Origin of the sequence: Ohessyouella blattaphilus (genome assembly GCF_024721265.1) — a bacterium.
Lineage (GTDB): Bacteria > Bacillota > Clostridia > Lachnospirales > Lachnospiraceae > Aequitasia > Aequitasia blattaphilus_A.
Genome location: NZ_JAMXOC010000022.1, coordinates 1 through 55,649 on the forward strand (window position 1 = coordinate 1; position 55,649 = coordinate 55,649).

General features: G+C 41.9%; 52 protein-coding genes, 1 tRNA gene and 1 pseudogene. 20 read left to right on the forward strand and 34 right to left on the reverse strand.

All coding sequences use genetic code 11. From position 1 onward, the window contains the following. Positions 1 to 112: 112 nt before the first annotated feature. Positions 113 to 1,213 (reverse strand): glycerol dehydrogenase, encoded by a 1,101-nt coding sequence (locus NHH16_RS12300; protein ID WP_262069908.1) that lies wholly within the window; start codon positions 1,211 to 1,213, stop codon positions 113 to 115. 278 nt (positions 1,214 to 1,491) lie between these two features. Here NHH16_RS12300 and NHH16_RS12305 point away from each other — a divergent pair, with 278 nt between their 5' ends. Together NHH16_RS12305 and NHH16_RS12310 are read left to right on the forward strand one after the other, a co-directional pair. Continuing rightward, positions 1,492 to 3,672 carry a hybrid sensor histidine kinase/response regulator gene (locus NHH16_RS12305; RefSeq protein ID WP_262069909.1) on the forward strand — a complete coding sequence of 727 codons (2,181 nt, stop codon included), beginning with the start codon at positions 1,492 to 1,494 and terminating at the stop codon, positions 3,670 to 3,672. 175 nt (positions 3,673 to 3,847) lie between these two features. Beyond that, positions 3,848 to 4,051 carry a cold-shock protein gene (locus NHH16_RS12310; protein WP_262069910.1) on the forward strand — a complete coding sequence of 68 codons (204 nt, stop codon included), beginning with the start codon at positions 3,848 to 3,850 and terminating at the stop codon, positions 4,049 to 4,051. Positions 4,052 to 4,086: 35 nt separating this feature from the next. Here the strand turns inward: NHH16_RS12310 and NHH16_RS12315 are convergent, their stop codons facing one another. Together NHH16_RS12315 and NHH16_RS12320 are read right to left on the reverse strand one after the other, a co-directional pair. Continuing rightward, the gene (locus NHH16_RS12315; RefSeq protein WP_262069911.1) at positions 4,087 to 4,455 is read right to left on the reverse strand and encodes a DUF2085 domain-containing protein; all 369 of its coding nucleotides are present in this window, start codon (positions 4,453 to 4,455) and stop codon (positions 4,087 to 4,089) included. Further along, positions 4,428 to 4,658 (reverse strand): hypothetical protein, encoded by a 231-nt coding sequence (locus NHH16_RS12320; RefSeq protein ID WP_262069912.1) that lies wholly within the window; start codon positions 4,656 to 4,658, stop codon positions 4,428 to 4,430. The genes NHH16_RS12315 and NHH16_RS12320 overlap by 28 nt, the downstream gene beginning before the upstream one ends. 98 nt (positions 4,659 to 4,756) lie before the next feature. On the opposite strand from NHH16_RS12320, the gene NHH16_RS12325 reads away from it, so the two are divergent. Continuing rightward, complete coding sequence (locus tag NHH16_RS12325) at positions 4,757 to 5,359, forward strand: VanZ family protein (protein WP_262069913.1); 603 nt, start codon at positions 4,757 to 4,759, stop codon at positions 5,357 to 5,359. Here NHH16_RS12325 and NHH16_RS12330 read toward each other — a convergent pair. The 3 genes from NHH16_RS12330 to NHH16_RS12340 form a co-directional block, all read right to left on the reverse strand. After that, positions 5,324 to 6,121, reverse strand: a complete 798-nt coding sequence (locus NHH16_RS12330; RefSeq protein ID WP_262069955.1) for a deoxyribonuclease IV — start codon at positions 6,119 to 6,121, stop codon at positions 5,324 to 5,326. The genes NHH16_RS12325 and NHH16_RS12330 overlap by 36 nt on opposite strands. A gap of 71 nt (positions 6,122 to 6,192) precedes the next feature. Then, complete coding sequence (locus tag NHH16_RS12335; RefSeq protein ID WP_262069914.1) at positions 6,193 to 6,663, reverse strand: MazG family protein; 471 nt, start codon at positions 6,661 to 6,663, stop codon at positions 6,193 to 6,195. A gap of 11 nt (positions 6,664 to 6,674) precedes the next feature. After that, entirely contained in the window at positions 6,675 to 7,700 is a 1,026-nt protein-coding gene (locus tag NHH16_RS12340) for a threonine aldolase family protein (protein ID WP_262069915.1), read from the reverse strand. A gap of 138 nt (positions 7,701 to 7,838) precedes the next feature. Here NHH16_RS12340 and NHH16_RS12345 point away from each other — a divergent pair, with 138 nt between their 5' ends. From NHH16_RS12345 to NHH16_RS12355, 3 genes are read left to right on the forward strand one after another with little or no spacing between them, the layout of a single operon-like run. Then, positions 7,839 to 8,420, forward strand: a complete 582-nt coding sequence (locus tag NHH16_RS12345) for a type IV toxin-antitoxin system AbiEi family antitoxin domain-containing protein (protein ID WP_262069916.1) — start codon at positions 7,839 to 7,841, stop codon at positions 8,418 to 8,420. 1 nt (position 8,421) lies between these two features. Next, positions 8,422 to 9,285 carry a nucleotidyl transferase AbiEii/AbiGii toxin family protein gene (locus NHH16_RS12350; protein ID WP_262069917.1) on the forward strand — a complete coding sequence of 288 codons (864 nt, stop codon included), beginning with the start codon at positions 8,422 to 8,424 and terminating at the stop codon, positions 9,283 to 9,285. A 35-nt stretch (positions 9,286 to 9,320) separates the two neighbouring features. After that, positions 9,321 to 11,390, forward strand: coding sequence for a penicillin-binding transpeptidase domain-containing protein (locus NHH16_RS12355; RefSeq protein WP_262069918.1), 2,070 nt, complete (start codon positions 9,321 to 9,323; stop codon positions 11,388 to 11,390). Between the two features lie 54 nt (positions 11,391 to 11,444). On the opposite strand, the gene NHH16_RS12360 is transcribed toward NHH16_RS12355, so the two are convergent. The 11 genes and pseudogenes from NHH16_RS12360 to NHH16_RS12410 all read right to left on the reverse strand — a co-directional run bounded on the left by NHH16_RS12360 (position 11,445) and on the right by NHH16_RS12410 (position 24,050). After that, positions 11,445 to 12,074, reverse strand: a complete 630-nt coding sequence (locus tag NHH16_RS12360; RefSeq protein WP_262069919.1) for an ATP-binding cassette domain-containing protein — start codon at positions 12,072 to 12,074, stop codon at positions 11,445 to 11,447. 29 nt (positions 12,075 to 12,103) lie between these two features. Then, entirely contained in the window at positions 12,104 to 12,988 is an 885-nt protein-coding gene (locus NHH16_RS12365; RefSeq protein ID WP_262069920.1) for a hypothetical protein, read from the reverse strand. Beyond that, positions 12,981 to 13,748 carry a hypothetical protein gene (locus NHH16_RS12370; protein WP_262069921.1) on the reverse strand — a complete coding sequence of 256 codons (768 nt, stop codon included), beginning with the start codon at positions 13,746 to 13,748 and terminating at the stop codon, positions 12,981 to 12,983. The genes NHH16_RS12365 and NHH16_RS12370 overlap by 8 nt, the downstream gene beginning before the upstream one ends. A gap of 2 nt (positions 13,749 to 13,750) precedes the next feature. Then, positions 13,751 to 15,310 (reverse strand): DUF6034 family protein, encoded by a 1,560-nt coding sequence (locus NHH16_RS12375; protein WP_262069922.1) that lies wholly within the window; start codon positions 15,308 to 15,310, stop codon positions 13,751 to 13,753. A gap of 135 nt (positions 15,311 to 15,445) precedes the next feature. After that, positions 15,446 to 16,111: a beta-phosphoglucomutase gene (gene pgmB / locus NHH16_RS15740; protein ID WP_262069956.1), complete on the reverse strand. Its 666-nt coding sequence runs from the start codon at positions 16,109 to 16,111 to the stop codon at positions 15,446 to 15,448. Positions 16,112 to 16,120: 9 nt separating this feature from the next. Beyond that, a pseudogene (locus tag NHH16_RS15670) lies at positions 16,121 to 17,575 on the reverse strand (alpha-L-rhamnosidase-related protein); the annotation flags it as partial. Positions 17,576 to 17,599: 24 nt separating this feature from the next. Then, complete coding sequence (locus tag NHH16_RS12390; protein ID WP_262069923.1) at positions 17,600 to 19,285, reverse strand: glycoside hydrolase family 3 protein; 1,686 nt, start codon at positions 19,283 to 19,285, stop codon at positions 17,600 to 17,602. 5 nt (positions 19,286 to 19,290) lie between these two features. Then, entirely contained in the window at positions 19,291 to 20,280 is a 990-nt protein-coding gene (locus tag NHH16_RS12395; protein WP_262069924.1) for an ABC transporter permease, read from the reverse strand. A gap of 37 nt (positions 20,281 to 20,317) precedes the next feature. Then, complete coding sequence (locus NHH16_RS12400) at positions 20,318 to 21,490, reverse strand: type 1 periplasmic-binding domain-containing protein (RefSeq protein ID WP_262069925.1); 1,173 nt, start codon at positions 21,488 to 21,490, stop codon at positions 20,318 to 20,320. A 58-nt stretch (positions 21,491 to 21,548) separates the two neighbouring features. Then, the gene (locus tag NHH16_RS12405; RefSeq protein WP_262069926.1) at positions 21,549 to 22,541 is read right to left on the reverse strand and encodes an ABC transporter permease subunit; all 993 of its coding nucleotides are present in this window, start codon (positions 22,539 to 22,541) and stop codon (positions 21,549 to 21,551) included. 9 nt (positions 22,542 to 22,550) lie between these two features. Further along, positions 22,551 to 24,050 (reverse strand): sugar ABC transporter ATP-binding protein, encoded by a 1,500-nt coding sequence (locus NHH16_RS12410; RefSeq protein WP_262069927.1) that lies wholly within the window; start codon positions 24,048 to 24,050, stop codon positions 22,551 to 22,553. A 164-nt stretch (positions 24,051 to 24,214) separates the two neighbouring features. Here NHH16_RS12410 and NHH16_RS12415 point away from each other — a divergent pair, with 164 nt between their 5' ends. Next, positions 24,215 to 25,261, forward strand: coding sequence for an AraC family transcriptional regulator (locus tag NHH16_RS12415; RefSeq protein WP_262069928.1), 1,047 nt, complete (start codon positions 24,215 to 24,217; stop codon positions 25,259 to 25,261). Between the two features lie 39 nt (positions 25,262 to 25,300). Here the strand turns inward: NHH16_RS12415 and NHH16_RS12420 are convergent, their stop codons facing one another. Continuing rightward, positions 25,301 to 26,320: an alpha-hydroxy-acid oxidizing protein gene (locus NHH16_RS12420; RefSeq protein WP_262069957.1), complete on the reverse strand. Its 1,020-nt coding sequence runs from the start codon at positions 26,318 to 26,320 to the stop codon at positions 25,301 to 25,303. Positions 26,321 to 26,542: 222 nt separating this feature from the next. On the opposite strand from NHH16_RS12420, the gene NHH16_RS12425 reads away from it, so the two are divergent. The 5 genes from NHH16_RS12425 to NHH16_RS12445 all read left to right on the forward strand — a co-directional run bounded on the left by NHH16_RS12425 (position 26,543) and on the right by NHH16_RS12445 (position 29,256). Continuing rightward, the gene (locus NHH16_RS12425) at positions 26,543 to 26,710 is read left to right on the forward strand and encodes a hypothetical protein (RefSeq protein WP_262069929.1); all 168 of its coding nucleotides are present in this window, start codon (positions 26,543 to 26,545) and stop codon (positions 26,708 to 26,710) included. A gap of 12 nt (positions 26,711 to 26,722) precedes the next feature. Then, positions 26,723 to 27,556, forward strand: coding sequence for an AraC family transcriptional regulator (locus NHH16_RS12430; protein ID WP_262069930.1), 834 nt, complete (start codon positions 26,723 to 26,725; stop codon positions 27,554 to 27,556). A gap of 88 nt (positions 27,557 to 27,644) precedes the next feature. Beyond that, positions 27,645 to 28,214: a DUF1062 domain-containing protein gene (locus NHH16_RS15745; protein ID WP_262069931.1), complete on the forward strand. Its 570-nt coding sequence runs from the start codon at positions 27,645 to 27,647 to the stop codon at positions 28,212 to 28,214. Positions 28,215 to 28,282: 68 nt separating this feature from the next. After that, complete coding sequence (locus NHH16_RS15675; RefSeq protein ID WP_316043938.1) at positions 28,283 to 28,462, forward strand: hypothetical protein; 180 nt, start codon at positions 28,283 to 28,285, stop codon at positions 28,460 to 28,462. A gap of 152 nt (positions 28,463 to 28,614) precedes the next feature. Beyond that, positions 28,615 to 29,256 (forward strand): hypothetical protein, encoded by a 642-nt coding sequence (locus NHH16_RS12445; protein WP_262069932.1) that lies wholly within the window; start codon positions 28,615 to 28,617, stop codon positions 29,254 to 29,256. A 47-nt stretch (positions 29,257 to 29,303) separates the two neighbouring features. Here NHH16_RS12445 and NHH16_RS12450 read toward each other — a convergent pair whose 3' ends face one another. The 4 genes from NHH16_RS12450 to NHH16_RS12465 all read right to left on the reverse strand — a co-directional run bounded on the left by NHH16_RS12450 (position 29,304) and on the right by NHH16_RS12465 (position 33,690). Continuing rightward, the gene (locus NHH16_RS12450; protein WP_262069933.1) at positions 29,304 to 31,022 is read right to left on the reverse strand and encodes an FtsX-like permease family protein; all 1,719 of its coding nucleotides are present in this window, start codon (positions 31,020 to 31,022) and stop codon (positions 29,304 to 29,306) included. A gap of 123 nt (positions 31,023 to 31,145) precedes the next feature. Next, positions 31,146 to 32,360 carry an FtsX-like permease family protein gene (locus NHH16_RS12455; RefSeq protein WP_262069934.1) on the reverse strand — a complete coding sequence of 405 codons (1,215 nt, stop codon included), beginning with the start codon at positions 32,358 to 32,360 and terminating at the stop codon, positions 31,146 to 31,148. Further along, a complete protein-coding gene (locus tag NHH16_RS12460; RefSeq protein ID WP_262069935.1) occupies positions 32,347 to 33,027 on the reverse strand; it encodes an ABC transporter ATP-binding protein in 681 nt (226 codons plus the stop codon). The genes NHH16_RS12455 and NHH16_RS12460 overlap by 14 nt, the downstream gene beginning before the upstream one ends. Before the next feature lie 261 nt (positions 33,028 to 33,288). After that, a complete protein-coding gene (locus tag NHH16_RS12465) occupies positions 33,289 to 33,690 on the reverse strand; it encodes a hypothetical protein (RefSeq protein WP_262069936.1) in 402 nt (133 codons plus the stop codon). A 119-nt stretch (positions 33,691 to 33,809) separates the two neighbouring features. Between NHH16_RS12465 and NHH16_RS12470 the strand changes: the two genes are divergently transcribed. Next, positions 33,810 to 34,481, forward strand: a complete 672-nt coding sequence (locus tag NHH16_RS12470) for a helix-turn-helix domain-containing protein (RefSeq protein WP_262069937.1) — start codon at positions 33,810 to 33,812, stop codon at positions 34,479 to 34,481. Here the strand turns inward: NHH16_RS12470 and NHH16_RS12475 are convergent. Continuing rightward, positions 34,468 to 36,180: an ABC-ATPase domain-containing protein gene (locus NHH16_RS12475; protein WP_262069938.1), complete on the reverse strand. Its 1,713-nt coding sequence runs from the start codon at positions 36,178 to 36,180 to the stop codon at positions 34,468 to 34,470. The genes NHH16_RS12470 and NHH16_RS12475 overlap by 14 nt on opposite strands. A 155-nt stretch (positions 36,181 to 36,335) precedes the next feature. Between NHH16_RS12475 and NHH16_RS12480 the strand changes: the two genes are divergently transcribed. The 3 genes from NHH16_RS12480 to NHH16_RS12490 are packed head-to-tail and all read left to right on the forward strand — an operon-like array spanning position 36,336 to position 38,510. After that, the gene (locus tag NHH16_RS12480) at positions 36,336 to 37,142 is read left to right on the forward strand and encodes an amino acid ABC transporter substrate-binding protein (protein WP_262069939.1); all 807 of its coding nucleotides are present in this window, start codon (positions 36,336 to 36,338) and stop codon (positions 37,140 to 37,142) included. Between the two features lie 21 nt (positions 37,143 to 37,163). After that, positions 37,164 to 37,808, forward strand: coding sequence for an amino acid ABC transporter permease (locus NHH16_RS12485; RefSeq protein WP_334304485.1), 645 nt, complete (start codon positions 37,164 to 37,166; stop codon positions 37,806 to 37,808). A gap of 15 nt (positions 37,809 to 37,823) precedes the next feature. Beyond that, positions 37,824 to 38,510, forward strand: coding sequence for an amino acid ABC transporter ATP-binding protein (locus NHH16_RS12490; RefSeq protein WP_262069941.1), 687 nt, complete (start codon positions 37,824 to 37,826; stop codon positions 38,508 to 38,510). Positions 38,511 to 38,577: 67 nt separating this feature from the next. On the opposite strand, the gene NHH16_RS12495 is transcribed toward NHH16_RS12490, so the two are convergent. Continuing rightward, a tRNA-Trp gene (locus NHH16_RS12495) sits at positions 38,578 to 38,648 on the reverse strand. Positions 38,649 to 38,792: 144 nt separating this feature from the next. Here NHH16_RS12495 and NHH16_RS12500 point away from each other — a divergent pair. The 3 genes from NHH16_RS12500 to NHH16_RS12510 are packed head-to-tail and all read left to right on the forward strand — an operon-like array spanning position 38,793 to position 40,572. Next, a complete protein-coding gene (locus NHH16_RS12500) occupies positions 38,793 to 38,918 on the forward strand; it encodes a hypothetical protein (protein ID WP_262069942.1) in 126 nt (41 codons plus the stop codon). A 14-nt stretch (positions 38,919 to 38,932) separates the two neighbouring features. After that, positions 38,933 to 39,184 (forward strand): GlsB/YeaQ/YmgE family stress response membrane protein, encoded by a 252-nt coding sequence (locus NHH16_RS12505; protein WP_262069943.1) that lies wholly within the window; start codon positions 38,933 to 38,935, stop codon positions 39,182 to 39,184. Further along, positions 39,181 to 40,572 (forward strand): cellulase family glycosylhydrolase, encoded by a 1,392-nt coding sequence (locus NHH16_RS12510; RefSeq protein WP_262069944.1) that lies wholly within the window; start codon positions 39,181 to 39,183, stop codon positions 40,570 to 40,572. The genes NHH16_RS12505 and NHH16_RS12510 overlap by 4 nt, the downstream gene beginning before the upstream one ends. Before the next feature lie 47 nt (positions 40,573 to 40,619). Here NHH16_RS12510 and NHH16_RS12515 read toward each other — a convergent pair whose 3' ends face one another. The 10 genes from NHH16_RS12515 to NHH16_RS12560 all read right to left on the reverse strand — a co-directional run bounded on the left by NHH16_RS12515 (position 40,620) and on the right by NHH16_RS12560 (position 54,505). Continuing rightward, entirely contained in the window at positions 40,620 to 42,878 is a 2,259-nt protein-coding gene (locus NHH16_RS12515; RefSeq protein ID WP_262069945.1) for a glycogen/starch/alpha-glucan phosphorylase, read from the reverse strand. Positions 42,879 to 43,340: 462 nt separating this feature from the next. Beyond that, a complete protein-coding gene (locus tag NHH16_RS12520) occupies positions 43,341 to 44,369 on the reverse strand; it encodes a LacI family DNA-binding transcriptional regulator (RefSeq protein ID WP_262069946.1) in 1,029 nt (342 codons plus the stop codon). 22 nt (positions 44,370 to 44,391) lie between these two features. Continuing rightward, a complete protein-coding gene (gene malQ, locus NHH16_RS12525; protein WP_262069947.1) occupies positions 44,392 to 45,870 on the reverse strand; it encodes a 4-alpha-glucanotransferase in 1,479 nt (492 codons plus the stop codon). A 12-nt stretch (positions 45,871 to 45,882) separates the two neighbouring features. Then, positions 45,883 to 46,719: a carbohydrate ABC transporter permease gene (locus NHH16_RS12530; RefSeq protein WP_262067438.1), complete on the reverse strand. Its 837-nt coding sequence runs from the start codon at positions 46,717 to 46,719 to the stop codon at positions 45,883 to 45,885. Further along, entirely contained in the window at positions 46,719 to 47,561 is an 843-nt protein-coding gene (locus NHH16_RS12535) for a carbohydrate ABC transporter permease (RefSeq protein ID WP_262069948.1), read from the reverse strand. The genes NHH16_RS12530 and NHH16_RS12535 overlap by 1 nt, the downstream gene beginning before the upstream one ends. A 78-nt stretch (positions 47,562 to 47,639) precedes the next feature. Continuing rightward, on the reverse strand, positions 47,640 to 48,980 hold the full coding sequence (locus NHH16_RS12540; protein WP_262069949.1) for an ABC transporter substrate-binding protein: 1,341 nt from the start codon (positions 48,978 to 48,980) through the stop codon (positions 47,640 to 47,642). A 211-nt stretch (positions 48,981 to 49,191) separates the two neighbouring features. After that, positions 49,192 to 49,743 (reverse strand): helix-turn-helix domain-containing protein, encoded by a 552-nt coding sequence (locus tag NHH16_RS12545; protein WP_262069950.1) that lies wholly within the window; start codon positions 49,741 to 49,743, stop codon positions 49,192 to 49,194. 49 nt (positions 49,744 to 49,792) lie between these two features. Beyond that, complete coding sequence (locus tag NHH16_RS12550; protein WP_262069951.1) at positions 49,793 to 50,707, reverse strand: glycyl-radical enzyme activating protein; 915 nt, start codon at positions 50,705 to 50,707, stop codon at positions 49,793 to 49,795. A 2-nt stretch (positions 50,708 to 50,709) separates the two neighbouring features. After that, a complete protein-coding gene (locus NHH16_RS12555) occupies positions 50,710 to 53,082 on the reverse strand; it encodes a glycyl radical protein (protein ID WP_262069952.1) in 2,373 nt (790 codons plus the stop codon). Between the two features lie 64 nt (positions 53,083 to 53,146). Then, positions 53,147 to 54,505 carry an MATE family efflux transporter gene (locus NHH16_RS12560; RefSeq protein ID WP_262069953.1) on the reverse strand — a complete coding sequence of 453 codons (1,359 nt, stop codon included), beginning with the start codon at positions 54,503 to 54,505 and terminating at the stop codon, positions 53,147 to 53,149. 146 nt (positions 54,506 to 54,651) lie between these two features. Between NHH16_RS12560 and NHH16_RS12565 the strand changes: the two genes are divergently transcribed. Continuing rightward, entirely contained in the window at positions 54,652 to 55,503 is an 852-nt protein-coding gene (locus NHH16_RS12565) for an AraC family transcriptional regulator (RefSeq protein WP_262069954.1), read from the forward strand. Positions 55,504 to 55,649: the final 146 nt, after the last annotated feature.

The window sequence follows — 55,649 nt, forward strand, 5'->3', positions numbered from 1 at the left end:
AAGTACTCAGGCGACTTCTACCGGCGTAGAGTCCTGCTGCTAAACCAGCAGGACCAGCGCCGAGGATGATTACATCATAAATGTTGCTCATTTCATTTCCTCTTCCTACTATCTATTTGTATTTGTCCGCCAACTTATCTGCCATAACAATCGCGTTATAAACCAAGTCCAGATCCACCGGAAAGTTTTCATGATGTACCAGGGGGCCTTCTACGGTCTTCTGGGCAATCGCCATAATATTTTCATGAGTCGCTTCCACTCCCAATTGCTGTAAGGAGATTGGTAACCCAATGCGAGCCATTAATAGCATTACTTTATCCATTAATTCAGCCGGCGTATTCTCTAGCACCATTTGACAAACCAACCCAAAGGCGACTTTTTCACCATGAAGATACTTATGGGTTTCTGGAAGCGCTGTCAAACCAGAATGAATACCGTGAGCAGTCGCTAGACCCGTGTTAAGGAAGCCCAAACCACTAAGGAGAATGTTCGCTTCAACTACATTCTCGAAGGCCTCGGTGACGGTACCACTTTCTAAAGCCCTCATGGCCTCATCCCCATCGGTAAAGAGAATCTCTAAACAAGCATCGGCAATCGCCATTCCCGCTTTACATCGCCGATATCCCGTGCCGATATAGTTGGGGGCATCTGAAGCCTCACAGGCATGAGCCTCGAACCAGGTTGCTAGGGCGTCACCAATTCCCGCGACAAATAATCGCTTAGGTGCCTTAACAATTATCTCTGTATCCACCAGCACAAGAGCAGCATTGCTCTTCATCTTCTGTGAGCCAATGTATTCTCCGTCCTTGGTATACAGAACTGCGATTTCACTTACGGGAGCATCTGTAGATGCGGAAGACGGAACGATAATCACTGGCAGCTCCAGTGAATCCGAACACAATTTAGCTGCGTCAAGGGTCTTACCACCGCCAACACCAACCAGCACCCCCGCTTGCTCATTTCTAATTACCTCGTTGATTCGCTCGATTTCTTCTTGGCAACATTCACCTTCAAAACACACTGTCGTTACTTCGCTTCCGGCCTTTTGATACGCTTCCTTTATGCGACTACTCAGTTCCGGGTATAAAAACCCATCAATTACAACACATGCTCTTCCATAACCCTTGGTGTATTCTGGCAAGCAGTTAAACTCACCAGGTCCTTGAATATAACGCAATGGACTTCCAAATGCTCTCGTTGTCTGACCAACCATAATTTCCTTTCCCTCCGTTAATAAAAATTATTTTCAGTTATTTGCTTATCATAATAACATTTTAAAAATAATTTTCAATATATCTTTCTGTTTATTTTTATTTTCTATAATTTTAACAATTATTTTAATTATTTTTGTGCATTTTCACCTTTAGCTCTCTTTTAGACAAAAATTATTTTCAGTTTTGCAAGCGAAATAGAAAAAGACTGAAACTAACCATATCGAAAATAAGTGTTTTATGGTATATTTATTACATATGCTTATCAAGGGGGAAGATTATGGAAATTAAGTTGAATGGGAAAAACTTAAAGCTGCTGACTTCGCAAATGTCTATTACCGAACTAGAGACGTTATGCGAACTAGCCGGCGTTGGCCTCATTAATATAAATGTCTCTTCAGGAGAGATTCTACTCAACAACGCACTCACTAAGCTCGCTGGTTACGAGCCTGGTGAACTTCCTCACTCTGTAAACACAAAGATGATGCTGACCTGTGAAGAGGACCAACCCTTGATGGAAACTCATCTACAGCGTTTGATTACCGGTGAGGCTGACTACTATCACGCAGAATATCGCATGATTCGCAAAGACAGTAGCCTCGTGTGGATTTCCGAACATATGGCTGTTGCCCAGCGAGATAAAACAGGAAAGATCGTCCGCTTAATCGGTCTGAGCTCTGATATGAGCCGTGAGAAATGGCTGGAAGAACAGAATGTGTTATTAGAAGAAGATAATCGTAAAATTGCCCTTAACTCCCCTCACGCCCAACTAGAAGACCAAAACCGAATGCTAAGAGCCGCTAATCGCTCGGCACGAATGATTGTCGGTGGTTTTAACCAGGATTACGAAAAGGTCCTGAAAAACGCCCTGCAGATTCTTGGTGAAAGTATTCTCGCTGACCGGGTTCAGGTTTGGCGCAACTGCGTAAGAGACGACAAGCTCTTTACTTTCCACCGCGTAGAGTGGACAAGGATTGCCCCTAGTCGCTTTGCTGGTACCGATGAGCGGATCGACTACGCGGACCTTTTTCCTAAGTGGACCGAATACCGCTTAAAGCCAACTTCCGAATGGGATGTTCTCCTAGAAAATGCTGTTAGCACCAACTATAAAGATGAGACCCTGGGTAGCCTAATGATCTTACCTTTATTCTTAAACGGTGAGTTCTGGGGCACCATTGAATTTGATTTCTTAAATGAAGGGCGCACCCATACGGCTGACGAACGGGAAATCATGTCGGCGGGTGCGCTGGTTATCGCTTCTTCTATTTCGAGAAACGAAGCTTTCGGTAAGCTAAATGCCGATCGCGAAGATGCTCTTGAAAGCTCCAAAGCTAAAGGCGACTTTCTTTCTCGCATGAGTCACGAAATTCGTACGCCGATGAATGCCGTTATCGGTATGACCGAATTAGCCCTTAGAGCTAGAGACGAGGAGCAGCGAAAAGACCATCTCTTAAAGGTAAAGGATGCTTCTACCCAGCTACTACAACTTTTGAATGATATTCTCGATATGTCGAAGATCGAAGCTGATAAACTAGAACTCGAGAACGCTCCCTTTAATTTCGAAAAAATGGTTGAACGCATCGGTAGTATTATGAATGTACGGATGGGCGAAAAAGTTCAGCACTATGAAACGGCGATGAACGGTTTACCAAGTCGGCTCCTAATCGGCGATGAGCTTCGTCTCTCGCAAGTAATTATGAACTTAATTGGCAATGCCAATAAATTTACACCGGATGGCGGCACCATTACGCTGCAGGTTGACAATACGCCAGTAGATGATAACCATTCCTGCCTGCGGGTAGCCGTTATCGATACGGGAATTGGCGTTGCCGAAGATCAAATGGACAGCCTCTTTGATTCCTTTGAACAAGCGGACGGCAGTATCTCCAGACGCTTTGGTGGCAGCGGCCTCGGTCTTTCTATCTGTAAGCGTCTAATCGAAATGATGGACGGTAAGATTTGGATTGAAAGCACTCCCGGCGAAGGTTCTTCCTTTATCTTCGAAATCCCCGTTGCTTGGGGCAGCCCGCTTGTGGATGAACAAGAAGAAACGACTAAGAGTAAGGACCGAACTTACCACTGGCAAAATAAACTGGTCTTAATTGCCGAGGATATCAAAATTAACCAAGAAATCATTGCTCACCTATTAGCGGAAACCGGAGCTAGCTTCGACGTGGCCGAAAACGGCAAAGAGGCCTTGACTTATATTGAAAGCGCGAAGACGCTTCCCGATTTAGTACTGATGGATATTCAAATGCCAGAAATGGATGGCCTAGAAGCCACCACTTTAATTAGACAACTGCCCGGCGCCGATAAAGACTCTTTACCGATTGTCGCCATGACGGCTAACGCTTTTAATGAGGACGTTCGCAGGAGTTTAGTCGCTGGTATGAACGCTCATTTATCAAAGCCTTTAGAGATAAATAAATTCTTTAGCACTTTGGCTGATTATTTAGATTGACGTTTCTCTCAGGACGTGATACACTTGACAAGTATTTTAAGTAAAGTCTTGATTCACATGTATGTAAATCACTCTTCACAGATTTACGTACATGTGTTTTTTTTCGCGAAGGCAAAGAGCTGCGCGGATTTGCCTTTCTATAAAATAACAAATAAAAAAATGGAGGTATCTTTCAATGAATAAAGGTACAGTAAAATGGTTTAATGGAACAAAAGGATTTGGTTTTATTTCTAACGACGAGACTAAAGAAGAAGTATTCGTACACTTCACAGGTCTTGCAATGGACGGATTCAAGACTCTTGAAGACGGACAGGCTGTAACCTACGACGTAACTGAAGGCGCTCGTGGCCCTCAGGCAGTTAACGTAGTAGTAGCGTAAGCTTAAACTAAAAAAGAAGCCATCACTTAGATTATCTAGGTGGTGGCTTTTTTTCGTGTAAAGATATGGCGAAATATCATAATGTATAGACTAAAGATACCAAATCCACCGCCGATTCCCGTTAGCAGACGGCGTCGATTACTGGACTCTTTAATATGTAGTTCTTGCAGGCCCCAATCAATACCCATCAGGCCTAGCAGACCCAAGGATACGTTAACGGGAACTCTGATAAACACTGCTACGATTACGGCGATTATCTGCCCTATTGTCACACCTGTGCACCGCGCACATACCGGAAACTGCTTTCCTTTGTAAAAGAAGCTTCGCTCTGGCAGTTGATGGCAGCCGCTGTGATTCCCGATCGTCCTAATAAATTCTAAAACTGATTGCCGCAATTTTGACATAAATGCACCACTCGGGAATTGGTACGCGTACTCCTTCTTCTCTTGCCCATACCGCATAGTCCGCAGAGGATTCCCGGTACACTAAAAAGCAGATAGCCGAGACAAGCCTTAATCCAACCAAATCCCTTTTCCTTTTCATTCGTTATTGTTTCGGTTACCACCTGAGTGGTAACGTGATTACTTCCACATTTAGGACATATCATTTATTTACTCTCCCTTTTCTTCAAAAAATATTAATATTTTATTGCATCTATATTAAGAGTCTTCCCGTAAAATTAACATCAATACGAGGAGGTGTCTAATGTCTTTATTCTATCGCTACAGTGTGCTGGTGGTGCCAGCCTTAATTATATTTTTTATTTCCCTCTCTAGGAAAAAACCTAGATATCCCGTAGCCAAATTTATTAAAATTACGCTTTTTATCATCTACATCAGCATGGTCCTTTCCGTTACCGGTGTCGGTACGATCTATGATTTCGGAAAGTTCGGTGAGATTATTCGCCTTGAGGAGGTTCAGCTAATTCCCTTTACCTCAATCGGCTACCTTACTTATACTCTCAATATCTTCATGTTCGTCCCCTTAGGCTTCTTATTGCCCTTTATCTGGCGAAACATGGACTTTTTAAAAGTCCTGCTGACAGGCTTTAGTTTCTCTTTATTCATCGAGCTCTCTCAGCTTCTCAATCGCCGCGTTACAGATATCGATGACTTAATCGCCAATACCTTAGGGTGTATCATCGGCTATTGTATCTACACCCTTTTCTATAAGCTTTTTCGCCGAAAGGGACCGGTTATGTACCGAGAGAAATGGGGCATCAAAGGGGAAGCCCCTTTACTGCTCTTTGCTATGCTACTTTGTAATTTCTTCTTATATAACTGGCGCGCTGCGATACTCATTCCTTAAAAACGCAATCTCCTTTTGATAGCCAGCTAGCTCATTCGGCGTCTCTAAGTAGCAAGGTATTCCCTGTAAGCGCGGGTGGTTAATGATATTAACAAACGTAGTGCTGCCAAGGGAACCTTCTCCTAGCTTCTCGTGTCGATCCTTATGACTGGAAAAAGGATTCTTACTGTCATTTAAGTGAAGGGCCTTTAACTTATCAAGGCCGATGGTCTGATCGAATTCTTCAATCACCTGTTCTAAATGCTCCTTTATGTCATAACCGCCATCAAAGATATGGCAGGTATCTAGACAGACACCGATTCGGTCTTTCAACTGGATTTTCTCGATAATCGCTGCCAATTCTTCAAACGTACGGCCGATTTCCGTACCCTTTCCGGCCATGGTTTCTAAGAGAACTGTGGTCCTCATCTCTGGGTACATCACATCATTTAGTAACTGAATAATGTTTTCCATGCCCGCTTCCCTCGTCTGAGTCGTATGGGAACCGGGATGAAAATTGTAATAATTTCCCGGTACGTACTCCATTCTCTTAAGGTCATCGGCGATAGTAAGATACGCAAAATCGCGAACTTTTTTATCTGCTGAGGCTGGGTTTAGAGTGTAAGGCGCGTGAGCGAGGATGGTGTGAATCCCGTTTGCTTTTGCATACTCCTGATAATTTCTAACATCTTCTTCATCGATGGGCTTCGCTTTACTTCCCCGAGGGTTTCTCGTAAAGAACTGAAAGGTATTGGCGCCAATGCTAATAGCCTCTTTCCCCATATGAAGAAATCCTTTCGAAGACGATAAGTGACACCCGATGGTAAATTGCTGCTGATTGTTTTTCAAAGTGTTTATAGTCCTTTCCGCTCTCTCGCCTTATCGATTAGTGCCTGTGCTTGGGTAAACGCTTCTGGCAGATAGGATTCCATCCACTCTTTGCCCTGCTTTTCTTGCTCCTTAATCTGAGCCCAGCTTTCTAGAACTTCTTCGCTTCCCGATAATTCCTTCTCGCCAAACACATGGGGATGGCGACGAACCATCTTTTCACTAAGTCCACGAATCACGTCATCCATAGTGAATAGTCCTTCTTCCTCGGCTATTCTCGCGTGCATAACCACCTGCAAAAGCAAATCGCCTAGCTCTTCTTTTAAGTTATCGGCATTACCCGTGTCCGTTAAAATATCGATTCCACAGATCACCTCGGCAGCCTCTTCGATACACGCCGGCTTTAGGCTCTCGTGAGTCTGCTCCCTATCCCAAGGACAACCATCGACCGCCCTTAATCTAGCGATAATCTCTTCAAGCTTTTCAAATTCTGTCATTCTCTTTCTCCTTATATTTCTGCTAACAAAGCATCAACGGCTGCTTCTTTTGTGGTCCAACTCGTACAGATACGGATCACGCTAGTTTTGTCATCTAGGCGCTGCCAGTAAGTAAAGACAAATTTCTCCTTTAACGCCTCTAACTTCTCATCAGGAATAATGATAAACTGCTGATTGGTATCGCTTTCGATAAATAGTTTATAGCCCTTTTCCAGAAATCCTTCCTTTAGCTTCATCGCCATTGAAATACCATGGCCAGAAATCTGGTAGTATAAATCCTCACGGAATAATTCTGCAAACTGAATACCCAGAAGACGGCCTTTGGCTAACATGCCACCCTTTTGCTTGATGATATAACGAAAGTCTTTTTTTAGTTCTTCCCTTGTAATCACCACCGCTTCACCAAAAAGCGCTCCCACTTTCGTCCCGCCTATATAAAACACATCACACAGTCTGGCCAAATCCGCTAACCTAACATCACTTCCAGGCGCCATCAGCCCATACCCCAGCCGAGCACCATCAACAAATAAGTACAAATCATACGCATCGCATACTTCCCGAAGAGCTACTAGCTCGGCTTTCGTATACAGCGTTCCCAGTTCCGTCGGATGCGAAATATAGACCATCTTCGGCTGTACCATATGCTCAAAGGAATCGTCTTCCCTGTGACTGATACACGCCTCTTTTACCTGACTAGCCGTAATCTTTCCATCGGCACTAGGAATACTCAGCACCTTATGTCCATAAGACTCAATCGCGCCACTCTCATGAACATTGATGTGACCGCTTTCTGCTGAAAGCACCCCTTGATGAGGGCGCAGAGCTGCAGAAATAACCGTCATATTGGTCTGGGTGCCACCAACGAGAAAGTGAACATCCACATCTTCTCTTCCGCACTCTCTGCGAATATAGCCTCTCGCCTCCTCACAGTACGCATCCTCGCCATAACCTACCGTTTGTTCCATATTTGTGCTGGCCAGCTTCTCCACGATCGCTGGATGAGCGCCTTCCGTATAATCACTTGTAAATAGAATCATCTTTTGCCTCTCCTTCTCAAAATCATCTGCAACCATTATACTACTAGAATCGTCGAAAAGGGATAACTTACCTTATTTTTTATTAATTCATTGATTTTCTCCACAAAGTCGATTAAAATACGATTACGAGGTGAAAATATGATAAAAACCACTGCAATGATCTTAGATGAACTTAAAGACTTCTCAAGTCCAGCTGATAAATTGGCGAGGTTAGTCAAGAGAAAAGAATATATCCCTATTGTAAGGGGGTTATATGAAACGGAACGAACCACTCCTGGATACTTGCTCGCTGAAAGTATCTATGGTCCTTCATATCTATCTTTTGAATTTGCCTTATCTTACCACGGACTGATTCCTGAAGCCGTTTACACATATACATCAGCTACCTTCAAAAAAAGAAAACGGAAAACTTACTCTACTCCATTTGGAACCTATACGTACCGCGATATTCCTGAAAGTGTCTATCCTTATGGTGTACAAATTGTAAAAGAGAACAATTACTCATATAAAATCGCTTCTCCTGAAAAAGCCCTGTGTGATCAACTGTATAAAACTAGTCCTTTATCAAATTATAAGGATATGCAGGCCCATCTATTCGAAAATCTAAGAATAGATAAACAAGATTTGGAAACACTTAATCAAGAAGACATACGCGATCTTTCAAAAAAGTATGGAAGCACTAATGTTAAGAGATTATATGAATTAATAAAGAGGTTGTAAAATGAATCTGATTGAACAAATGATTACGGCATACGATGCCCCTACAATATTCGAGCAAAAAAATGTACTAAAAGAAGTTATGCAAGAAATTGTGCTCTGCGGCTTAAGCCGAGCAGATTTTTTCGCCCATGCTGCCTTCTATGGCGGTACTGCACTTCGCATTTTTTATGGCTTAGATCGATTTTCCGAAGATTTAGATTTTTCTCTTATAGATGCTGACCCTGATTTTAATCTGTCTTCATACTTTCCGATATTAGAGAAGGAAATTCAATCTTACGGACTTAGGGTTCAGATAAACACTAAAAAGAAAACTAAGGATTCAGATATTCAATCAGCCTTTCTAAAAGGAAACACGAAAGAACACCTTTTAATGTTTTATCCAGAAGATAGTGCTTTTTCAAGTATTCCTAAAAATGAAGTAATAAAAATAAAGTTTGAAGTTGATGTTAATCCACCAAAATTCGCAACGTTTGAACGTAAGTATCGACTGCAACCCGTACCTTATGAAGTCAATCTGTATGATGAGCCCTCTTTGTTTGCAGGAAAAATACATGCTGTAATCGGTCGCTCTTGGAAGAATCGAACGAAAGGTCGTGACTTATATGATTTTATATTTTATCGTTCGCGAGGAATCGCCGTAAATGAAAAGCACCTAAGAGAAAGGCTTCTACAATCTGGCCACATCAAGGAAAAAGATCCTTTCAATGCAAACATAATCCGAGATATGCTTTGTGACAGATTTAAGAAAATCGATTACCTACAGGCAAAGGAAGACGTTGCTCCATTTATACGCGACCCGTCTGTACTCAATATATGGAGCAGTGATTTTTTTGAACAAATCACAAAAGATTTGCAAACCGTTTAACGAAACTATTCCCTTTAATCCACTAGGAGAAATTAATGAAATCCAAAAGAAAACACATAATCCTAATACTAAGTGCACTACTAATAGTTCTACTAATTGTCGGGGGAATCTTAGCCGTTCAAAAATTCCATCTTTTCGGTAATCCAGCCGAGCAAAAGAAACAGGTTTTGAAAGCCTATATGACCGCAATCGAAAAGAACGATTACGAAAAAATGTGGTCGCTACTTTCTAAAGACAGCCAAAAGCAGGTTAGTAAAGAGGATTTTATCTCTCGTAATCAAAACATCTACGAGGGTATCGGCACCACAAAAGTAACGATAAGTGAGCTTTCTCTTGCTGATGATGAAGATGTCCTAAGCTATCACACCACTCTCCTAACGAGCGCTAATGAAATCGCTTTTGATAACCAAGTAGATCTTGTTAAAGAAGATAATGACTATAAAATCAAGTGGACAGACTCGCTGATTTTTCCAGAATTAACCGCAGATGACAAAGTGCAGATAGCTGCCGAAGAGGCTCCTAGAGGCGACATTCGCGACCGAAACGGTGCCCTTTTAGCGACTCAAGGCGAAGTGTCTGAGGTGGGTTTTGTCCCGGGCAAGATGAATAAAGATAACAAAGAAGGAATGCAAAAAGTGGCTGACTTACTCGAAATCCCTGTCACTTCCATCGAGGATAAACTTTCGGCTTCCTGGGTTAATGACGACTCCTTCGTTCCGATCAAAAAAATCAAAAAGTACCAAGGTGACTATGAACATGCCCTCGCGTCAGAAGATGCCGATGCTCTTTTTCACCAACATCTCCTTGAAGTACCGGGGGTGCTGATTAATACCGTAACCGAGCGCATCTACCCACTGGGAGAAAGCGCTGCTTTGCTAACTGGATACGTCCAGAAAGTAACCGCTGAGGATTTGGAAAAACATGCTGGTGAAGGCTATGGACAAAACAGCTACATCGGTAAAAGCGGTCTAGAATACCTATACGAAGAACAGCTAAAGGGTGAAGACGGCTGCAAAATCTGGATTGCCAATAAAGACGGCGACGAAAAGCAAGTTCTCGCAAGCAAGCTGATCGTACCTGCAGAAAGTATCACAACTACCATTGATGCTAATTTACAACGACAAATATACAATAGCTTTGCCAGTGATAAAGCTGCCTCAGTGGCAATGAATCCCTATACCGGCGAAGTACTTGCCCTCGTCAGTACGCCAAGCTATGATGTCAACCTGATGGTTCTCGGTCTAAGCGAGGCCAAGTGGAATGCCCTGAATGACGATCCCAATAAGCCTATGTTCAATCGCTTTCGCGCGACTTGGGTTCCTGGTTCCACCTTTAAACCGATAACGGGAGCTATCGGTGTGAATTCCGGTAAGTTAGACCCAAATGCTGATCTAGGTCATAGTGGTCTCTCATGGCAAAAAGACAGCAACTGGGGAAATTTTAGTATTACCACTTTGGTAGAATATTCAGGTGCTGCCAACCTAAGCAATGGGCTGATTTACTCAGACAACATTTATTTCGCGAAGGCGGCTATGCAAATCGGTAAAGACGATTTTACGAAAGGACTTGATAATATCGGCTTTGATAAGGAACTAGACTTTCCCATTAAGATGGAGACCTCTAGTTACGGAATCCTGTCTACCGAGACCGATCTGGCAAACAGCGGTTACGGACAAGCTCAGATGCTAGTAAACCCTCTGCATATGGCCTCCATCTATTCGGCTTTCCTAAATAGCGGAATCATGGTAAAGCCCGTGCTTGATAGCTTCGATAAGCAAAGTCAGCCATGGCTTGAAAATGCCTTTTCTCCAGAAGTAGCGGAGCTAATCAAAAGCAACTTAGCAAGCGTTATCTCCGAAAACAGTTCGGCGGTTATCAATACCCACGGCGCTACTTTTGCTGGCAAAACCGGCACTGCCGAAATCAAAACCAGTCAAAGCGACACTAGCGGCACTGAACTAGGATGGTTTAATATCTTTACTATCAATAGAGACCATACCAACGCCCTCCTAATGGTCTCTATGGTTGAAGATGTAAAGGACCGGGGTGGCAGTTCTTATGTTGTCAATAAAACCGACGAAGTCTTAGCCCAGTATATGCAATAGTTATACATGTAAAACCGGTAGGAATTAGAACCTCTCTAACTCCTACCGGTTTTATTATTGTCTTGTTAACCTTCCTGCATCCATCTCCCACACATAATCCGCAAGTAACGTGATATCCTCACTGTTATGGCTAGTTAACATAATTGTCTTACCGGCTTCTTTAAGCTCTTCAATCAACTGACGAATTTCTTTCACCCCTTCCTTATCAAGGCCATTAAAGGGTTCATCCAGTATTAGAAGATCAGGATCTTCCATAATTGCTTGCACAATTCCTAACCGCTGTTTCATCCCCATGGAATATTTTCCAACCGCTTTTTTAGAAGTCGGGTCAAGACCAACGCGTATGAGACATTCTTTTATCCGCTCCTCGGTAATCACGCATCTAATCTGTGCTAATAATTTCAGATTTTTGAAACCGGATAAATGCTGAAGAAATCCTGGCCTTTCAATAATCGCCCCTACGGATTCAGGAAAATCTATATCCTTTCCGATTTCTTTGCCGTTTACATAGATACGCCCTGCCGTAGGCTTTATAAATCCGCATATACACTTAAAGAATACGCTTTTCCCAGAACCGTTATTACCGATTACCGCATGGGTTTCCCCTTTTTTAAATTCGCAAGAAATCCCTTTTAAAATCTCTTCTTCTCGGAACGTTTTCTTCAAGTTCTCAACTTTAATCATTTCACCACTCCTCCTGCGCTTTACACGCCCTACAAAAAGTTGAATTGATATTTTTTGGCTAAGATAGTAATCAGAACAATATTTATCAGGATTAACACGGCAAAAAGTAAATAACTCTGCCACATTCTCGGCAACAAATCATAACCGAAATTGTGCATGTAATAAGTGGCGTGATTGAGTGGTGAAATCCAGCCGCAAAGCACATTTGCCTTATACTGTAAGTTCTCTGGAATATCCAGGACTCGTCGAATCGACTGTGGATTCAAAAGCAAGCCATAAAGATTCAGAGCAAAGACGCTCAAAACTCCGCCAAACTTGTTTTTCAATAAATTAAACACCATCATTAACGTCGCTCCTAGTAGTGTATAAAGCAACATCAAAAGAAAGATGGTCAAAACACACTGATAAGGACTTGATATCTCCATCGCTTTTACCGAAGCTGGTAGGGCAATATCCGTTCCCACTCCTGAATAACCTAGCAAGGCTCCGGTTTCGCTCCACATATTTCCCACGAACGAAATCGGGGCACAGATAAGGCAAAAAACACCTAACAGAAAACACATATAAATGATCGTCACTAGCCCAACATATAGAAGCTGAGCACTAATCCATATACGCCGGTTGATACGCAGTAGATAGTACGGAGTCGCTTCATTGACAAAGGGCATATCCATAAAGAAGAAAATCAGTAGCAACGACGCCAGCATTATTGACTTTGCATCACCAAAAGCCCATACGAATGGCTCAAATATCTGCATAAAGGTACCATAACTCTTTGCAAACATCAGTGCCTTTCCCGATAGCATCACGCAAAAAGTAAAGGCCAAGACAAAGGCCGTAATGATTCGTGGATTTCTCTTCCATTCTAGAAAATTCATCTTTGTTATCGAAAGCACTACTCGCATATTAGTCATTTTCCCATCTTCTCTCAATCATCTTCCCATAGCCAACAATGACAACAGTATTTAAAATAAGTAGAACCATCAGTACTTGTGTAGGCGAGGATAACTCGGCCAGCATCCACTCTTTCGGATTAATTAGCCAGATCTTTCCCAAGTAAGCACTACTTAAAGTCGAGACAACGTAATAGAAGATAAAAGGTGCTCCATACGCCATATAACGATTCTTCACAAAGGCAGCAATCGCCCCGCCTAATAAGGCATAAAAGGAACCATTCAAACAGCGGAGCAAAAGCGTCTGCAGAAGCAAAAGATAGTAGTCAACCGGCATTGCCTCCATCAGCTTTAACTCTTCACTATTTGGTGGATTGTGAATAAGAGCTAGAATGAGTACTAGCACGCTCGCAAGAAGCACGGTTATAAAACCAAACAAGCCACAACCAATCACCTTCGACCATTTATAATCTCTTTTCGTTGTACGTAGCAAAATATAAGGCAATGCACCACTTTGTAAATCATCTAAATAAGACGTACTAAGAGCTAAGGTACATGCAATCGGAATTAAGAAAGCGAACAGTTCTGTGCGTAGCACAAGCAGGAAAGACTCGAATGCTCGAACCTTTCCTGCAAAATAGTTAACCTCTGTCAAAGTGTCCATAACGCCTACGGTGGTAAGCCAGCCACCGATGGTAAGACTAAAAAGACCTAGGTAGAGGCCGGTAGAAAATAAGCCTCTTTTGCCCTCTACGCAAAACATCCGCTTCATCTTCATCACCCTTACATTTTCACCCGAATAAACCCACCATCTATGGCATTTAACACCACTGTCTCTATATTCGATAGATATGTTTCCGTCTCCCCTGCCGACGTATAGGTTGACACATAGGCAACATCAAAGACCCAAACCGGCACCAGCCAAGCCGCTTCCGGATCATTATATGCTTCAATATTGGCGGCTCGTAACTGTACATTGTTAACAGTATAGATATTTTCATAGCCTTCTGAGTCCATTCCGCCTAACTTAGCCACCTGGGCATACAGCAAATGATCCGCCAGCTTTTCTTTAATCTTATCAAAGTGAAGAAGTTTTGTATTCTCAGCAATCACGTCCTTTTTCCTAGAAATATCTTCCCACTCAAAGGACTTCACCCCTGCTTCCGTAACAATAATGCGGATATTAGCCGTGCGAAAAGACGGCGCATACGTTACTTCACTTAGCTCATTCCCTTGCCTAGCGGCAAAGGGCAAAGAATAGCCCACTACGTCACCTGCTTTTGGCGAAATATAGACGGCGTAACCATGACTTTTTGACGATCCATCATCAACTACACCAGCAAAGCTTTCGCTTTCACTTGAACCGAATGCCTTCACACACTCAGCCACCGCCATCCCTTCGATTTCTAGCTCTTCAAGAACACGCTTAGCAGAAGCAATGGCCTGGTCACTGGTAAAGGCGCTATCATCCGCCTGATCTAGCCCGCTTGCCAGATAATGCAAATACTCTCCTCTTCCATGATCAAAAGCACTATCTAAAGCCTGCTCTTGTTCCAGCTCCTTTTCATCGATAAAAGTTCCTTGTCGGTAGACAAAAGCCGTCGTGCTTCCTATCTCATCGTCATAGCTAATCGCCCGCACCACTGGATCGAGAACTTGCCCTTTCTCTATTCTAGCAGTAAAACCAATTGGCTTCTCGGTATCGTAATACCAAGAAAAATTCCGAGGGCGATTTGCCCCATTATGCGACGGTTTTCCTATTATTTCTGTTCCTAACGGCTCCGGTGCCGTTAGCTTTGCCTCAATATATTGACGCTCCCCTCGTTGCTCTTTGGCATTTTCAATTTGTGCATCTATCTTCGCTAAAGCGTTATTACGATTATCCTCTGGATAATACCCCCAATTGCCCGCACCCTTGGCAATCTGCTCTCGCTCATTTTGAAGCTCACTTTTTGTCAGCTCCTGGGATTTATATAAGGGCTTTCCTTCAGAAAAATATGCGCATAGCTGCTCAAGTAGCTCTTGGTCCATCGTGCGTATTTCATATGCGTAAACCGGAGTATTATAAATCTCCGGTATCTTCATCTCATAGTCCGCTTCTAAAGTAATAAAACCCTCATTTCGGTATAACGTCTCTTGCCAGTGCTTAGGAACACCCAAATCTTTTGCTATCTTATTTTTCTCTACCGGAATGACACTTTCTTCCGGCAACCCTTCTGACTTATCTACTACGACTTTCTCAGAGGGTGTTTTCTGACATGCCACTAACATTAGGCTAATGATTAAAATACTTACGCTCATTATTTTCACTCTAAGATTTCGGTGATTTCGATTATCTACCATAGACTCTCTCCCTTCACTCGTCAAGCACGCTACCGCAATATCCCCTTTCTTTAATTGTACCTTGCCTTCTACAAAATATCGAGCCAAAAAAAATTAAAAAGCAAACAACCTTAAGCACACGCCTAAGGTTGTTTATTAAATCACGGAAAGTATTTCTGAAAAAGAATTCACTTTCATATCCGCTTTCTCATATGTAGCTGCATCTCCGATGCCAATCCCTATCATGCCTCCCGCTTTAGCTGCATCTATTCCCACTTTTGCATCTTCTACAACGTAGCACTCTTCAGGTTCTAGCCTAAGAAACTCCGCTGCTTTAAGGAATACTTCTGGACTTGGTTTTGATTGATTAATATTCGTACCATCAGAAATCGCTTGAAACGCCCCTAGTAAATCAACTTTCTCCAAAATCAGCTTGGCGTTTTTACTAGAAGAGCCGATAGCTAAGCGAAATCCTCTGCGGCGAAGCTCCTTCAAGCAGCTCCGAACCTCTGCAGATACATTCGCCGGTCTCATCTGTTGCAACATATTACGATAAATCTCATTCTTCTTCTCGGCTAATTCACTTTTTTGTACTTGATTCAGCGGCTCGCCCTGATACCGCTCAAGAATTATTTCCAAGCTATCCATACGGCTGACTCCGCGGAGGCGATTATTAATCTTTTCATCAAAATAGACTCCAAGCTCATCGGCCAACTGTTTCCATGCTAAATAGTGATATTGATCGGTAAAGACGAGCACTCCATCTAAATCAAAGATAATCCCTTTCTTTTCCTTAGTTTGTACAAGGTGATGGTGACGCATAAACCAAGTAGGGGTACAACTCCAAGCATGACAATAACTATTTACAATACTCGACCCATAGGGTGATTCTGTAGGATTTTTCGGATTAAATAACTCGTAGAAAGTATCCGCCCCTTCTTCTACCATTCCACCCCAATATTTCACCATCCACTCATATGCTTGTTGTCTTTGCCCAGCTTGTATAAGAGCCTCTACAAAGTGATGGTACATATAGGGGGTTACCATTGGTTCTGCATTTTGATAGCTTTGTACCTTATCGAGGATTTTTTTATTCTTTTCTTCGTCAAAGACCCCTGCTAACACCATCCAGGCTTGTCCGGCATAAGACACTTGCCTGCTTGTTCCACTAACAAAAAGACCCGTCTTCTCATCGAATAAATATCGCTTCGCCGCTTCTTCCTTGGCCTTAACATCCTGCTCTAATTCGTTAACACCTTCATTATTCCCTAACAACTTGTATAACTGGATGAGTTGTTTTTCACAATAGATATAGACTGCCTGTGCACCTACTTGCTTATTCAATCGCAAGTTCCAATCAATAAAGCACCAACCTAACTGATCCGAATCTCGCACCAAATGGTTACTGTCAAAATACGCTCGACTTAATTCTACCTGACGCCTAGCTACTGGCAATAGCTCTCTACCTGTCTCTACATCATTTGTTGCTTCTAAGTAATTCAAAAGCGTCGATATGAAAAAAAAGGAGTAGTCAAACATATAGGTATCGTCTCCTATCACCTCTGGCTCAGTAAAGACGCAAGCACACACTCGTCCTTCCTCATTGGTCGTTCCTGCAAAAAGATAAAGGCAGCGTTTAACCAAATCATTCTGCTGATAACTAGAATAATTGACAAGGGCTTGTAAACGTAAATCTCCTATCCAAAGACGTCGATCCCGTTTAGGACCATCCTCAAAAACATCTTGCATGCAATTACGAAGTGTCCGCAAGGCAATATTGTCTATCTTTTGCTCTCTTTGATTCCCCTTAAGAGACTCTACTTTATCATCCTCAGCGGCAGTATAGGTTTCTGCCTGGACGTGGTCCACTACCAGTGAATACTTCGAAGATACGTCAAGGACATCAATCTTGATATAGCGAAAAGCGTAACGCCTTGGGAGGGCCATCATAGTTGGTAGTACATCTATATGAAGCCACTCTTCCTGAATCCATCCCTTACTAATCCACCCATCGTAATCCCTAGAGTCTTCCTCTAATTCCCTGGCTGCTTCACAAAACTTAATCTTTATAAAAGCCGGCGCATCCTGATGACTACCAACAGCATGAAAACCTATACGCACCTTTCCTACGTAATGATTACCAAAATCAAACACTATTGTATCCCCTCGTTTTAACTCTTTGCTGGGAACACCTGTGATTGGTTGTATCTTCGTAGTGTATATTTTCGGTTTAAGCTGCTGTGCCTTAGCAATATATGTTTCCTTGTCTGTCCTTTTTTTGATCACGCCTTCTTACTCCTCTACTCTATATTAATACTTCAACTCTTTTCTTCCGCAAAAAGGGTCGATCGGGCTCATACCTTTAAACTCACTTTTACCAGTAATCTTCTCAACCACTGCCTCTAAAACGAAGTCGTTGTTGGAATAGCAATTGATATACGTTTTGATCATGGGCACATCTAAGAGGTGATAAGGGTTTGCTACGCTAATAAACAACACCGGAACTTCCTTCACAAACCAAGGTACATTATTACCTTGCCCCCAAAAGGTATACCAATCCAGACGGTTTGTCGTCTTGTTACTCGCATTTTCCACATTACCAAGATAAATAACCAAATCGTATTTTTGACGAAAGTCACTGACATTATCAACACCAGCTGCAAAGTCTTCCTTTACATATACGATAACCGTGAACCCTTCTCTTTCAAGCACCGACTTCACCTTGTCTATCACTCGATCATTGGAAGGAAAATCACCCAATATTTCTAGGAGTACTCTTCTGTGTTCTGTAGCCTTTATCGGCAGTAATCCTTGGGTGTCTTTTACCAATGTAATAGACTCATCTGCCAACTCCTTAGCCCAATTCAGATGCTGGTCACAGCGAAGAACTTTAAGAGCCGACTCCCCTGGCACTAATGTGCCTTGCTTCTTCTTTTCATGCAGTCCTAAAGAAGCTTTAAGCGCTAAAATTCTTCGATTGGCATCATTTAAACGCTTCTCGGAGAGAATACCCTTCTGATATCCCGTCATCATAAACTGATAATCTTCTGCTAAGTCTTTGTTAAAGAGAAACATATCGCAACCATTCTCAATAGCCAAAGGTACTGCCGTTTGCCTGTCCATAGCTGCGGTAAAGCCTACCATTGGCGTCGCATCTGTAATTATAAGACCTTCAAATCCTAGTTTTTTGCGTAGAAGTTGTTGTAAAAGTGCTTTTGATAAGGTGGCTGGGATAATTTCCCCAGCGCTTTCTGGTTCATAGTATTCTTGATATGCTGGCATAGCAATATGCCCAGCCATTACGCTCAACGTTCCTGCTTCAATCATCTCCTGATAAACCATACCAAAGATTTCATCCCAGCCTTCCATACTGAGGGAATTAACGGAAGTAAGTAAATGTTGATCTCGTTCATCCACCCCGTCGCCAGGAAAATGCTTAACGGATGTCGCCACATTACATTCCTTCGCTCCTCGTAGGTATTCTTTGGCAAAAGCTGCCACTCTTTGCGGATCTTTTCCGAAGGTACGAACATTAGTAATAGGATTATGATCGTTTAAATCAACGTCCACTACCGGGGCAAATGCCCAGTTGATTCCTAGGGCTGCTGCCTCCTTACATGCAATCGTTCCCAAACGATAAGCTTGCTTTACATCACCCGTGGCTGCTACCGACATCGGTTTACCAAAGGCTGTACCATCTATGGCAGCTCCATCACCACCAGCTTCTAGATTGGAAGGAATAAGAAGTGGTATCCGGGAATGCTCTTGAGCATACGCAAATGTATCTCGCATCTCCACGCTCATGCCATCCCGAAAGAACAAGCCACCAATATGAAACCGCAGTAATTCATGTTCTAAATAACCCCTATCCGTGGAATAGCCAATCGGACAGAATAACTGTCCGATTTTCTCTTCTAGGGACATCTGTGATAGTGTGTAATCCACCCACTGAATATCATCCTCTTTCAAATAAAACGGATTCCCTTTTAAATTCATATTATCTATTGTTTAACCCCTTTCTTTAGCAAGTGCTCATTGTTTAAATATACCAGGAACACCACTAAGAGAACGGCATTTATAATCGACTGCATAGAGGCGTTCACTGTATTAGCAAAGACAGCAAATGTTGAATTAAGCATTGACATACAAATAGCTGCCAATAAATAACCAAACTTTTCGTTGCTATAACGACCAATATAAGAACCAATAAACATCGGTAAGAACGCTGTAAACATGATGCTAATCGAGCCAAATCCTAATTGTCCGCCATTGATATTGGCATTTCGAACGGTATTAAGAAAGCCTACAATGCCCATCAAGCCGCCACACACTGCATAACAAATCAGTGCATTGGGTATTTCTCTAATGCCTGTATTCACTGCTACTTTCTGCCCACTTTTTAAAGCATTATACTCATAGCCAAACTTAGTGTGGTCAAAGAGTATAATCATTGTAATAAGCACTACCACAATGATGATAAATGCCGGAATCCAAGAACCAGAGACCTTAGCCATCGAAGTGTTTTGTACTTCGCCCATAATGTAACTACCACCAGTCATTGTGTAAAGAATTCCTTCATAGATTAGCGTTACACCTAGGGAAGAAATAATGGGTGGTAATCGTAGAATAATGTATATAAGACCCGATATTAAACCCAATAGAATCCCCGCAGCAAGAGATAATCCTAGCATTAGCGCAGCACTATATTTGCCACCAGAAAGCACACTATATGTTACTTTTGCAGCAACTCCCGAAGATAATATAGCCATCGCCCCTAGCGAAAAATCAAACCTTCCGCTATTTAAATTAATCGAAAGAGCGATTGTCGTAATCATGATGATTGCTGCATAAATCACAAAGTTATTAAAACTTGTACGATTCCCAATCATCGCCTTTCCATTAACCAAACAGATAACACCAAGAATCAGTCCGGCAATGACAGGAATTGCTAATGTGCCTATGCATTTCCTAAATATAACCTTATTTCCCATAGCTTTGCTTGTCCCTTTCAGATTCCCTTGACAGTATTTAATGAGCCTCAACTAAACTCTTAACATCTTCAAAATTTGCAGTGTCCGAAACGATTGCGTCCAAGGTCTCTTTGTCAAAGATAGGTGAATCACTATTATCTTTAAGAAAATACTCATCAAACTCATCACCATTCGTGGCCACGGCATAGGCCTGATTAATCGAAAGTGCGTTGCCCTCTTCATCACGAATCACATTGCCATTAATTGCATCTAACATGACTGCAAACACAGGACCGATACTTGAACCATAAACAGCCGCAATGTATTCTAGCTTTCCGTTTTTCATAGCTTCGCTGTTGCTAGAAGTAAAGGAATCGATATCTCCAAAGGGAATTTCCGCTGTGTTAAGCTGTTGAGCAAAGAAAGTCGTTCCCATTCCCACCGAGATAAAGGCATCTGGGGCTGCCTGTGATGCCGCATTGAACTCATCTGCTGTCGTATCGCCATAGCCTTGGAAGTAAGCTACCACTTCTACATCCCCTGCCACCTTAGAGAGATCGACCCCTTGGTCTCCAAAAATCTGTCCCGCAATTCCTTCTTGATCGCTAGCTCCACCATAAGTACAGCCTAATCCTGCAAGAACACCCGCGGTTCGATATACGTGCATGGGGTTAGGAATGAATGCTCCATAAATTGCCACCTTTTTTGCGCCTTTTTCCACAAAATATTTAGCCATATCAAGACCTGTCTCATACTCAGCTGTCATGCTTGCACCTATTTGACCAACAAAAAATTCATTACTTTTATATTCTTCGTATTGAGCATCATCTAGCATACCCGTAGCAACGGCATAATACACTTCGTACTCCTCGCAGGTTTCTATCTGTAGAGCGCGGTCACTACTAGACATAGAAATAATTCCCTGACATCCCTGGGACGCAAATTTTTCAATGGCAGCCTTTTCAGACGCCGCATCCTCTAAAGCATCCGTAAACTGGAACTCAACATTGTACTCTTTTGCCACATAATCATTGTAATAAGCGCTAAAGGCCATAGCGTTTTCGCTACTTACGTCTGCTACAAGAACACCAATCTTAACCGTTTCTCCTTTGCCGCCATCACTCTTTGTCTCACTACCTTCGTCACTCTTTTTGCCACATCCTGCTAGCATACTTACTAACAACACCGACACGAGACCAACATTAAGCCACTTCATTAATTTCTTCTTCATATTTACTTCCTCCTATGTCACTTGTTTTTTATTTGAACGCTTATGCGTCAAATTTCTACTATCTTGGTAAAGTTTTCGTCCGGTAATTCATGCTTGCTGCATAGACTACTAGTAAAAAGAATACCGCACTGATTATCTGAGTAATCCCGTAACCTGATGAACTATCAAAAATCAACTCTAGAGCATTGTCTAGAAGAATATAGGAAAATCCTCCTATTATAGCCGAAAAGATTTTTGAATCCGCACCACCAGAAATCGGCATACCGCCAAAAACGATTGCCACTAGGATATTCATTCCTAGACTACTAGCGGTAGTAGCCGTTACTGACGGTGTGTAAACTAAGGTTAGAAAAGCCCCCAAACCTACAGACAGTCCGGCAATACAAAAGCCGATAATAGCATGCTTGTTATAATTGATTCCCGTTAATTTTGCACAGACGGGATTTCCGCCAATAAATTTCTCTCTTCTACCTATCTTTGTAAAATTAAAGACATAGAGACAGAGTAAAAAAAACACTGCTAGAGTCACTATTTTAAAAGCTGGAACATCTAAAGATTTGAGTACGTTACTAGGAATACTGATTCCTCCTAAAGCACCGCCTCTTGATGTTATAATCTGAGCAGACACCGCCGAAAGTACCGACATCATGGCCACTGTGGCGACGAAAACTGGAATATGAAATATCGACGCCAAAATCGAACTTAACAGAGAACACCCTATTCCTGATACACCAATCACAACTATCATTAAGGGCACATTCTCGAAAGCATTGTAATTTAGAACTCCCATTGTAGCTGAAAACAAAGTAGCAGCTCCCAAACTGATATCAAACGAACCTAAGGAATATATAAAAATTGCTCCTGTTGCCACCACCGCAAGAACGATTCCCTCATTAAAGACAATCTTCAAATACATATCTAGACGATATCCTTTCGTTTGCACTACTGCACAGAAAACAAGGAAGAGGACAACTAACGCAACCAACGGCAAAAACTGTACTATCATTTGCTGTATCTTATATTTGTTTAGTTTTCTTTGATTTTTTACCATAATCCCCTCCTATATCATATATTTGATAATGTCTGCCTCTTGTGGCTTATCACTTCTCATAAATTCCGCTGCCTTTTTTCCATCTTTCATAATGAGAATACGATCCGCCATTCCTAGAAGTTCTGTCATCTCTTCCGAAATAATCACAATCGACTTACCTTCCTTCTTCATCTGGTACATCAGTTGATACATCGCCTGCTTCACCCCAATATCTACACCTCTTGTAGGGCAGTCTAAAATCAAAATTTCACTATCACGACCAATCCATTTCCCAAATACTACCTTCTGCTTATTACCACCTGATAGGGTCATTACATATTGGTTACGATCTTGACACTTTATGCTTAGCTTTTTAATTTGCTCATCGACATATCGATTCTCTTTTCCCGAAAGAAGTAAAAACTTTCCTGTAGCGAAGCATTCTAGCCCCCCAATAGAAATATTGTCTTTAATTGAAGCGTTTAAAGAAAGAGACTCATAATCGCGATCCTTTGAAACATAGCCTATTCCGTGATTCATCGCTTCCTTTTCATTTTTGAGTGGTTTACCATGTGCTAGCACCTCTCCTGCATTAAGCCTTTCTGCTCCAAAAAGAACTTTTCCTAGGGTGTGCATTCCACAATAGGAAAGCCCACCTACTCCCAGTATTTCGCCTTTGTGAAGTTGAAAATCAAACTCTCTTAATTGATCATCTAATTCTCCCTTTACGATTTCTAAAACCACTTCGTTGTCATAGCTATCGTCAAGGTCACTACGATAATACTCTCCTTGTAGTTCACGTCCAATCATACTAGTCTTGATTACATCTTCATCAAATTCATCTTTATCAAAAGTAACGATAATCTTACCATCTCGAAGAACCGTCAAAGCATCGCAAACATTCATTATTTCTTCCAGATCATGAGAGATGAAAATAACCGCTTTGTTTTCAGCTTTCATTTGATTCATAATTTTGTAGATAATCTCCCGACCATCTTGAGATAAAGCTGTGGTAGTTTCGTCTACTATGAGAACCTCCGGATTCTTACGCATAACCTTGGCAATTTCCACTAGCTTACGGCTTTGCATATCAATATCCGCCGTCAGCGTTTCCGCCTTAATGTAGCTAGCACCAATACTGTTTAAGACCTCTTGAGCTGCTTTAATCAGCCGTTTACGACTGACGATACCGCCTCTTCGGAACTGAGCCGTCTCACCCAGAAAAATATTTTCGGCAACCGAAATTCCTGGTACCGTACCACTTTCCTGAACAATCATGCCCACTCCATTCTCCAAGGACTCAATCATGCTTCCTGGATTCCATGGCTTTCCTTTGAAGAACATTTCTCCTTCATTAGCTCTTTGCATCCCCGCAATAATTGAAGTTACAGTTGACTTTCCAGATCCGTTTTCACCAATTAGACCACGAATTTCTCCACCGCTCACTTTGACGTTCACATTATCTAAAGCAACCGTCGAACCAAAGCTCTTGTGCATTTTTTTCGCCTCTATCATGAACTCTTTACTCATGTCCCGTATCCTTTCTACTACCAACTAGTTCTTAGTTATAAGTATAGATTTTTTACAGTTTATAACAATTGTTTTTAATAATCAGTTTTATTGTATTTCAGTTATATATATGTTATTATTAATACATATTAACTGTCTTATTTTAATATTATTGAGGATTGATTATGGATATAGAGACTTTACGCTTAAAAATTTATGAAATGAATGAAGACGAGATTTTCTACCGTGACTACTATTATGCACGGCAGCAAAGTTACTCTTTAGAAAAATTTTTAGCCAATTTAAATATGGAAGATGTTTTACGACGTCATTTGCTAATACCAGAAAAGCCTGAGACGATTCCTCTTCAATATGAGGATACTTTCTTTTTTGAAATGAACAATACTAATAGTATTATTGCTCAAAAGCATAACCGCTATGCTCCGGCAATTTTTCACAAGCATACTTTTTTTGAGCTGATGTACGTTTACGATGGGCATTGTCAACAAAAATTCGCACATACAGAATTCCACCTCAAGACTGGAGACATTTGTATTATTCCACCGGGTATCGAACATACTATTTCCCTGAATGACGAAAGCATTGTCTTTAATATTCTGATTCGCAAAAACACTCTTCATAATATTTTTTACAATTTTCTAAGTACTCCTAATATACTTTCCTCTTTCTTTCTCAGCAATATTTATGCAGAAAAAGGAAATGATTATATTATTTTTCATACGGGTAGCGATCTAGAAATACAACGTGGCTTTCTATACATGCTATGGGAAACTACGAACAAAGAGATGTACCACTATCAGATGATTAGTTATACCCTGATGTTGGTCTTTGGACTACTTATAAGAAACTACGAAAATACTGTAGATATGCCCATTTTTACCAAGAGAGTAGATGTGCAGCGTTTTGCCTTATTACAATACATTCAAGAGCATTACACAGACATTCGCTTAGAAAACGTCGCTAAGCACTTTCACTATACTCCTGAATACACCTCTAAGTTAATTAAAGAGACGACCGGAATGACCTTTACAGAAATCATTCAGAGAATTCGTATCGAAAAGGCGCAAGAAATGCTCCAGAACACCAACCTTTCAATCGCTACTATCAGCGAAAAAGTAGGTTACGATGCTCCCGAGTATTTTATTCGACTATTCAAAAAGAATGTCCAGATGACCCCATCTGTCTATCGCAAAACATATACCTCATCATAAAAACAACCTTAAGCCTGCGCCTAAGGTTGTTTTTCCGTTTTATTTCCTTCGTATCATATCTCCTGATATCTCATCTAGCGAATACGCACCACACATCATCATGGTGTCGCGTAATTCTTCTCCTAACTTATCCACTAGAACCTTAACACCCTCGCTGCCGCCACCGTAAAGAGCTGTTACAAACGGTCTGCCGATAAGAACAGCATCTGCTCCTAGTGCTAACGCTTTAAAGATATCTCCACCTGAGCGAATACCGCCGTCGACAAATATCTCCACCTTCTCGCCAACCGCTGCCCTAATCTCTGGTAACACCTCAGCTGTACCTGGACAACCGTCCAATACTCTACCACCGTGATTGGATACCACTATCGCTTTCGCGCCAGCTCTTCTGGCTTTCGCCGCACCCTTCACCGTCATGATTCCTTTAACGATAAAAGGCTTATCGATGCTCTGAATGATTTCTGCTAGCTCCATTTCTGATTTGCAACCAGCCGGTGGTGTTTGATTCTTTAAGAAAGGTAAACCAGCACTATCGATATCCATAGCTACTGCTAGCGCTTTCGATTCCTTAATTTGCTCCAGTTTGCTCAAAATAGTATCTTTATCCCAAGGCTTAACCGTGGGGATACCAAAGCCTTCATTCCTGCGAATCGCCTCTGTGGCCGCTACCATCACTTCGGGAGCCATTCCGTCTCCGGTGAATGCCGCAATCCCAGCATTTTTACACGCCGGAATCAGAATATCGTTATATTCCATATCCGAGTACTTATCCCCATAATGTAATTTCATGGCCCCTATTGGCGCCGCAAAAATTGGAAACTCAAAAGTTTCTCCGAACACCTCCGTCTGTGTAGATACAGGTTTATTTTCCGTAATCGTATCCATGTTTAACGTAATCTTCTGCCAGCTATTATAATTTTTAATCGCACCTTCTCCTAGCCCCTTTGCCCCTGGCCCTGGCATTTGGTTACGACAAGCTCTCCCGTCACAAACGAGACAGGCCTTACAATAAGGTCCTACATTCTTTCTTGCTTCTTCCATTATTTCTTGATATGTCACTTTAGCCACCTCTCTTTCATCCACTTATATATCTACTATTATGATATATTGGAGGACGAAAGTAAACAACCGTCACCACATTAGTGCAAGAACTACTTGTAGCCTTATGGCTATTTCTCGAAATCTCTCATATTGTTAATCTATATCGTGTTTGTTATTATATATGCAAGTAACAAAATGGATAGATTTTATATCTTTCAAAACTAGAAAGGACGACAAATCATGAATAAGAGAGACAAAAAAATACTATTTATATTTGTGTGGATTGCTATCATAATTACATACCTTTTCTATGTGTTATTAATCGAGGTTATCTGTGGTATCGGCGCCAGCGATCCCTGGAATGAGCACAAAATGAAATGGAAGAAGAAGTTTGGATTAGACGAATAAAAAGGTGCCTTAATGAACAAAGAAAAATTAGTAAATCAAAGCATTAATTACATCATGGAACATCTGAATGATGATTTATCTCTCGATACGATTGTTGCTCATTTATATATTTCCAAATTTTATTTCAGTAGAATCTTTAAAGAAGTAACTGGTGAGAGTATCTATAGCTTTGTAAAACGCTGTAAAATTGACCAAAGTGCCATTGATATTAAGCTGAATCCCGAAAAAACCATTACGGATATTGGTCTCGATTACGGATATAGCTCTTCAAACTATAGTACTGTTTTCAAAAAGAAACTCAAGACCTCGCCCTCCACGTTTAAAGAATCCTTACCAGTTCAAAGTATGTCTAGCCCTTTTATCCCTGAGCAAACAGTCCACTTTAAGAGCTATGAAGAATATAATGCGCTAATTGAAGTTCAGGAATTTGATGACTTACCTGTTCTTTGCGAACGCTTTATCGGAAATTATATCGACCTCGAAAAGAATTGGTACCAGTTCTTAGATAAAAACAAAAATTTATTATCTGCCGAAACCATTCTCGTAGAACGATTCTTTAACGACCCATCAATCTCCAATTCATCCCAGTGCATTAGCGATATTTGTATGACCGTCCCTAATGACTACAATTCTGATAATCTTGAATTGATTGAGGGTGGTAAGTGGATTGTGTATCCCTATACTGGTGAGATTAAAAACATTTTTGAAACACTACAGGGAATATTTAGCATCTGGCTACCACAAAGTGGATACACAATGGAACAGCGATACGGCCTAAATATATACCATCAGATTGACCGCGACTGCCACCATGTAGTTATGGATTTATGTATTCCCATTAAATAATGGCAAGAATTCAGAAGTCGAAAACCCAACCTTCTTTCTATAATTGAAATGCTTGAAGAGCAGCACTTATAGAAAGAAGGTTATTTTTATGCAAACGTGCACACCCGTCACTTGGGACATTCAATATGACACGTCACCAACTGCAGTGCGGTATTGTAAAAAATGCAAACAAAAAACGGAGTACATATCCTCGGGAGAGTTTCGTGTTAACGCTCAGCAAAAAAATCTCGATATCTGGTTGATATATAAATGCACAAACTGTAACACAACTTGGAACAATACTATTTACTCCCGTGTCTCGCCTCAGCTGCTAGATTCTAGCTTACTTGAACGCTTTCACAGTAATGACGAAATTCTTGCCCTACAATACGCTATGAATACTGCGCTTCTTCGGCAAAATGGTAGCGAGATTAAATTACCGGAGTATCAAATAGTTGGAGATGATGTCACCCTAGATAGCGATCTCCAAATAAAAATCAGGAGTCAATATTATCTACCAATAAAACTATCCTCGATTATACGTAGAAAACTAGGTCTATCTCAGCGTGAATTTGAACAGCTATATTCCGATAGACGAATTGACAGTAATACTGACCAGGATTTACGCAAAGCTAGATTTTCCTCGGAAGTCATTATAAATATCTCACCCACTACATGACTAAGCATAGTAGTGGGTTTATAATGCATTTACTACTATACATAACACAGTACTGTTGAGGTGATAACATGTATGATCGTTCCCAATTATTAAAGGGTGTTCTAGAAGGGTGTATTTTGAAAATTCTAGCAGAGCACGAGGACTACGGCTATAGCATTGTCATCGCCTTAAATAAGGCTGGTTTTACCACTCTCAAGGAGGGGGCGTCTATCCGGTGCTTACAAGGCTTGAAAAAAGGGGCTTATTAGCTCAAAGCTAGTCCCTTCAAATCAAGGCCCTAGCCGTAAGAGCTATTCATTAACGACTGAAGGAATAGAGTATTTTAACGACTTTACATCAAGCTGGCAAGCTCTAACCGAACTGGTAAATTCACTACTCACTAAAGAAAGAGGTGACCATTATGAAGAGAAAGGAATTTGAACAGATTAAAGACGAAAATAACCGTTATTTAATTAAACTTTTACCAGAGGATGCTACCGCTATTACCGATGTCCTCGAATATCTTAGGGGCGAGTTAGTAATTACTAAAGACGAGGTTGAGCTTATCAAAAAGGATCTCATTCAAATCTCTCTTGACGCTGAGGCTCGTAGCGAAACCTTTCTAAAGGCTATCGGAAATAAGCAGGAGTTCGCCGATTCGATTCGCGAAAGCTATCGTCGTAAATCGTTATTCAACAAAATTACCGACCTTATTTTTATCTTTTCCTTATACCTCTTCTTTAGCATGGTTTTACAATACTCTGACAATGAAGGATACGTAATCTTTTCCATGGTAAGCCTTATTAGCTCTATTTTCTTTTTCCTTACTGTCACGCTTTTTGAACTAAAGCTAGATAGCTATTTCAAAGTCGTTTTGAACTGGACACATAAGCAACTTTTTGCACTTAAGGTGGGCCTTACGCTAGTTTTTCTAATCCTTACGAGATTATTAATGCCATTATCTTCTACAACCACTGTAAATCTTCCATTTCTTCCTGCACTGATTACTATTGGTGTGATATTACTTATCTCCTTTTCCTTAAAAAATATGCAAAAAAGCTAGTAAAAGGGCAGCGATATTAGTCGCTGCCTCTGCCTTTTCAACCTCAATTACAAGTCTTCTCTTCTTCCCAGCATCTCAAGCGGTGAATCGCGAACAATCCGTCTCGCAAAGATAGCCGCGACCACTGCAATGAACAAAAGCGTTACAATAGGAACGGCAAGTACCTCGCGTACATCTACTGTAAGCGGAATCTGCTCATATACATTTGCCTCATCTACATTTATATTGCTGTACGTAAGGTCAAAAATTGCCTCTGTACGCGTTTCCTCTTGAAAAACTCCTGTTAATGCCGTCCCCAGACCTGTTCCAATCCCCACGGAAACTGCTGAAAATAGCAGAAATCCCGTTAAAAGAGAAATCATAACCCCTTTTTTCGATACTCCTAGCAGACGCTCAATCATCGCTCGTTCTCGTTGTTTGGTTATGAAAATGTTACAGAAAAAGAATACCAATGACACCATCATTATCAAGCCTACTATTGAAAAAATTATAGCCATTTTCTCCATTCTTTTAAGACTTCCCTCTACGAGCGAATAACCCTTATCGTAGAATTCGAATTCCAATTGAGTGTTGCCATATGCCTGCCAATTTTTCATAAATTCTTCTACTGTACCATTTTGAATTTGAAAAGTTGTATTCCCTTCTAACATCGGTCCGTAATCAATGATATTATCCTCATCTTTAGCCGTGACTGACTTAGCTGGAATTACCACGCCATTCATAGGCATTGAGTCTTCCCATGACTCACCTGACACTGCCGTATATAAGCCTTTAATTCGATATTTCTCTTGAAAAAATACTGGGTAAGCTTTGTTATCTTTATTTAATAAACCAAAATCATAATACCAATTATCACTGTTCGTGTAAAAAAACTTTTGCGGTATAGTCCCGTAATTTGCGTAATATAGTGGTAATTCCAGTTCGTCTCCTATGGCTAAGTTATTATATCTGGCAAAAGCCTGGGAAACCAAACAGACCTTTTCTCCACTTTCGTATTCCTCTACTGAAAGGTCCGCTCCTTCCTCTATGTATGCTTTCCCCTTATGAAAAGCTAAAAGCGAATCGGTGCTGTCTGCTGGTAAAACTGGGATTGTCTCTAACTGCCTCTGTAACGCATCTTTAAGTTCTAACCACCGTTTACCCTCTTCCCTCTCATAGAACCCTTCGGTAACCTCATCATAAAATTCAAACTTCGCCTTTGTATGCTCACCATTATAATATTGCGTTGTAGCTGCTGCCATTGTCGGTGTAAACGCATGGGTTAAGGTACCATCTTCTTTAGGGGCAACCGTAGCCATTAAGCACATTATATATTTCTTGTCTTTATAAAACATCGTAGTATCTTCAGGGTCATTGCCAATAACCTCGATTTCCATATTGCTATAACTGTCATAGCCAAATATTATCTTCTCTATCTTCATCAAATGCGTATCAACCAGGGTGCAATCCTCAACTGGCGTAACCTCAACTATCAAGTCCCGCAACCCATCCAAGTCTACATTTCTTGATTCAAGCCGCGTCAAGACGTAGTCTTTCATATGAGCGCCGTAATACGGTCTCTGCCAAGGTGTTTGAATATATTCTATCTCGTCAATTAGAAGACTCGAATCAGAAATCTCTGGACGATAGTTCTCTTCATAATATATTTCATTCTTCTTAAAATAAGCATTATAGTATTCCATACGCTTGGTATCCCAAGGCTCTTGACTTACCACCCCGATTGTGGTAAAAACCTCGTCTAGTTTTTGCGAGCCACTTTTTACCATGCTTATTATATTTCCCCCTAAGGCTAATAGAGCACTTGTAAATATAAGGAAAAGTACGAAGGAAAACGTCATTTTCGGTGTTCGCAATAAAGTTTTTATACTTTTTCTTACCATCTCCGCCCCCTAATCATTCTTCTGCACTGCCAACATCAGACTGTTTCTGCCAATAGAGACCAACGCAATCATCGTTCCCACACAGATACATAACAGAACTAGCAGGGAAAGAATAGCTCCCTGCATCCAGCTTGTTCCGCCCATAATCATACTTAATATAAGACTCACAATAACTCCCCCCAAAGCTATTAAAATGTGTTCAAGGCAAAAAAGAACCCCTACACTCCTCCTTCTCATACCCATTACACGATATAAAAGGTACTCTTCACGGCGACTTTGCATCAACATATTTACCAAAAGATAAATTACCACCAGAAGCGCACCCAACAAAACAGGTAAAAATATCTTATTCAGACGGATATTGTCCTCAAAATTTGTGGCTGTCTTAATAAAGGTACTATCCTCAAAGAGCAAAGCATTCCCTTTTCTACTCGGCACTGCACCTGGCGCAATGCTAAGATAACCCGTCTTTTTCATTTCTTCCTTTACGGCATTTATCTCCGCCGGATCTACTAGGGAAAAACTTGCGCCGTCCATTAAATAGCGCCGTCCCTCTTCCTTATGTAATGCTGTTATCGCTTTATAGGGTACAAGAATATCTGCTCCTTGGCGATCCTGCTCATTATCGTTTGCTGTATAGAATCCTATTATTCTAAAAGTATGTTGCTTCGAAAAGTCATAGCTTATTACATCATAAGCATCACAGTGTTGATAATGAATGTAGAGGTCCAAATCCTTGCCAAGCGATGTGTTTTCTGCTTCCAAGAGCGGTTTCGACACGATGATTTTCAATTCTTCATCACTTAAGGACTTCTCACTTTCACCTTCTAACCAGGTGATTTCCTTATAACTTGTAGCTTCCGCTGAATTCGTCGCCAGACCGTAATAGGAGTTGTTCATTCTTACATCTTTAGAATCTATCTCGTGATTTGTAAACCATACCGGTGCTTGGTATAGCTTGTCTTTAAGAAAATCACAGTTCTCAATGGCCGCAATATTTTTTTCCGGAATAACCAATCTTGAAGAGCTTGTCCCTGTCAAATTCGTGACTCTACCCGTAACTGGTATCGACCTTCTGATTTCAAGATATTCACGCTCTGTAACTTGAAGGTTAATAAGAATAACCTGCATGATTAAGGAAAGTAACAAGCAGGCCATGAAGAACAAAATACTTTTTCTTTTATGTCGTCTAATATTCTCTACCGCGGTTCTAAAGATAAACATTCGCCTTCTCCTCACCAAGCATCCCATCCTGCATGTGATAAATCCTATCGGCCGCTTCCGCCACAAACGGATTATGGGTAACAACAATCACCATATAGTTTTCCTTTTTAACGAGCTCTGCCAACAGATGAACTATTATTTTTTCGTTTTTGCTATCTAAATTTCCCGTAGGTTCATCCGCAAGAATTATTTTTCCGCCAGTAGCCATTGCCCGAGCAATTGCGACTCTTTGTTGTTCCCCGCCGCTTAGCATTCTTGGGTAGTGTTTCTCTAACTCCTCATTAATTCCTACTTGATTTAGTAATAATCGTGCTTTCTCCGTGGCTTTCTTTTTACTTAATCCGTTCAGCTCTAGTGGAAACCGTACATTCTCCAAGGCGGTTAATAAAGGAAATAGGTAAAATGATTGGTAAACCATCGCCGCCTTTTGGCTACGATATTCGTCCCGATTCAGATTCTTTATCTCTACACCGTCAATAACTATTTCACCGATAGTCGGGGTATCTAACCCTGCTAAAAGGGACAAAAAGGTACTCTTACCACTGCCCGATTCACCTACAATAGCATAGTATTTTCCATACTCAAAAGTACAGGTGACGTTCTTCAGCACCTCTACCTTCTGGTATTTCGTCTGATATGTGTAGCCCACGTCATTTACTTGAATCACTTTTTATCCTCCGTCCTTCATTTTCATCTCGTGAATCCTTAAAAACCCGAATCGTGTATTTTACACAGTGAGTCAGCAACAGTAGTCCACTAAACGTAACCATCACCACCCAATTGCTTGGTAACGACTGAAATTCCAACCATAGGCTTCTCCCCATCAAGATGGTCACACATAATATAAGAACTATTGCATCACTCTTCTTACGTATACTTGCTATTTTCGCCTCTGTCATATTTCAGACCTCCATTTCTCACTAACAGACTATTTGTCACCAACATATCTTAGCTTAGAACCACTCTTTAGCGTAGATTCCTGATCAAAAAGAACATTTGTCTGCGATTCATCCTCGTTAAAGACTATTGCTGTTCTCTCTCTGTCAAAAACTAGCCTTTCGTCATTATCCGCTGATATTAGTAAAAGCTTTGAATTATTGATAAAATATTCTCCACTTTCTTCCTGAGCGGTTGCCGAAAAGCTAGGACTAAAGGTAGTATAGGTACCATCATCGTGAAGGATTAGCGACGGTAAAACCGTCTCCTGTGATTCAAGCTCGTACTTCCCCATCATTAAATTGACCGATGAATTATTTGTTTCCTTTGCACATCCAAAAAGCATCATACTTAACAAAAGACCACAGACTAGTATACGAATATTTCTTTTCATAGAGCTCCCTTCTGTTGTTAATAAGTTTTCTTTAATAGTAACACGAATTCAACGTTTTGTAGAGTGACGACTTCCCCGAGTATATGCTAAAATTCACTTAAAGAAAGTGAGGTAAGCATATGGATCGAATACGTTTTGGCACAGCTATCTCCGAGCGCCGAAAAAGCTTAGGCTTAACCCAGGCAGACCTTGGAGAAAAGGTATATGTTTCTTCAAAGACCATTTCCAAATGGGAACTAGGAAAGTCACTTCCCAGTGTCGAATACTGGGATTCGCTTGCAGATGCTCTAGAGCTATCTATGGAAGAATTTTTAACACTTTTCCATAGCCCTGAGACCACGCCCTCAACCTCAGAGCTAATCAAAACAACCCTCGATAGGAGTGTGACGAACGTAAAGTGGTATAAAAAATATGCCGCTCTCTTTGTCTGTGTAGCAGCATTCTTACTTATTTTATCAACGGTATTAATCATCCAATACCAGCAAGAGAATAACGAAAGATTAAGCGCCGTAGCCCCTTATAAAATCGAAAAGATTTCTGATAAGGAAACTACGTTCCTCTATGACCCATACCACAATGACACTGACCGAGCGACAGGGCTACAAAATAGGGTCATTGTTGCTAACACTAACCTGATTTGCTCTGAGAATATCAGTGACCCTATCAAAAAAGGGCAGTTCTACAATATCAAATTCACCTTTATAAATGACAACGTTATTGAAGAACCGACCCAAAGAACTGTTTACGCTGATGAAGTTCTCTTAGTACAGCAAATAATTAAAACCGATTAATACAAGCAAATACTTCCATCGCCCTCACCCTAGCAAGGCCTGAAGAGACGGGCTCATTCTTAAAGAAGAGGGCAAAGCCTTTTTGATTCAGCTCTTGAATCACAGATTGTATCGTCGCCTTTAGATCCCCTTTCTGAAGAGAGGGGTTCTCCTTTATGTAGCGTAGAATGTAAGCTAAGGTCTGGGTTTGCTCCTTATCTACTATCTGTTCTACATACCGTAAATCTATTTTTTCGTTACCTAGGCTAAAGGAAAAGTCATCCCATTGTTTGATTTTTAGTCGTGATTCAACCACTCGGTCGCCCCGGTAGCTTTTTCTTTTCTGGGTACTTCCAGCAAAATTCATAACTCGCTTCTTTGGTTTGATTCTTTCATCTCTTGCCATGCTCACATCTTTTAGGTATTCACTAGCAACTTGTTTGGCCCGCTGGGTAATGTCATACGCCTTATAGCAATCCATCTGCAGGACTTTATCCGCAATCGCAAAAAAGCTACCGCTGCTGCCAACTACTAGGATTGTGGATACGCCCTCGTCTACATAGAGGCTCCTTGCTCTTTCCAAAAACGGCGTAATCGGTTCTTTATCTCTGGCAACCACTTCCTGCATCAGTTCATCGCGAACCATAAGGTTTGTAGCCGAGGTATCTTCATCGATTAAAAGTAGCTTACTTCCTGCTTCAATTCCTTCGATAATACTCGCAGCCTGGGAGGTGCTGCCACTAGCATCCAAGGTGGAAAAGCTTTCGGTGTCCTTCTCATTAGGAAGATGGTTAATGAAAAGGGAGATATCAACATCGGTAATCTTTCTGCCATCTTCTGCCCGCACTTTCATCGCCGTCTCATCGGTAATGACGTACTCTCTCCCATCTCCTTTGCGGTGATTATACACCCCTCTTTCGATGGCTTTTAATAGTGTTGATTTCCCATGATACCCGCCACCGACGATAACGGTTATTCCTTTTTGTATACCCATACCGCTAATTTCCCCTTTGTAAGGAAGGTCTAGCACCACTTTCATGCTTTCTGGAGTAACGAATGGAATCCCTTCTTTCATTGGTCGCTGAGAAACACCACTCTGCCGGGGAAGTATGGCACCATCAGCCACAAAAGCCACCAGCTCTCGTGTTTTAAGCTCCTGCCGAATATACTGCTGGTCTCTTGCAAGCTCAATTTGCTCTTTTAGCTCCTGCTTCTGTAAGTTCTCATAGCACAAGCCCTTTTCCACACAAACTGGTAAGTAGTCAAAGAGGATTTTCATTAGCTCGGTAGAATCAATCGTTCTGCCTCTAGCTGGAAAGCCCACCTGAAATCTAAGAATAATATCTTTTTCTCTTATTTCCAGTGCCGACCTTTGGATAACTTCTTGACCGCAGCTACTGATGCCGATCAAACCACTCTTTCCTGAACCCTTGGCCTTATATGAGAACTTATCTATTTCTTTTCGAAAACATCTAAGTAGATAATCCGCTAAAGCGACCTTCTCATAATCCTGTTCATAATATTCACTAGGTAGCTTATTTACTTGATGAGCCACCGCAATACTTAAAGACGAAGGCGCCGCAAAAGGATCTCCTTGAACATGTTCAATATTTAAGATAAAGCCCGGGAAGCGATAGCTTCCCTTAACACCTTTATACGCTGGGTAACTCTTTCTATTTATCTCTTGCAATTTTCTGCGTAAATCAGTACTTTGAAACATCTTTTCACCTCATTTTTTTCCTAAACACTCCCCTAATTATAGTATATGATAAACTGACCTGACAAGGGTTTGACACTCCCTATTTATCTATGCTACTATAGTTTAGTATGATAACGTGTTACAACACTACTACAATAGAATGAGAGGCAAATATAATGGTAAAAAAAGTATTAGCAGTAACCCTATTATTAGCAATGACATGCACCTTATTACTTACAGGTTGCAAGAAGGAAGAAAAGAAAGAGGACGATACCACTTTCGCGGTCGGCTTTGACGCATCTTTCCCACCATACGGTTATAAGGATGACAGTGGCGAGTATGTAGGCTTTGACCTTGACCTGGCCGAAGAAGTTTGCAAGCGCAACAATTGGACATTGGAAAAAGTGCCGATTAACTGGGATTCAAAGGATATGGAGCTTAACTCAGGCACCATTGACTGTATCTGGAATGGCTTTACGATTAACGGCAGAGAAGACGATTATACCTGGAGTGAACCCTACGTGGATAATAAGCAAGTTATCGTTGTAGCTAAGGATTCAGGAATCAAAGACTTCGCTGGACTAAAAGACAAGGTTGTGGAAACTCAAGCTGATTCTTCGGCGCTAAAGGCTCTGCAAAATGACCGCGATGATTTAACCGCTACCTTTTCTAAATTGACGGAAGTACCTGAATACAATACGGCTTTTATGGACCTAGAATCTGGTGCCTGTGATGGCGTGGCCTTAGATATCGGCGTTGCTCTCTATCAGATTAACTCACGCGATAAAGCCGATGATTTCATCGTCCTTGACGAAGAGATTTCTTCTGAGCAGTACGGAATTGGCTTCAAAAAAGGAAACGAAGAGCTTCGTGATAAAGTATGGAAAACACTCCTTGAGATGGCTGAGGACGGAACGGTTGCCAAGATAGCTGAAAAGTATAGCGACAGTGGTGTTCCTGGGGCAGTATCTCTTGGTAAATAGGAGGCATAAACCATTATGCAGATGAATGTATTAATTGGACAATTGGCGACAGGGATGATTTTCTCTGTTGCCATCTTCTTACTTACCCTAGTCCTTTCTTTGCCACTAGGGCTTGTTATTTCCTTTGGACGGATGTCAAAAATCGGCTTTTTAAGAGGCCTTGCCAAAGTCTATATTTCCATAATGCGAGGCACTCCGCTAATGCTTCAGTTGATGGTGGTCTATTTCGGGCCTTACTATCTTTTTGGGCTACGCATTTCTGATCGCTACCGCTTTATTGCAACGATAATTGGCTTCGTTATCAACTACGCTGCCTACTTTGCCGAGATCTATCGGGGCGGAATCGAATCCATGCCTAAGGGACAATACGAAGCGGCGCAGGTTCTTGGATATAGCCGCTTTCAGACCTTTTTTCAAATTATTCTGCCACAAGTGATTAAGCGGATTTTGCCTTCGATTACCAACGAAGTCATTACCCTTGTCAAAGACACCTCCCTGGCTTTTGTTATCGGCGTTACCGAAATGTTCACGATCGCTAAGCAACTCTCGGCCGCCCAAACATCAATGGTACCTTTTATCGCTGCGGGATTGTTTTATTACATTTTCAATCTACTGGTAGCCCTAGTAATGGAAGGTGCCGAAAAGAAACTGAACTATTACAGTTAGAAGAGGTAAAAGCGTATGAAGCTATTAGAAATAAAAGATTTACATAAAAGCTATGACGGTGAAAGCGTCCTTAAGGGGCTCTCTATCACCGTTGAAAAAGGTGAAGTTCTGGCGATTATCGGTCCTTCCGGTTCAGGAAAATCAACCTTGCTCCGCTGTGCTACAGGCCTTGAGACTGCCGATAGTGGAGCTATCAATTATGAAGGCCGCTTCGGTTTAGTCTTTCAGAATTTTAACCTTTTCCCTCATTACAGCGTTCTAAAGAACGTCTGTGATGCGCCTTTAAAGGTACAAAAGCGGGATAAAGCAGATGTAAAAAAGGAAGCTCTGGCTCTCCTACAAAAAATGGGGCTAGAGGATAAAGCAAACGCCTACCCTTGCCAGCTCTCTGGTGGCCAACAACAGCGGGTTTCCATCGCTAGAGCACTGGCGATGCACCCAGACATACTCTTCTTCGATGAGCCCACTTCCGCACTTGACCCAGAGCTCACTGGAGAAATCCTAAAGGTTATCAAAGATTTAGCCGCCGAGGATATGACCATGGTTATCGTTACACACGAAATGAATTTTGCCAGACAGGTTGCTGACCAGATTATCTTTATGGAAGAAGGTGTCATTCGCTTAGCAGGCACTCCCGAGGAAATCTTCACTTCCAAAGAACAACGTATTGTGGATTTTATCGGTAAGGTTAGTAATAATTAACATAAACAAAAGGAAAAAAAGACATTTCAGATTTTCTGATTCTGAAATGTCTTTTTTTTGTTTAAAACAGGGGATGAGGGAATCGAACCCCCGCCAAAGGTTTTGGAGACCCCTATCATACCACTTGACCAATCCCCTAGGTATGTTTTTTGGCACTAGATATTTATACCATGAAGACCCCTGTATTGTCAAGGCAAATCACGCTTTTGATTTCACAATTCTCCTCATTTCTGTTATTATGATACTAGGTTAATATCGATTTGCGAAAAGGAGGAGTTTTGTATGAAGAGATCAAAGGCTGTTGATATCGTCGGCATTCTCAGCATTCTTACCATCGCCTGTTGCGGGATTGTATGGATTAGCTTAGCATTGGTGCCCCCTTGGGCAAAAAAATCAGACATCAAATAATTTAGGAGGACATTATGGGTATTATTTCTTGGATTTTTGTCGGCGCTATTTCTGGCTTTGTCGCTGGCAAACTAATGAACGGACGTGGTTCCGGCTTCATTAAAAATGTAATTATCGGCATTATCGGTGCTTTTATTGGCGGCGCGGTTATGAACTTCTTTGGCAATGTAGGCGTCACCGGCTTTAACTTACGAAGTCTGGTGGTCTCTGTCCTTGGTTCTGTCATTCTCATTGCCATTATAAACGGTTTTGGTAAGAACAATTGAAAACACTAATAGCAGCACTTTTGCTGATTATGCTCCTAACGGGATGCGCCTCTAAGGAAGCCAATAGTGAGCCGCCGGCTTCTGTAGATAAAGCGCCTGCCGCTGTAAAGAAAGATGCAAGTGCTGAAGCTTTTAAAGACTCCCTTGCGCTTTCTGTCGAGGGTGCTAAGCTCGTCCAAGGCGATGGTACTCCCATTCAGCTACGAGGTCTCAGTTCTCACGGGCTTTCCTGGTTCCCCCAGTATGTAAATAAAGACATGCTGATGCAGATGCAAAAGGAATGGAACTGCAACGTCTTTCGCCTGGCTATGTATACAGCGGAATACAATGGTTATTGCACAGGTGATGAGACTAACCGCATAGCTCTTATAGAATTGATCAATAGAGCTGTTGTCGAGACAGAGGAATTAGGGATGTACCTAATTATCGACTGGCACATTCTCAGTGACAACAATCCACTTATCCACCAGGATGAAGCGCTCGCTTTTTTTGAAGAAATGTCCAGGAAATACGCAGATAAGTCTCACCTGCTCTATGAAATCTGCAACGAACCAAATGGCGATACTAGCTGGGAGGATATTCGGGCATACGCTAGCACCATCATCCCCGCCATACGCGCCCATACCGACAGCGTTATTTTAGTCGGTACTCCAAATTGGTCCCAGGACATTCACTTAGTGGCAGAGAATCCCCTTGCCGATTACGATAATATTATGTATACTTTGCATTTCTACGCAGCTACTCACAAAGAGTATCTACGTACCCGAATGCTCGATGCTGTAAAGGGTGGACTTCCCATATTTGTTTCCGAGTTTGGCATTTGCGATGCCAGCGGGAACGGCATCATCGATGAGCCACAAGCCAATCTCTGGTTAGAGGCTATGAACTCACAGAATATTAGCTACGTAATGTGGAATCTGTCAAATAAAGACGAGAGTTCGGCGGTAATACTGCCTAACTGCACCAAGACGACGGATTTTGATTCTGAAGACTTAAGTCAATCGGGATTATGGTTTGTGGGCAGTGCTGATTCGCCAAAAAAGACAGCTTCAAAAGCGGAAAAGACACCCTCCGAGAAGGGTCTGTCTTGTAAGGCCCAACCAGAAAATAGCTGGGAAAGCGACAATCAGTTTTTCCAGCAATATTCACTTAATATTCAAAATAACGATAAGAACGCTGTCAGTACTTGGAAGATTACCCTGACCTTTGACCAGGATATTCAGCTAGAAGATAGTTGGAATGGCAAATTCACGGTATCTGGTAATACCATTACTATCACACCTGTTGACTACAACAAGGAAGTGGTGACCGGGCAAGCGATTACTGATATCGGCTTTATCGTATCTGGAAACGGTCAGTTTACTCTGACAAAAAACACTATAAAATAACGGCAAAAAGAGTGGGTAGTCAAAATGACCGCCCACTCTTTTTACCGTTAGTTTAATTTCCAAATATCTTTGTTGTATTCTGCAATGGTCCGATCAGCCGAGAAGTAGCCGGCTTTAGCGATATTGACCACCATTCTTTTCGCCCATTTCGTACGTTCCTCGTAGGCTGCATACGCCTCATTCTTGGTCTTAATATAATCCTTAAGATCTAGAAGAGTCATAAACCAGTCTTTATTAATCAGCTCTGCATGGAGACGCAGAAGCATCTCGGAATCGCCAATTTCTAAAAGCTTAGGGCTGATAATAAAGTCAATCCAAGTACGAATGTCCGTATCTTCTATGTAGTAATCAACGGCACGATAGCCGGATGTCTCATAGAGGCGAATAACCTCTTCACTACTAGCGCCGAAGATAAAGATGTTATCATCGCCCACCAGCTCGTGAATCTCTACGTTCGCCCCGTCTTCGGTACCGATGGTGAGAGCGCCGTTAAGCATAAATTTCATATTGCCGGTACCACTGGCCTCTTTTGAGGCTAGGGAAATCTGCTCAGAAAGGTCCGCAGCGGGAATCAGTTTTTCCGCTAGCGTAACGTTATAGTTCTCTACCATAACCAGTCTAAAGTAAGGAGCAACCTCTGGATCTGCCGCGATTAATTCCTGTAGACAGAGAAGGAGGTGAATAATATCTTTCGCTATCGTATAGGCCGGTGCCGCTTTCGCACCAAAGATCATCGTAATCGGTGTTGTCGGTTTCTTGCCACCCTTTATCTCAAGGTACTTATAGATAGCAAACAAGGCATTCATCTGCTGCCGCTTGTACTCATGAAGACGTTTGATTTGAATATCGAGAATTCCTGTTTCGTTAATCTGAATATTTTGTTTAGCTAAAAGGTATTCCCGAAGTTCAATTTTCTTTTCCTGCTTAATGGCCAATAAGGACTCTAAGAAATCTTCGTTATCGATATAGGCTAAGAGCTGTTCTAAGGCATTGGCATCTGTCTTAAACTCACTGCCGATGCTACTTTCGATTAACCGTGCTAAGCTTGGATTGGCATGTAAAAGCCACCGTCTAAAGGTGATACCATTCGTCTTGTTATTGAATTTTTCCGGATATAGATTGTAGAATTCTTTAAGCTCTGTCTCTTTTAGAATCTCCGTGTGAAGAGCCGCTACACCGTTTACGCTAAAGCCGTAATGGATATCCATATAAGCCATGTGTACGCGGTTATCCTTATCGATAATATGCACCTGAGGGTTGCTATACTTTTCTTCGATTTTCGCTGCTAGTTCCTTGATGATTGGCACAATAATCGGCACCGTCTCTTCAAGGTAAGCCAATGGCCATTTTTCTAGGGCTTCTGCCAGAATCGTGTGATTTGTATAAGCACACGTTTTACTTACAATCTGGATGGATTCTTCCGGTTCGATGCCTTCTGCTCTAAGTAGCCGAATCAGCTCTGGAATTACCATCGACGGGTGAGTATCATTAATCTGAATCACCACATGTTCGTGGAGTTTGTGAAGATTATAGCCCTTTTTCTTTACTTCTTTCAGGATGTACTGAGCCCCGCAGCTAACCATAAAGTATTGCTGATAAATTCTCAGTAGTTCTCCCGCCTTATCGCTATCATCTGGATAAAGGAATAGCGTTAAGTTACGCTGAATATCCTTTTTATCAAAGGAAATCCCTTCCCCTACAATCCCTTCATCAAGTGAGTCTATATCAAATAGGTGAAGCTTGTTCACGCCCTTATTGTAACCGACCACATCAATATCGTAGAGGGTCGACTTTAAAGTAAAGTCTTTATAGCTTACCTGAAAGCTATCCTCTTGGCGTGAAAGCCAAGAAGGAGTAGTAATCCAAGGATTCTTTTCTTCCACCTGCTTATTGTGTTCAAAGACTTGTTTGAAAAGACCAAAATGATAATTAAGGCCGATACCATCACCAGGCAAATCTAAAGTAGCGATGGAATCAAGAAAACAAGCGGCTAATCGCCCCAAACCGCCATTCCCAAGAGACGGCTCGTCTTCTATTTCTTCGATGTCGATGATGTTCTTGCCATTTTCCCTAAGCAAGTCTTTTACCTCATCGTAAATACCTAAGTTAATTAAATTATTGGCTAGAAGCTTGCCGATTAAAAACTCGGCGGAAATGTAATAGAGTTTCTTGTCTCCCGTAATGGCGGGCCCTCTTTCCTCTAGCTCTTTAACCGCCAAGAGCAGGGCTTCAAAGATTTCTTCATTGGAGCTCTCGGCGATGGATTTATTCAAGTTATTCTGTATAAGGTGTTTGATTTCTGTCACTTCCTTACCTCCTATTGGCGTTTAAATCTATAATCTTAAGCAGAGTACCACGTCCATAAAACGTACATGGGCGTAGGTGAATGCTCACATGTCCATAATTTAAAACGCTTATTTTTAATCGAACATTTGTTTGTGTAGTGTCGGTAAATCTGATATAATATAAATAAGAACGGAACATTGAAAAGTGAATATTGTATGAGGTTTTGTAAGTCAAACATCTTACAAGTAAAACAATATGTGTCGTCAAGTAAAGACGATAAAACATACCGTTCCTTAAAAAGTATTCCGGTCAAACGGATAGTGGTGGCATGAGACCGCCGTCTCGGCACGAACAGCCTGTACGATACAGGTTCGAAAGACGAAAGTGTTACGGCTAGTAAAGTAAGTCGGAGACTTACATCCTTGTTCGCACTTCGGTGCACAAGATACCACTTCCAAGCATAGGCATTGGGAGTTGGTTTTTCATAGATTGGGGTTGGTCGATGCTCTTTCGATAAGCTCACCGGCAAAAATTACACCAGGGACGCTTTCTTTACTCTTAATCATGCGGAACAAAGCCTGCATCGAAGATGTGGTTAGTTCCTTAATCGGTTGGCGAATGGTGGTAATTGAGGGTTCGTAGTAAAAGGTCTCGTCAATGCCATCAAAGCCAGCTACGGCGTAATCTTCCGGGATTTTCTTCCCTGCTTCAAAGATGGCTTTACATGCACCGATTGCTAATAAATCAGAGATAGCAAAAACCGCAGTAAAATCCAGCTTTTCCTTTAGGGCTTCCTGCATAACGACGTAACCATTGCGCATAGAATACGTTACCACGTTCTTTGCCATATAGCGAATCAGCTTTTCGTCTAAGTCTATATGATTATCCTTAAGCGCTGCTTGATACCCCTCAAGACGTCTCCGTCCAATACTTTCGTCGTGTTCCATCGGCCCAAGTAAGACGATGCGCTTGTGACCCTGACGAATTAGGTACTCGGTCATCTTATAGCTTTCTTTATAATCGTCTACTGCATAAGAGGAACAGACGCATTCTTCGTTATTACCAAAGTCACTGGTGGTACAGGTTACAAAGGGGACGGTAAGCTGACTTAGACTTTCCTTCGTGTGGTACTCATATCCACCTAGGAAAACAATGCCACGAAGACGTTTTTCTTTCGTAAGAGCCACCGCAATATCCACCTCATTGGCATGCTCATCTACGTGTTGGAGAAAAAAAGTATATTTCTTGGTGCGAATTTCCTTTTCTATTTCTGTCACCAATTTATTAAAGAACTGGTTCGAGATTCCCTTTACCAGTACCGCAATCGTCTTATTATCCGAACGCTTCAAATTTCTGGCACTATTATTCGGCACATAATTAAGCTCTTCAATCGCCTGCATGATTTCTGCTTTCGTCTGCGGATTGATGTCCGGATGATTATTAATCGCTCGTGATACGGTACTTACAGCCACGTTACAGCGTCTTGCTACATCTTTGATTGTCACTTCCATCTACTTACCCCCTCTTCAGGATTTAGCGGTCATAAAGATTAACCAAATCCCTAATCCTTCTTAACATTTTCTTCTTAATCATACTTCGCTTATAGCGCCAAATCCAGTTCCCACCCACAATTCCTGGTTGATTAATTCGCGCTCTGGCATCTAAGTTTAAATAATCCTGAAGAGGAATCACACAGAGATTAGCGGTACTGCTCATCGCCAAGCGAATAAATTCTCTGGCCGCGTGGCGGTCGCTGAGAAAATGCCTGCCTAAATAATGGGTAGCGAATTTTCTTTCATCGGGCTTAATCTCCTGATACCACCCTCTCGTCGTGGTGTTATCGTGAGTACCGGTATAGACCACACAGTTTCGCGGATACGTATGGGGCAGATAATTGGATTTTTCCCGAGGGTCAAAAGCGAACTGTAAAACCTTCATGCCTGGATATCCTGTTTCTTTTAGGAGCATTCTGACCGAATCTGTCAAAAAACCTAGGTCCTCAGCAATAATCTCGATATCCCCTAAGGTTTCTTCGAGGGCTTTAAAAAGAGCCATGCCTGGACCATCTTCCCATTGGCCATTTTCAGCCGTGGTATCCTCAATCGGAACTGCATAGTATTGATCAAAACCGCGGAAATGATCGATGCGAATCACGTCATAGAGACGTCTCTGATATTCCATCCGCTTACACCACCAGGCAAATCCCGTGCTCGCGTGCTTCTCCCAGCGATAAATCGGGTTACCCCAAAGCTGTCCCGTAGGTGAGAAGCCGTCTGGGGGAACGCCGGATTGTTTTGTTGGCCTAACGTCACTATCAAATTCAAATAACTCTGGGTTTGCCCAAGCATCGGCAGAATCCATAGCGACGTAAATCGGAATGTCACCGATGATTTTAATTCCCAAGTCATTCACGTACTTCTTTAATTTCGTCCACTGCTTAAAGAATAAATACTGGACGTATTTGTAAAATTCTATCTCTGTCTTTAAGCGACTGCGATACTCCTCTAAAGCCTTCTCTTTTCGCAAACGGATATCGTCGTCCCAGGTCAGCCAGCTCCGGTCATCAAAGCTCTTCTTAACGGCCGTGTAAAGGGCGTAATCATCAAGCCAGATTTTTTCCTTTTCGCAAAAGTCCATAAACTCGGCATTGCTTTTAACATTGCTGTGCTCGTAGGCTTTCCCTAATACTTGCCACCGGGCGTGATAGATTTTTTCATAGTCAATTGCTTCTTCGTCTTGCCCAAAGTCCAGACTGTCCACGTAAGCCTTGTCAAGAACGCCTTCTTTTATCAAGACCTCTAAATCGATAAAGTAAGGGTTCCCAGCAAAGGTAGAAAAGGATTGATAGGGTGAATCTCCATAACCAGTAGGCCCCAGTGGCAAAATCTGCCAATACTTCTGACCGGCCTCTTTTAGCTGGTCGGCAAACTCATAGGCCTCCTTCGAGAAGCAACCGATACCGTATGCCGAAGGCAAACAGCTAATCGGTAATAATATTCCACTTCCTCGCATTCGCGATTCCTCCTAACCTTTCACGGCGCCCGCAGCTACTCCGCGAATAATATATTTTTGACAACTTAAGTAGAAAATAACGATCGGAATAATAGCAATTACTAGCATCGCCATCATATGCCCCATATCAACACCGCCATAACCATCTCTTAGATACTGGATAGCAATCGGAATCGTCTTGATTTCACTGGGTAGAATGAGCTTCGGTAGTAAGTAGTCATTCCAAATCCACATCGCATTTAAAATCGCTACGGTAATCGCGGTTGGTCGCAATAGTGGAAAGACAATTTTAAAATACGTCTGCCAAGGGTTACAACCATCGATGTAGGCCGCTTCCTCAATCTCTAAAGGAATCGCCTTTACAAATCCCGCAAAGATAAAGATGGAAAGCCCGGCACCGTATCCCAGATAGATAAAGATAATTCCTACCGGATTATCTAGGTAAAGCATGTTTGCCATCTTCGACATACTAAACATTACCATCTGGAAAGGTACGATCATGGCAAAGACGAATAGGTAGTATAAAATCGAGGTAATCTTTCCTTTTACCCGGGTGATATACCAAGCGGTCATGGACGTACAAAGGACGATGAGACCGACGGAGAAGACGGTAATGAATAAACTCCAGCCAAAGGCGCCGATCAGTCCCGTCTTGGCAATTCCCTTTATATAGTTATCAAGTCCTACAAAAGATCCTTTTCGCGGTAGAGCGAAAGGCTCTGAACTGATAAATAACGTTCCTTTAAATGAATTATAAACAATAATGATAATCGGCACTAAAAATAATAACGCAATGGCACCAATAATGATAGTAAGAAATAAATTATCTCGCTTTTCTTTCGCTTTCATCAGTTCTCCACCTCCTTACTTCTTGTGGCTCGAAGCTGAATTAGGGCAACGACTCCCAACAATAGGAAGAAGACCACCGCTTTTGCTTGACCCACGCCCTCCCAGCCTGGCCGACCGTAGAACGTGTTGTAGATATCAAGTGCCAGCATCTGCGTCTTCCGACCAGGAGCACCCGCCGTTAACGCTAAGTTTTGGTCAAATAGCTTGAAGGAATTGGTTAGAGTCAAAAATAGACAGATGGTAAAAGATGGCATCATCATCGGCATCACAATCTTCCGAATCGCCTGAAATCTCGTAGTGCCATCAATCTCTGCAGCCTCCAATAAATCTGGCGAAACATTCTGAATTCCGGTTATATAGATAATCATCATATATCCAATCATCTGCCAATTCATGAGGATGACTAAGCCCCAAAAACCGTATTTGGGATCACTGACAATGGTCATTCCTTTAGTGAGCAGAACGCCATCGATAATCATCTTCCAAATGTAACCAAGAACAATTCCCCCGATCAAGTTCGGCATAAAGAATACTGAGCGGTATAAATTTGTCCCTTTAATCCCCTTTGTCAAACCAAGAGCTAGGATAAACGCAAAGACGTTTACTGAGATTACCGCTAATACCGTAAAGGCTCCCGTGAACTTAAGGGCCTGAATGAAGTCACCGTGTTGTAGCATTCGGCTATAGTTCTTAAGGCCGACGAATTCCGCATCGATAATCGTCGTGAAATCACAAAAGGATAGGTAGATACCGACGATAAACGGTAACAAAAAGGCAAATGTAAAAGCGATAAGGGTGGGTAAAACAAATACGGGAAAATACTTTTTTAATGCTTTATGCATATGTACACCTCATTTCTGTGTCGGATAAAAAAGCTGCTTGAGGGATGCAAGTGCTCCCCTCAAGCAGCTAATACGTATCTAGTCTGCGATAGCTTCTTTTTCAGAGGCCCAGCTTGCTGTCATGTCAGACACTACGGCATCCCATTCCTTATTTCCCTGTGCATACTCAAGTAAAGAAGCACCAAAGTCATCTTTAAAGGTCTGGCTTGGGAAGGTGGTGAATACCCAGTTCACTACAGTCTTAGAATCATCCTGAAGAGCTGCTGCAATTTGTTGTGCCAAAGGATCTTCTGGCTGTTCGCTACTATCGAAGGTACTAAATGGCATAATAAAGCCCATGTCTTCGATCATGAATTTTTTACCCTTTTCAGAGGTTACTAACCAGTTCATAAAGTCAAGGGTTGCTTGCTTGTCTGCATCACTAGCCTTCTCGTTTACACAGAAGTAGTTCTCAGTTCCTAGACATAGTCCTTGGTCTTTATCATCATCAGTACCTGTGTAAAGTGGCATAAACTTAACGTCCTCTGCCTTTACTACGTAACCGTCAGTCTCTGTTACCTGGCCCCAACCCCAGTTACCGTTTTGTACCATGGCACTCTTACCTAAGGCGAATTCTGCCATTGAGTCGTTTACTGTCTTCGAACCAACAAGTCCAGGTTCAACGGTTGAGTTATTTAGGTATAAATCGAAAAGGTTTTTGTACTCTTTGTTGTAAGAGAATTCGATCTTATCCATATCGTTTGTGTCGTTATCTTTGTACTCATAGAAAATCGGCACATTTGCTAAATGAGTCTGCCATCTCCAGTCTTCTCCAGGTGAGAAGGAGGTAGATGAGAATACGCCATCAATACCAAGTTCTTCTTTGTGTTTGGTCATGTCTTCAGCAACGGCTTTTAGCGTATCAAAATCTTGGATTTCATCAGCTGAACCGATAGAAACGGCTTTATCTGCTAAAGCGAAATACTGTTGCATAATGGCATCGTTGTAGATAATTCCAAATCCCTCTACTACGTAAGGAATTCCGTAGACACCATCACCATCTGTTACAGCAAGGCTTGGGTCGGACAAATTCTTGTAAAAATCGGTATCCTTTAAATCCATACAGTAAGCTGACCAGGTTTTATAACCGATTGGTCCATTGATCTGGAATAAAGTTGGTGGCTCTTTCTTCGCGATTTCTGACTTAAGTGTGGTCTCGTACTGTCCAGAAGCGGCGGTACTAACTTTCACCTTAACACCAGTCTCATCTTCATACTCTTTCGCAATGGTTTCCCATTGTTTTGATACTTCTGGCTTAAAGTTCAGATAATACACTGAGCCTTTATCGTCGCCTTCTTCTTTCTTGCTCCCGCATCCGGCAAATAAACCTACTGCCATTAAAGATACCAGAGATAATGCGATTACTTTCTTAAACTTCATCGTAACTCCTCCTTATAAAATGAAACCTATGGTTTTGGAAACGGTATCGGTAACGTTTCCGGTTCATGTCATAACCATACCACCTTTACCTAGAAGATTCAAGACCGTTTGACTTTTATTTGTTATTTTTGTGCACCTTTCACATTTTTATTTATGTCTTCTAAGAAGAAGTGCACAAAAAAAAGGGCCATTATCTCAGCCCCCTTACATTTTACAAATACTTCATTATATTTTGAAACACGGTCTCTTCATCGCTAGGATTGATATAGGCATGATTCGCATCTCCTTTAAACCGAAGTGAATCTCCCGCCAAAAGAAGGTATTCCTTCTCATCAATTACTAGTAAAAGCTGTCCTTTTGTCACCAAAACGTATTCTTCGTAGACATTTGCATGAGATGGTGACTCGTAGTGGCATCCAGGTAGCAAGGTAATGTGAAAATAATCAATACCAGTCATTGGATCAAAGGGAAATACATTGCGTAAGATCATACGCCCCTCATCCTCTTCCACTAACGGAGTGTCCGCCAGAGGCATCACGTGGTAATCGGTGCTTGTGGTCTCCAGCAAACGGGAAAAAGTAATGCGCAGTCCGGTGGAAATCTTCCACAGAGTGGATACCGTCGGGTTTGATTCTCCTCTTTCAATCTGGGCTAGCATTGCTTTACTCACCCCTGTGCGCATCGCCACTTTGTCTAAGCTTAGGCCCATTTCCTGACGTACGCTTTTTATAATTGCTCCCATATTTGCAGGTGGGTTATTCATTGACTTTCGCTCCTTTTTCTCTTTTTGTTAAATCCAAAGTCTATGTCCTCTAAGTATAAGAAACCAAACGGATGCCATAAGAACGGATTAAATCCGCCGCTTCTTCAAGCTCCTCTTCACTTGGCACTTCAAAGATATGTAATGCCTCCTCCATCTGGAGAGCGTGGTATTTTTCACGTCCCAAATCGTGATATGGAAGCAATTCAAGCTCGGCATCTGGCAAATATCTGGACATAAATTCTAAAGTCTGTTCTAGGTTTTCCCTCGTCAAATTAAGACCGGGTATAGAGGGTATACGTATGGTCATTGGTATTTTCAGCTCATAGATACGCTTCGCATTATCCAAGATAATTTGATTGGATACACCGGTGTAATGCTTATGCTTCTCTTCATCCATAACCTTAAGATCATAAAAAATATGACTCATTTTTGGTAGAATATCTGAGACTTTATCAAAAGCAAAATAACCACACGTTTCTAGCCACTGATCAATACCTTGGGAGCTTAATCCCGTTACCAGTTCCCGCAAAAACTCAGCCTGGAAAGTCGGCTCGCCTCCGGAATAAGTTACACCGCCACCAGAATAGCGATAGAATATCTCATCCCTTTGCACCCTCTTTATAATGTCTTCAGCGCTGCTGGCTTTACACATTACGCTTAGCGCTTCCTGAGGACAGGCGCTCGCACACACACCACAGCCCACGCAAAGCGTTCGCGACCCTTTAGCCGTCGGATCAATCCCCTGAGGACAGACACTCTTGCATGTTCCGCAGTGAGTGCATTTTCCTTGGTAGTACGCTAGTTTTCTATTTGTGGTCCATGTTTCTGGATTCGCACACCACTGACACCTTAGAGGACACCCAGGCAAAAATATCACGGTCCGAATGCCGTCACCATCATGGGTGGAAAAGCTCTGTATTTGCAGTAAACTTCCGTTTTCTATTCGTTCTTTATTTTCACTCATAATTATAAATTGCTGTGCGTATTGCGCACGATAATGGCTTCCTGCATTTCTGGAGACAGGTTCACAAACTGGGTGCTATAGCCGGCCACTCTCACCAGTAAATCCCGGTACATTTCCGGCTCTTTTTGGGCTTTACGCAAAGTTTCATTGGATACCGTATTAAACTGCACATGAAAAGCTCCCAATGAAAAATACGAACGAATCAAAGCGCCCAGGTTATTAAGTCCTCTATCCGTTTTTAGTAGCTCTTCATTTAGGCGCAGATTCATTAACGTCCCACCAGTATGGACATCATGATTGACCTTCGCACTAGAGCGCATGGCGGCTAACGGACTTTCAATATCGCTTCCCGCATAAGGAGAAACCCCTTCCGATAATGGCTCCCCGGCTTTGCGTCCACAAGGAGTTGCGTCAATTACCCGTCCCGTAGGGATATAATTGGAAATCCCCATAAAGGCTGAGTTAAAGGGCGAACCAAATAAATCACGGTAGCCCCTGGTGGTTCGGTAATAAGTGTTTGATAGGTAAACCGCAATTTCATCTACGTAATTGTCGTCATTCCCGTACTTGGGCACAGCTTTTACCTTCCCTCGCAGGGCTTCATATCCTTGCCAATTGGCATCTAGCGCCATATTTAATTCTTCCATAGTTGTTGCTTTCTCTTCAAACACCAGCTTCTTAACTACCGCTAGTGAATTAGCCGTAACCGCTAAGCCGATACCGGTTAATACCGGTCCCACGTTATAATGGGCGCCGCCGCGACTTAAGTCCACTCCGCGCTCTAGACAATCCTCTACACACGCCGAAAGGAAGGGCCGGGGAACGATCTCGGTATGTAGCTTCTGGGCCAAAACCGAGGCAATAACAGAGTGGCGAACTAAATTATCTAGCTGGCGAATAACCGCCGCCTGAAATTGTTCATAGGTTGCAAAACGATTGCTAGGGACTTCTGCTAGTCCCATCTGCTCCCCTGTCATTCGACTTTTGCCCTCATTCATGGCATATTCTAGCGCGGCGCTAAAGTTAACATTTACGGCTGAGGTCCATTCCCCAGTCTTGCGAAAATGAGGCACTACACACCCGCAATTATTCCAGTCTCTAGCATCTTCTGGCTCATACCCTGCCTGCAATAGCATCTGGGTTCCCGCTTGATCATTGTGAATAGCCGGAAAGCCGGTACCAGTTCGTACTAGTTCAGTAACCGCTCTTAAAAACTGGGCTGGACAATCCGCATGAATACGCACACTTAATCCCGGTTGATGGGTACGGACGCTCTCCGTTGCCGCCAAACAAATATAAGAAAGATCGTTGGTCGCATCGAATCCGTCACGGGTCTTCCCACCAACTGTCAGATTTTGAAACTGATTATAGCCGGCAAAAAATCCAGCTGTGTTCGCCGATATCGTCCAGACCCATTCTGATAGCTTAAGCCACAGCGCTTCTACTAGCTCCTGAGCGGATTCCTTGCTAATTCTATTGTTTTCTATATCCTCTTGATAATAAGGATACATGTACTGATCAAAACGTCCCAGATTTAACGCCAAAGGATTTTCCGAAATAATTCCCCCAAGCTGGGTAAACCAGACGAACTGTACCGCTTCATGAAAGGTTGTCGGTGGCTCGGCTGGGACGTGTTCACAGACGGTAGCAATGGTTTCTAAATCTCGTCTTCTGTCACTGTCTACTTCGTCCTCTAGTAGCGTGCGAGCTTTCTGGGCATAGCGTTTGCTAAGACAGATAATGCCTTCACTAATCAGGATTTGGGAGCGATAAAAGATGATTTTATCCATATCCTCTGGTTTGGCAATATCTAAGCTCTGTAAATGCTCCTTCGCCTCTTCGAGAATGCCGGCAAATCCCTTTTTAAAAAGAATATCCTGATAGTCTGGAGTTATTTCACCTACCGCTTGCCGCCACTTTGAATCATTGTCGATGATTCCCGAATCTATCACCAGTTTCCTTGATTCTTCCGGGATTTGCGCCAAGAAATGCTCTTCCAAAGATTGATTCTCCCAATAAGGAAATATCTTTTCCCTTACATATGCTCTTTGGTCATCGGTCATCTCATAGGGATCCTGTGATCTTTTATCAAACTGATCCATCTCCCGGTCCACCCAGCGCCAGGAAAATTCTGGTGTTAGAATTCCGCTTCGGCGAAACTTCCCTGCCGTTCCTACCACCAATTCATCGTCGAAGATTTCTACCGTGAACTCCTGGCAGAAATCATAGAAGGCCTGGGCTCTTCTAATGGCTACCGGCTGTCCTTCCGTACGCTTATGGGACTCCGTATAAATCCTCGCTCTCTCAATGCATATTGCCGGTTTCGTATTAATATAGTTTTGCCGTAGCCTCTCTATCCTCGGTGTTATGCTCATAAAGACACCCCCTTTGTGTGCTATAGTGAATTTTGTTCATTATAACATACAAAGAGGGTGAATACTATTGTTCTTTGTTTTGTCTATTCTTTTGGTTTGTTTCTAATCGTTTTATGGTCATAAAGTAACCTATCGCTAAGGGAATACTCGCTCCTACCCAGGCCAAAGGACTGGCCATACTCACACCGGTAAACCCTAGAGGGGCTACGAGAAACAGAGCTGCTCCTGCTCGCATTATAAGCTCCATAATCCCCGCCACAGTAGGAATCACGCTTTCTCCTAAACCTTGCAAGGTAAAGCGATAGATAAATAGTAGCGCTAGCGCCCAATACATGGCTCCGTTAATCTGCAGATACGTCTGGGCATAGGATAATACTTGACCCGCGTTTTCACTAACGAAAAAGCCTGCCAGATTATGACCAAAGAAAAAGTTAATCGCTCCCGTAACAATACTAAAACTAAGGGAAATTAGGGTACACTGAAAAACCCCTTTCTTGATCCGGTCAATCTTTCCTGCTCCGTAATTTTGAGCAGCATAGGTACTCATGGTCGCACCAAAGGAATTCATCGGGAGCGTAGCCACTTGATCTACTTTCTGAGCGGCCGTAAAGCCAGCTACTGCCGTAGCGCCTAAGCCATTAAGGACAAATTGCAGAAGGACAGCACCAATGGCGATAATCGACATCTGAAAGCCCATGGGAAAGGCCACCCGAGCGTGCTGCTTAACATCCCAGCCAGTAATCCGAAAATCCTCTCTTTCAAGCTTCAAAATTGGCAACTTCTTTTTAATATACTGCAAACACAATAGCGCTGAAAGTGCCTGTGAAATAATAGTGGCAAAACCGGCACCCGCTACGCCCATATGAAAGAATAGAATAAATAAAAAGTCTAAACCGATATTAAGTATACAGGCGAATATAAGAAAATAAAGCGGTGTCTTGCTATCTCCTAAAGCGCGAATTACGTTTGAAAATAGGTTAAACATAATATTTGCAATCGTACCTGCAAAGATTACAATAATATAAGCGTAAGCATGATCAATAATCTCTTCTGGTGTCTGCATTAAGACTAATATCTGTCTGGAAAACACCACCGCTAAGACTGTCAGGACAACGCCGAGAACCAAACTAATTACGAGACAAGTCGCATAGCTGCGCCTAAGTCCTTTTTCATCTTTGGCGCCAAATCGCTGGGCGATGATTATCGAAAGTCCTGTGGTAACCCCGATCGCAAATCCTAAAATCAGAAAGCTTAAGCTTCCCGTACTCCCAACCCCAGCTAAAGCATCAACGCCGATGGTACGGCCAACGATCAAGGTATCTGCCATACTATAAAATTGCTGAAAAATATTACCGATTAGCAAGGGAATTGTGAAGGACACAATCAGTTTTGCCGGAAAGCCTTTGGTTAAATCTTTTGTCATAATTTGTCCCTCCTTTTAGATAAATACAACTTGTTCTAGTATATTACTCTGAGTGAAAAGTGAAATGGAATTTCTTGCAGTGTTTTTGTAGAATTTTGCCCTTAAAGTATGTATACTTTAATTATGTTCAGACAGGAGATTTTATAATGAGAACACAAGAATACGATTTAACATATAACGATTTAAACCCTACTTTTTTGTTTTCGTGCAATCTTGAGCGGGTTGAGGACGAGACGAATTACCACGCCCATGATTTTGTGGAACTCTCCATTATCACGAAAGGAACGGGGGTTTATCATATTGACGGCGTAGATTATCCCGTCTCTGCTGGCGATCTTGTCGTCTTTAACCCGGGAACCTACCATAAAAGCCTCGTTACAAACCCGGATTATCATACTACGGAGCACTATATCGGCTTCTCCGATATTCACTTGCGAGGTCAAAAAGCGAACATCCTTATCCTACCGGGGAACGTACCCGTCTACAGCATGAGTGGTAAGATGAAACAAGAGGTACTTAATATCTGTAATCGAATGGCAAAGGAATCGGCTGCGGCCAGTAGTGGACGGTACTTTCTCTTAAAAGCATATTTAATCGAGCTCATCGTCCTCATCCTTCGTGAGGTTGAGGATACGTCCTCTAACCATAAAGGCTACGTATTTGAATCTCCTTATCGCAAATATGTGGTCAGTCAAATGATTAATTTCTTTAATGATCATTTCTCGGAAAAAATATCCCTCGACCAGATAGCACAAAATATGTATTTAAGCACTTTTTATTTAGCGAAAATCTTTAAAAGCGAAACTGGCGATACCCCCATTAACTATCTAATTAACTTACGACTAGAAAAAGCTCGGGAGTTATTAGAAGAAGATAGTTCTGCAAGTATTCAAGATATCGCAGAAAAGGTTGGCTATGAAGATGTCTCTCACTTTAGTAAAAGCTTTAAAAAGCATTACGGTATCGCTCCTACTAAGTATCGTTCTGACACTATCTAACCAAAATACACCACATAAAAACAGGTAAGACTTTTCGTCCTACCTGTTTTTCGTATATATTATACCTTCAAAACCAGCATACAAGAAACAATAATCATCCTGTTCATTTTAAAACCTATCCATTTTTGGTCATGCCCTCGACCGAT

Bases quoted from the DNA above. Each gene is read 5' to 3' on its own strand.
- NHH16_RS12360 (WP_262069919.1), bottom strand. From the start codon at position 12,074: ATGATTAAAGTTGAGAACTTGAAGAAAACGTTCCGAGAAGAAGAGATT.
- NHH16_RS12540 (WP_262069949.1), bottom strand. From the start codon at position 48,980: ATGAAGTTTAAGAAAGTAATCGCATTATCTCTGGTATCTTTAATGGCA.
- NHH16_RS12545 (WP_262069950.1), bottom strand. From the start codon at position 49,743: ATGAATAACCCACCTGCAAATATGGGAGCAATTATAAAAAGCGTACGT.
- NHH16_RS12535 (WP_262069948.1), bottom strand. From the start codon at position 47,561: ATGCATAAAGCATTAAAAAAGTATTTTCCCGTATTTGTTTTACCCACC.
- NHH16_RS12400 (WP_262069925.1), bottom strand. From the start codon at position 21,490: ATGAAGAAGAAATTAATGAAGTGGCTTAATGTTGGTCTCGTGTCGGTG.
- NHH16_RS12415 (WP_262069928.1), top strand. From the start codon at position 24,215: ATGGATATAGAGACTTTACGCTTAAAAATTTATGAAATGAATGAAGAC.
- NHH16_RS12355 (WP_262069918.1), top strand. From the start codon at position 9,321: ATGAAATCCAAAAGAAAACACATAATCCTAATACTAAGTGCACTACTA.
- NHH16_RS12560 (WP_262069953.1), bottom strand. From the start codon at position 54,505: ATGACAAAAGATTTAACCAAAGGCTTTCCGGCAAAACTGATTGTGTCC.
- NHH16_RS15675 (WP_316043938.1), top strand. From the start codon at position 28,283: ATGTATGATCGTTCCCAATTATTAAAGGGTGTTCTAGAAGGGTGTATT.
- NHH16_RS12550 (WP_262069951.1), bottom strand. From the start codon at position 50,707: ATGAGTGAAAATAAAGAACGAATAGAAAACGGAAGTTTACTGCAAATA.
- NHH16_RS12480 (WP_262069939.1), top strand. From the start codon at position 36,336: ATGGTAAAAAAAGTATTAGCAGTAACCCTATTATTAGCAATGACATGC.
- NHH16_RS12565 (WP_262069954.1), top strand. From the start codon at position 54,652: ATGAGAACACAAGAATACGATTTAACATATAACGATTTAAACCCTACT.
- malQ (WP_262069947.1), bottom strand. From the start codon at position 45,870: ATGCGAGGAAGTGGAATATTATTACCGATTAGCTGTTTGCCTTCGGCA.
- NHH16_RS12330 (WP_262069955.1), bottom strand. From the start codon at position 6,121: ATGGGGAAAGAGGCTATTAGCATTGGCGCCAATACCTTTCAGTTCTTT.
- NHH16_RS12465 (WP_262069936.1), bottom strand. From the start codon at position 33,690: ATGAAAAGAAATATTCGTATACTAGTCTGTGGTCTTTTGTTAAGTATG.
- NHH16_RS12445 (WP_262069932.1), top strand. From the start codon at position 28,615: ATGAAGAGAAAGGAATTTGAACAGATTAAAGACGAAAATAACCGTTAT.
- NHH16_RS12375 (WP_262069922.1), bottom strand. From the start codon at position 15,310: ATGGTAGATAATCGAAATCACCGAAATCTTAGAGTGAAAATAATGAGC.
- NHH16_RS12475 (WP_262069938.1), bottom strand. From the start codon at position 36,180: ATGTTTCAAAGTACTGATTTACGCAGAAAATTGCAAGAGATAAATAGA.
- NHH16_RS15745 (WP_262069931.1), top strand. From the start codon at position 27,645: ATGCAAACGTGCACACCCGTCACTTGGGACATTCAATATGACACGTCA.
- NHH16_RS12405 (WP_262069926.1), bottom strand. From the start codon at position 22,541: ATGGTAAAAAATCAAAGAAAACTAAACAAATATAAGATACAGCAAATG.
- NHH16_RS12340 (WP_262069915.1), bottom strand. From the start codon at position 7,700: ATGATTCTATTTACAAGTGATTATACGGAAGGCGCTCATCCAGCGATC.
- NHH16_RS12345 (WP_262069916.1), top strand. From the start codon at position 7,839: ATGATAAAAACCACTGCAATGATCTTAGATGAACTTAAAGACTTCTCA.
- NHH16_RS12530 (WP_262067438.1), bottom strand. From the start codon at position 46,719: ATGAAAGCGAAAGAAAAGCGAGATAATTTATTTCTTACTATCATTATT.
- NHH16_RS12425 (WP_262069929.1), top strand. From the start codon at position 26,543: ATGAATAAGAGAGACAAAAAAATACTATTTATATTTGTGTGGATTGCT.
- NHH16_RS12305 (WP_262069909.1), top strand. From the start codon at position 1,492: ATGGAAATTAAGTTGAATGGGAAAAACTTAAAGCTGCTGACTTCGCAA.
- NHH16_RS12325 (WP_262069913.1), top strand. From the start codon at position 4,757: ATGTCTTTATTCTATCGCTACAGTGTGCTGGTGGTGCCAGCCTTAATT.
- NHH16_RS12490 (WP_262069941.1), top strand. From the start codon at position 37,824: ATGAAGCTATTAGAAATAAAAGATTTACATAAAAGCTATGACGGTGAA.
- NHH16_RS12395 (WP_262069924.1), bottom strand. From the start codon at position 20,280: ATGGGAAATAAGGTTATATTTAGGAAATGCATAGGCACATTAGCAATT.
- NHH16_RS12320 (WP_262069912.1), bottom strand. From the start codon at position 4,658: ATGATATGTCCTAAATGTGGAAGTAATCACGTTACCACTCAGGTGGTA.
- NHH16_RS12335 (WP_262069914.1), bottom strand. From the start codon at position 6,663: ATGACAGAATTTGAAAAGCTTGAAGAGATTATCGCTAGATTAAGGGCG.
- NHH16_RS12505 (WP_262069943.1), top strand. From the start codon at position 38,933: ATGGGTATTATTTCTTGGATTTTTGTCGGCGCTATTTCTGGCTTTGTC.
- NHH16_RS12500 (WP_262069942.1), top strand. From the start codon at position 38,793: ATGAAGAGATCAAAGGCTGTTGATATCGTCGGCATTCTCAGCATTCTT.
- NHH16_RS12430 (WP_262069930.1), top strand. From the start codon at position 26,723: ATGAACAAAGAAAAATTAGTAAATCAAAGCATTAATTACATCATGGAA.
- NHH16_RS12300 (WP_262069908.1), bottom strand. From the start codon at position 1,213: ATGGTTGGTCAGACAACGAGAGCATTTGGAAGTCCATTGCGTTATATT.
- NHH16_RS12485 (WP_334304485.1), top strand. From the start codon at position 37,164: ATGAATGTATTAATTGGACAATTGGCGACAGGGATGATTTTCTCTGTT.
- NHH16_RS12455 (WP_262069934.1), bottom strand. From the start codon at position 32,360: ATGTTTATCTTTAGAACCGCGGTAGAGAATATTAGACGACATAAAAGA.
- NHH16_RS12310 (WP_262069910.1), top strand. From the start codon at position 3,848: ATGAATAAAGGTACAGTAAAATGGTTTAATGGAACAAAAGGATTTGGT.
- NHH16_RS12410 (WP_262069927.1), bottom strand. From the start codon at position 24,050: ATGAGTAAAGAGTTCATGATAGAGGCGAAAAAAATGCACAAGAGCTTT.
- NHH16_RS12390 (WP_262069923.1), bottom strand. From the start codon at position 19,285: ATGAATTTAAAAGGGAATCCGTTTTATTTGAAAGAGGATGATATTCAG.
- NHH16_RS12365 (WP_262069920.1), bottom strand. From the start codon at position 12,988: ATGACTAATATGCGAGTAGTGCTTTCGATAACAAAGATGAATTTTCTA.
- NHH16_RS12470 (WP_262069937.1), top strand. From the start codon at position 33,810: ATGGATCGAATACGTTTTGGCACAGCTATCTCCGAGCGCCGAAAAAGC.
- NHH16_RS12450 (WP_262069933.1), bottom strand. From the start codon at position 31,022: ATGGTAAAAAGTGGCTCGCAAAAACTAGACGAGGTTTTTACCACAATC.
- NHH16_RS12315 (WP_262069911.1), bottom strand. From the start codon at position 4,455: ATGTCAAAATTGCGGCAATCAGTTTTAGAATTTATTAGGACGATCGGG.
- pgmB (WP_262069956.1), bottom strand. From the start codon at position 16,111: ATGCGTCACCATCACCTTGTACAAACTAAGGAAAAGAAAGGGATTATC.
- NHH16_RS12350 (WP_262069917.1), top strand. From the start codon at position 8,422: ATGAATCTGATTGAACAAATGATTACGGCATACGATGCCCCTACAATA.
- NHH16_RS12555 (WP_262069952.1), bottom strand. From the start codon at position 53,082: ATGAGCATAACACCGAGGATAGAGAGGCTACGGCAAAACTATATTAAT.
- NHH16_RS12520 (WP_262069946.1), bottom strand. From the start codon at position 44,369: ATGGAAGTGACAATCAAAGATGTAGCAAGACGCTGTAACGTGGCTGTA.